Origin of the sequence: Staphylococcus schweitzeri (genome assembly GCF_002902405.1) — a bacterium.
GTDB lineage: Bacteria > Bacillota > Bacilli > Staphylococcales > Staphylococcaceae > Staphylococcus > Staphylococcus schweitzeri.
On sequence record NZ_PPQS01000047.1, the window covers coordinates 22,375 to 80,045 of the forward strand.

Below are 57,671 nucleotides of genomic sequence, written 5' to 3' on the forward strand. Positions count from 1 at the left end.
CGTAAGCTGACTTTTCGTCAGCTTCTATGTTGGGGCCCACACCCCAACTTGCACATTATCGTAAGCTGACTTTTCGTCAGCTTCTGTGTTGGGGCCCCTCACTAGAATTGAAAAAAGCTTGTTACAAGCGCATTTTCGTTCAGTCAACTACTGCCAATATAACTTTGTAGAGTATAGAACATTGATTTATGTCTCGGGCTCACAGAGAATACTTTAAAATAAAAGAAAAAGCTGATCTTGTTATCATAACAAAATCAACCATTTTCAAAAATAATTTAATTTAAAAATTTAAGCATATTCATCTAATATCCCTAACTTCTATGATATTAATGCATTAACTACGTCTTCTAATTTCATGCCTCTTGATGCTTTAACTAATACACGATCATGTGACTTTAAGTCTTGTTTTAATACGTCAATTAACGCTTCTTTTGAATCGAAATGTTGCGCTTTGCCAACAAATTGTTTCCCAGTTCCGCTAATATAACTCGCTTCATCACCAAATGTATACAGCACGTCTATTTGCTTATCTTGCAAATAAGCACCTACTTGCGAGTGCATAGATTTACTGTTTTCACCTAATTCTAAAACATCACCTAAAATTAAAATATGTCGTCCATTAAGACTACTTAAAGTATCAATAGCAGCTCTCATACTTGTAGGACTAGCATTATAAGCATCATTAATAACAGTGATATCATTAGCTAATTCATGTTGTTCCATGCGCATACCTGTAAGCGTAACATGTTTTAAGTTACGATAAATCGTGTCATATGTTAAACCTAATTCATAGCCAACTGCAATGGCAATAGTTGCATTTTTCATATTATGCACGCCTAAAATCGGTAAATCAAATTGCTCTTTATCATTTATAGTGAATGCTATACCTGTCGTATCTCTATCATCAACTGAACAAACTAAATCGTTGTCAGTATCCACACCGACACTCATACATTTCGCATTTTGAACTTCCTTAACATGCGACTCTAACAACGGTTCATCACCGTCATATATAAATGTGCCATTATCTTTAAGACCAATTGTTATTTCAGATTTCGCTTTAGCAATACCCTCACGCGAACCTAAATCTTGCATATGTGATTCACCAATATTAGTAATAATTGCAATATCCGGTTGCGCAAGATTTGATAATAATTCGATCTCATGGAAACCTGACATTCCCATTTCTAAAATAGAGATTTCTGTATCCTTATCTAAGTCTAAAATAGTTAGTGGTAAACCAATTTCATTATTATAATTGCCTTGCGTTTTTTTTACTTTAAACTCAGTATGCAAGACACTCTCAATCATATCTTTTGTAGTTGTTTTACCATTTGACCCAGTTACTGCTATCACTTTAGGATTAACATATCTTAAATATGCTTGTGCTAATTGTTGTAAAGCCACTAAAGTATCTTCGACCCAAATAATAGGTCCTGTTATATTATTATCTATTGGCATTCCTTTTTGATAAAATGCTGCACCTGCATCATCTTGCAATGCTTTAGATACAAACCTATGACCATCAACATTTTCACCTTTAAAAGGAATAAACAACATTCCTTCTTTAATCGCTCTAGAGTCAATAGTGACACCATTAATTTCGCAGTCCAAAAATTGGTCATCAATATCACAAGGAATCCAAGACTTAATTTGCTTTAATGTTACATTAATCATAATAACAACCTCGGTTAGTCAATTTTGTATTTATTTTTCTGTTTATCTTGATGACGTTCTTTAGCAAGTTCAATTAACTTCGTAATTAATTCAGAATATGATAGTCCCATATTTTCCCATAATTTTGGATACATACTGTAAGCAGTAAATCCAGGCATTGCATTTGTTTCATTAATATAAATTTGGTTATCGTCTGTTACAAAGAAATCTGCACGTACTAAACCTGAGCAATCTGTTGCTTTAAATGCTTCTAACGCCATATTTCTAAGCGTTAATTTTATATCTTCATCTAGCTCAGCAGGAATTTGTAATTGAACTTTACCATCTTTATATTTAGATTTGTAATCGTAAAATGCAACATCTTTTACAACTTCACCTGGCCAAGTTGCTTCTGGATAATCATTTCCAAGCACTGCCACTTCAATTTCACGTGCATTAACACCTTGCTCAATCACAAGTTTACGGTCAAATTGGAACGCTTCTTTAATACCTTCTTTTAATTCCGCTTCATTATTACATTTACTAATACCAACACTAGAACCTAAATTAGCAGGTTTAACAAATACTGGATAATTCAATTTATCATTAACTAACTTTAAAATATTATGCTCATATTTTTCATATTCAGAACGTAAGAAACTAATATAAGGTAATTGTGGTAAACCCCTATGTTCAAATAATTGTTTCATCACAAGTTTATCCATTGAACTTGCTGCTGATAATACACCATTACCTACGTATGGTACATCTAGCACTTCAAATAATCCTTGAATCGTGCCATCTTCACCATTAGGTCCATGAAGTAATGGGAACACCGCATCGTATGGTTGTCCTGAACTACTTTCTTTTAATAATTGAGAAATTTCTAAAGCTTCTCCATTTTCTAAATGAAGTTCATCTGTAGATTTAATTTCAGACGTTATATTATTTTGCTTTTTCCAATCACCATCATTAGTAATATAAATGATATCAACGTGGTATTTGTCTTTATCTATTGCATTTAATACGTTTTGTGCTGTTAGAATCGATACTTCATGTTCAGCACTTTTCCCTCCAAAAACGATACAAATATTTTCTTTTGTCATTTCGTTTTCCTCCAATGATATATCAGGGCTTCCTACCTTAATATAAGTTAATATTCATTTTAATCCTGTTATTAATTTATTTATTCGCATCTTTGAATCTTAATAGTATCACATTTAATGGTTATTTTGCATTTTAAAAACGATGCGACGCTTGCCTTTGTCTTCGGTGTTTCATTGTTTTACAGGACGATGTTTATCTCTATTTTATTACTAAATTAAATTGAAATCTATAGCCGATATCTCTGTCATATTCTAGCTTATTTTTAAAAAGTCATGTAAAATTGATATAAACATTAGTGAGTATAAAAGGAGTTTGCAATGAATTATTCATCTCGTCAACAGCCGGATAAGCATTGGCTTCGCAAAGTAGACTGGGTATTAGTGGCCACTATAGCTGTTTTAGCAATTTTCAGTGTTCTGCTTATTAACTCGGCTATGGGCGGCGGGCAATATAGTGCTAATTTCGGTATAAGACAAATATTTTACTATATTTTAGGCGCCATTTTTGCAGGTGTTATCATGTTTATTTCACCTAAAAAGATTAAGCATTATGCATATATATTGTATTTCTTAATCTGCCTATCATTAATTGGATTATTAATTATTCCTGAATCACCAATCACGCCGATTATTAACGGCGCTAAAAGTTGGTATACTTTTGGACCAATCAGTATTCAACCATCAGAATTTATGAAAATCATTTTAATACTTGCATTAGCGCGTGTCGTTTCTAAACATAATCAATTCACATTTAATAAATCTTTTCAAAGTGATTTGCTATTATTTTTCAAAATTATTGGTGTCTCGTTGTTACCAAGTATTTTAATATTATTGCAAAACGATTTAGGAACTACTTTAGTATTAGCTGCTATTATTGCTGGCGTTATGTTAGTGAGCGGTATTACATGGCGTATTTTAGCTCCTATTTTTTTAACTGGTATTGTTGGAGCTATGACTATCATTTTGGGTATCCTTTATGCACCATCCTTGATAGAAAATTTATTAGGTGTTCAATTGTACCAAATGGGACGTATCAATTCTTGGCTTGATCCATATACATATAGTAGTGGTGATGGCTATCATTTAACTGAATCCCTTAAAGCGATAGGTTCTGGTCAATTACTAGGTAAAGGATACAATCACGGTGAAGTTTATATTCCTGAAAACCATACTGATTTTATCTTTTCGGTTATTGGTGAAGAACTGGGCTTTATTGGTTCTGTTATTTTAATTCTTGTATTTTTATTCTTAATCTTCCATTTAATAAGACTTGCTACGAAAATTGAAGATCAATTTAACAAAATCTTTATCGTAGGTTTTGTAACATTGCTTGTGTTCCATATTTTACAAAATATCGGGATGACAATTCAGTTGTTACCGATCACTGGTATCCCATTACCATTTATTAGCTATGGTGGTAGTGCATTATGGAGTATGATGACAGGTATCGGAATTGTTTTATCAATCTATTATCATGAACCAAAACGGTATGTAGATTTATACCATCCGAAGAGCAATTAGCTCATGATACTTAATCTTTATATGTCATATATTTAAATGATGATTTTCAATATTATTGATTTAAACAAATCACCAGTATACATAAATGACAATACTAGATAAAATAACCCCCCCTTTGATGTAAACATTGAGAAATGGGTACTATAAAGGGGGGATTTGTATATGCTGTTTATACAATTAATGTAAATATTTATCACATATTACATTATCCAAATGCTTTACTTATCACTTGCTATGTAAATGTCTTTGTGAACACGTATGGACAATTTAAATATATCGCTTAAGACACATGGTTTGACTGAGAGCATTATGTATAGTGATTTATAACTTTGATTAACTTCATACTTTCCTACATAAAACAACCCATTAAAAAACTACCAGTGACGTATCGCTGGCAGTTATCGTAGTGTGTGATTCATGATCACAGTCAATTATTTTAATTCGTGACTTACTTTATTAGATGTTGGTAATGTATTAATAATGTCTAAACGAGATTTAGTTTTTTTAATATTCACACCTAATGATGACAATAGTTTGACTACATTTTGAATCTTTTCAGGACGTTTCATTATTATCACCTCGTTTGGATCGCTTTCAGTATTATCTTACCCTATTCACTATACCTTTACTACATTAATCACAAACTTTTTTTGATTATTTTTTAAAATAAAAATCTATCGTGTGCTTTATATCGATATATTAATATACAATTTTATAACCTGTATCGTAAATTTCTTTTTCAATGCTATTTAAATTTGCAGGTGTTTCATAAGCTACAACTACTTCTCCATCAAACATATTAACATTCACATTATGCACACCTATCATGTTTGAAATACGCTCTGTCAACTGTTTTACTTGTTCTTCAGTTTCAATACCTGCTACGTAAACTGTGTTTTGGTATACCATCTTAAACTCCTTTAATCTTTAATCAACTTTTGGAAAGTAACTAGTAACTCTTCCATCGCTTCTTCTTGCGCACCTTGCTTAACCTTATTCATAATACAACTTTTCATATGTTGCTCTAATAACTTTGTTGCGACACTGTTTAATGCAGAACGAGTCGCTCTTATTTGTGTAAGAACATCATCACAATAGACATCTTCTTCAATCATGCGATTAATCGCTCTCACTTGACCTTCTATTCGATTTAAACGTGATTTTAGATTTGTTTTAATTTGTTCAGAATGATGTGCATTATCTTGTTCAGTCATAGCATTCACTCCTCTATTTACATTCTTTACTATACTATATCCCACAAAACATAACGTCAATACTATGACCTATTTTTCAAACTAAATTGTCATGATATTTAAATTGCTTCATGATACAATTAATAAGATTATATTACTTGTTTTAGATTTTCGGTGGGAGGTTTCAAATGATAGAGTTACTAACAATTGCATTTAAACATTCAAATGTTATTTTAAATTCAATATTTATTGGTGCATTTATTTTAAACTTATTATTCGCCTTTACCATTATTTTCATGGAAAGACGTTCTGCAAATTCTATCTGGGCTTGGTTACTTGTCTTAGTGTTCTTGCCTCTATTCGGCTTCATTCTATATTTACTACTAGGACGACAAATTCAACGTGATCAAATTTTCAAAATAGATAAGGAAGAGAAAAAAGGTTTAGAGTTAATTGTCGATGAACAATTAGCTGCTTTAAAAAATGAAAATTTTTCAAATTCCAATTATCAAATTATGAAATTTAAAGAAATGATTCAAATGTTGCTCTATAATAATGCAGCCTTTTTAACAACTGATAACGATTTGAAAATATATACAGATGGTCAAGAAAAATTTGATGACTTAATTCAAGATATTCGTAATGCTACTGATTATATTCACTTCCAGTATTATATTATTCATTGTGATGAATTAGGCCGTATCATTTTGAATGAACTTGCCAAGAAGGCAGAACAAGGCGTGGAAGTTAAAATTTTATACGATGACATGGGTTCACGTGGCTTACGTAAAAAAGGATTACGCGCATTTCGTAGCAAAGGCGGACACGCTGAAGCTTTCTTCCCTTCAAAATTACCTCTCATCAACTTGCGTATGAACAATCGAAATCATCGCAAAATCGTTGTTATAGATGGAAAAATCGGATATGTCGGTGGCTTTAATGTAGGCGATGAATATTTAGGTAAATCGAAAAAATTCGGCTATTGGCGTGATACACATTTACGAATTGTCGGGGATGCAGTGAATGCGTTGCAATTACGATTTATTTTAGATTGGAATTCACAAGCAACACGTGATCATATCTCATATGATGATCGTTACTTCCCTGACGTAAATTCTGGTGGAACGATTGGCGTACAAATAGCATCTAGTGGTCCTGACGAAGAATGGGAACAGATTAAATACGGTTATTTGAAAATGATTTCATCTGCTAAGAAATCGATTTATATTCAATCCCCCTATTTTATTCCAGACCAAGCATTTCTAGATTCTATTAAAATCGCTGCATTAGGTGGTGTTGATGTCAACATCATGATTCCTAATAAGCCTGATCATCCATTTGTCTTTTGGGCAACTTTAAAAAATGCTGCATCATTATTAGATGCTGGCGTTAAAGTATTTCATTATGATAATGGGTTCTTACATTCTAAAACATTGATTATAGATGATGAGATTGCAAGTGTTGGCACAGCGAATATGGACCACCGTAGTTTCACATTGAATTTCGAAGTTAATGCTTTTATTTATGATGAACAAATTGCCAAAAAACTAAAACAAGCATTTATTGATGATTTAAAAGTGTCTACTGAATTAACAAAAACACGATATGCTAAGCGAAGCCTTTGGATTAAATTTAAAGAAGGTATATCACAATTATTGTCACCAATATTATAAAAGAGCCGTATGAGGAGTGTAAGTTTAATGCAACAATCAAGTATCATTAGTGCTGCCCAACAATATATGGAATCTATACATCAAAATGATTATACAGGACACGATATAGCACACGTGTACCGTGTCACTGCTCTAGCTAAATCAATTGCTAAAAGTGAAGGTGTTAAGGATACCTTGATTATAGAGCTAGCATCTTTACTACATGACACAGTTGACGAGAAACTCGTAGATAACAACAAACAATTAGATTCATTAACATCATTTTTGGCATCTTTATCTCTTTCAGATTTAGCTCAAGAACATATATTATATATAATAAAGCACATGAGTTATCGTAATGGTAAAAATAATCATGTTGCTTTATCACTAGATGGTCAAATAGTTAGAGATGCAGATCGACTTGACGCTATAGGCGCAATTGGAATTGCACGAACATTTCAATTTGCCGGACATTTTGGCGAACCTATGTGGACAGAACAAATAGCATTTAACAACATTAATGATGATTTAATTGAAGGATTACCACCATCTGCCATAAAACACTTCTTTGAAAAATTATTAAAACTACAATCATTAATGCATACAGACACAGCGAAAAAGATTGCTAAAGAAAGACATGATTTTATGGTTATGTATTTGAAGCAATTTTTTACAGAGTGGAATTATCAAGACTAGTTGAATTGATACTGTAATGTGGTGTAATTGCTATACCGTTACGGTTCTATGATATGTTATTGTGGCGACGTATATGCGGAGGACAAAGGTGCCATATAGTATTTATGTGAGGATCCAAAGGTGCCGTATAATATTATGAATATATTGTGTGGATTCTTAGTTATCTCTAGTTTATGCCATTAACCTATTATATTGATGTTCTGTTGTTCAATTGCATCATTAGGCGTACTGATGCATTGATTTCGGAAACTATACACTAAAATTTAATTAAATATTAAGTCACATAAAAAACAGCAGTGGGATGAATTTCACATTCGAAATCATCTTTCTGCTGTTTCTATTTATCAGACACTATATTATATGATGCTATACTTTTGCTCTTTAAATAAAAAATCATGTGCCCGCTAGAAGTTAAAATTAGCTTCAACTTTTAGGGGGCTCATGATTTAGACTTGCTAAGACTATTTCTTTTTCTTTTTAGACACTACTTGTGTGTTTTTGCCTTTTTTGTTGTCGCCGTTGTGTTCTCTTTCATATGCTTCAATGAAAGGTTGAACTTCTTTTTTAGCAACTTTTTCATAATGTATATTCGCAAAGTGTGTTTGAATTACAAGGAATGCCGCACTGACTGACCAATATAAGCCAAGTGCTGATGCTGAGCTTAATGAAATCCAGATAATCATAATTGGTGAAATAATCATCATCATATAACCCATTTGACGTTGTTCGTCTGGCATCGTTTTACTTGATACATATGCTTGGATAAAGTATAAAACACCGGCAATAATTGTAATCCAAATATCAGGACGTCCTAAATCGAACCATAAGAAGTGTGGATACTTAAACAAACCATCAACAAGTTGATCTTTAAGTACAAAGTATAATCCCATGATGATTGGCATTTGAATCAACATTGGTAAACAACCTAACATACTCTTCATTGGGTTCATATCATACTTTTTATAAACTTGCATTAATTCTTGGTTTGCAGCCATTTTTTCTTCTTGTGTGCGTGCTCGCTTCACTTTTTCTTGGATTTTTTCAACTTCTGGCTTCGCAACTTTCATTTTTTGACGCATCATATGACTATTTTTATAGTTTGACAACATGAATGGTAATAAAATAATACGAATTACCAATACAAGAATAATAATAGCTAAACCATAATTATCGTTTAATAAGTTATTTCCCAACCAATCCAATACATTTTTCATTGGATCTACGAATGTATTGTAGAAAAACCCACTACGTTTTTCAGGTTTAGAATAGTCACAACCAGCCAAAAAGACCATAATACCTAAAAATAATGGTAGTAACGCTTTTTTCTTCATTTTTCCACCTCTATCATTATATTCACATAGGATTTATTCTATCACATTAATGAGTACGTATGAAACAATAAGTGGAAAAATTTAACTAATTATTAAAAAAATCTTTGAATTTTTTTACAGTACCTTCTATATTTTCACTTTTAGAAATAGCTGAAATTACTGAAATCCCATCTGCGCCGGCATCAACAATAGGTTCGACATTGTTATTATTGATTCCCCCAATTGCTACTATTGGTATTTGTGAATTCATCTTTTTAAAAGTAGTAATCATTTCAGGTCCTACTGGTAAATGCGCATCACTTTTTGAAGGTGTAGAATAAATTGGACCAACACCAATATAATCTACATTTGTTAAATCCGATTGTGAATACTCATCTAAATCACTAATACTTAAACCGATTATTTTATCTGTAAAATATTGTGCAAACTCATTAACATCGGCATCATCCTGACCGACATGGATACCGTCTGCATTAATTTCCTTTGCTAATTCAATATCATCATTAATTATAAAAGGTACTTGGTATTGATGGCACAAATCTAGTAATTCTTTGGCTAATTCCATTTTTTCAGTTCCTTTTAATGCATTAGTTCCTTTTTCCCTAAATTGAAAAAGCGTTATTCCTGCTTTTAGCGCTTCATTTAATACATCATGAATAGTACGATGACTTGGCACATCAGATGTACCACAAATAAAATATACATTCAATTGTGAGTTATTAAACAAATTATTCCACCTCTTCAATGCGAATCCATTGTTGGTAAGTCATATTATCTAAACGATATAACGTATCAAGTAATATTGATGAAAACGTGCCAGGTCCATTACAATTTTCATTTTCAGCGGCTAATTCAGCAGCAATGTTAAATACACTAACCGCTTCTATCAATGCATCTATATCTGGTTTTGTATTTCTAAATAAGAAGCCAGCAATAACTCCTCCTAATAAACAACCAGCACCTGTAACTTTAGTCAATAATGGTGAACCATTTGATAACATTATCACTTTGCCATCTTGAACGATAACATCCTGTTCTCCTGTAACAACAATTGCAGTTTTATATGCTTCGTAAGCTTTTTTAGCAATAGAAACTGTATTTAAATTATTATCACTATCCGTACCTTTCATTGTTGCTGTATCATCAATCAATGCTAGTATTTCAGATGCATTTCCTTTAATTACTGACACGTCTGCTGACTGTAAAAGTAATTTACAAAAGTGTTTTCTGTATGTAGATGCACCAACTGCTACAGGATCAAAGACAATTGGTAATCCTAATTCATTAGCTGTTTGAGCAATTGCAATGATATCTTGTTCATTTTGGGCAGTTAATGTTCCTATGTTGATTAACAATGCTTGAGCTACTTTATAAAATTCTTCCGCTTCTTCTGGTGCCTCACTCATTGCAGGACTTGCACCAATACTTAATAATCCATTAGCTGTAAAGTTTTTCACAACATCATTCGTATAACAAATTGTTAATGGTTGTTCATTACGTATCTTATTTAGAAATTTCATCATCTAATCCTTCTTTCTTTAAATATGCAAAATGATTAACTGGTCCTCTTCCTCTACCTATTTCAGGTGTGTATTGAATACTCAATGAAATAAACTTTTTAGCTTTATGTACTGCTTCTATTAATGTTCTACCTTTAGCAAGTTCTGCTGTTATAACTGCTGAAAAAGTACATCCAGTTCCATGAGTATGCTTTGTTTCAAATCTTTCACTTTCAAATGTTTCAACGCCATCTTTAGTAAATAAATAATCCTTTGAAATATTAATATCATCTGAATGACCACCTTTAATTACAACACCCTTACTGCCTATGTCATTAATGAAGATGCGTCCAGCTTGTAAAATCTTTTCTTCGCTATCAATTGCAAGTCCTGTTATTTCCTCTGCTTCTGGTAAATTTGGAGTCACTACATCAGCTAATGGCAATAACGTATGTTGTAAATTTCGTTTAGTTGCATCATCCATTAAAGCGTCGCCACTTTTAGCTAACATCACTGGATCAATTACATAAGGAATAGTGGGCTCTTGCAATAAATAATGACGAATTGTATCCATCGTGTCAGCTGTAGCGATCATTCCAGTTTTAATTGCGTGAGGTAATGTATCACTAAATACACTATCTAGTTGCTCATCTACCCACTGACTTTCTAAGTTATGCATATGTTGAACTCCCATCGTATTTTGAGCAACAATGCTAGTAACAACTCCCATGCCATATACACCACACGAATGAAATGATTTTAAGTCTGCCATAACACCAGCACCACCTGTTGGATCTGTTCCAGCAATGGTTAATGCAATTTTAGGTCTATTCATTGACTATCTCCTCCAAATTCCCATTTTTCTATTGTCTTAGCCATATTGAAAAATCGACGTTCATGAATACAACTTTCTAAAAATACATGTTTCACTTGTTTAAGTTCTTCGGCAGACATTGATTCTGCTAACTTATTCATCAATGCTTCAAAAATATTGATAACATCATCCATTTCAGTACTATAAAAATCAAACCATTTTGCTGTATCTTTCTCTCTATTTAAAGAGATATCATTTTGAGCACGCTTAGCTAATTCTGCATATATATATGGACACGGAGCCATTGCGGCAATTGTATAAATAGCATTTTCACGACTAAACGCTTGGAAATACATGTGCTTAATGTAATGGTCTCCACTTGGTGGCCAAACTTTAGTTTTAATAATTTCTTCATAAGGTTCACCAATAATTTGTGCTAATATATCATGCGCTAACACTTCACCTTCTACCATAAAATCAATTTGTTCTACTAAAAATTTCACATCATTCATATTATTCATTTTTGGAATTAACAATGCATATAAATTTGTGAATTCTTTTAAATACGCAGCGTCAGCTTTTAAATAATGGCGTAATGCGTCAGCTTCTATATCTCCAGATAACATCTTTTGAATAAAATCATCCTCATAAATATCGTTAATGATTGGCTTTGCTGCTAGGTACAATTCTTGTGAAAACTCCATTGTAAAAAATCCTCCCTAAATAAAAAAACTACTTCCAACTCCATGAAAGTAGTTTGATAACAATGCAACTAGATCAGCTACACATAACCAATGACTACTTTCCTACGTTGGTACTAACCAAATCAGGTCATAAGGGTCTGAATCTTCATCTCAGCCAATTTATTAGGCGCCCCTAGTAGTTCGTTAATATTCAATTCCAAATTCATCTTAGCAAACGTTTTCAACATTTTCAATCATAGTTGTATAGCTTTAATATTACCTTTTAAAAATTAATTTCTCTATTACTTAAAAAATGACCGAAAATATTCGTAAGTCATTCCAAATATTTTCGGCCTTAATTGTATTGTATAAATCTATTTATTCACTATATACGTGAAACTTAAGCAGTTACCCAATGACCAGCGCCACCAGTGTTATATAATTTTACTGCTGCAGCATCTTGGACACTTTCTGGTGCATTTGCTGGTGATACACCTTTATATTTAGCTGGTGCTACTGAATCCCAAGTTGATTGTAAGAATTGATATTTACCTGCTGCACCTGATGATGGATTAACAGCATGAATATTACCACCTGATTCACGTTGTGCAATTTGTTTTAGATGATCATTCACATTAACTGAAGATCCTTCAGAGGCTTTTGATTCTGTTGGTGTTGCAGTCACTTGTGAATTATTTGATGTTGCTGCTTGTGGCTGTTGTGTTTGAGCATTTTGTGGTGCTGCCACTTCTTGTGATTGTGTTTGATTAGCTTGCGTAGTTGAAGGCGCTACACTATTTGTTGTTGGTGCTTGCGCACTTAGTGTTGCTTCATTAGCACCTGTTGCATGATAATTCCAAGCGAAATGTGTACCATCTGATTCAAAATGATACGTAAACCCTTCATAGTCAAAAGTATAATTATAAGCGCCTGCTTCAATTGGTTTTTGATTTAATGTTTGATCGTTTGATTGCGCCATTTGCGCTAATGATGCTTTATTTAAATCCGCTTCACTTGCATGGGCTTCATGACCTGCATTTCCTGCTACGATTCCTAAACCTACTGCTAAAGATGATGCGAGTAATGTTTTCTTCATAATCTTAAAATCCTCCTACAAGTAATTTGTTTCTTTAAAAGTTTTACAGCAATTACTGTAACATCTGTGGAATCATTGCAGGTTACAACAAAATAAAAAATTACTTGTGTTTTTTACATAGACTTTACATAGCTTTAGTCTATAATATTCAAATTTATACCCTGTGAAAATCGCCATGACAATAACGAATGTTTTTCATTTGCATTTTTATATGTAATCGTTTTGCAATCTAACTATACTTAGGTACAGAAAATTTACACAAAATGACGACCTACACAACAGTTGCAATAGTCATGTAGGTCATCTAGTAAGTGAGTATATTTCAAGTTAATATGATCTATAAAAAATAGGATGGATTAAATGTATATTAAGGATGTTTAGGTTAATTGGATTTAAATTTCTAATAAGTCAGGATTATCTAAGTTATGAGAGTCAATATCTAAAATATTATCTGAGAGAATTTCATTATTCAGGGATTTAGGGGACATGAACTTTATAGTTTCAACATATAATTCTGTAACAAAGTGGGTTTGACCGTCTTTATCATATTTTCTTGATCTCATTTGACCTGTAATACCAACTAGCGTACCTTGATTAGTGTATTTATCAATGTTAGACGCTAACTTGCCAAATGCTTTGCAAAAAATATAATCACAGACGATTTCTCCATTTTCATCTTTATAATTTCGTTGTGTTGCAACGCAAAACGTAGCAACCTTTCTTTCCTCCTTTTCAAAGATTTGTACATCTTTCGTTAGTCTTCCAACAATTACGATTTTGTTTAGCATAAAGTGTGTGATTCACCTCCTATGCTTATATCTTAATAATTCATTTAAAGATGGTCAAAATCACAAATTTTATATTATTTATAGCTATCACATCTTATTATTTGTTATATTTAAAGAAATTAGTAATAAATAATGTTTAAAACACCTGAAAACTTCAAAAATCATATATATAAATCAAATGGGATGTGGAAATATGAAAACTTTTAAAGCAGTAAGGTTCCAAATTGTAAATGAACATGGCAGAATTATCGAATATGAGTTAGAAGATGGCGTAATAATTAATAAAGAAGAAAGTGGTACAGGTTGGTTACTTGAAATTGTCATTTCAAATGAACATTATGAAACTTTTAAAGAATATCAAGACAATGAACAGTTACTTGATATACGTGTTGTTATTACGCGTCCAGCTAATGACCCAGCATTATTTGAGTCCACTATTAAGAGCATTAAAAATTTCAAAACGACGATGTCTATTGTATTTGAATGTCATATTTATACTTTAAGACAACAATATGCTGAAAGTTTATTAGAACAACTTATCGATGACGGCTTATCTGGTGATGAATTAAAAAAATCATTTAATAGAATGATGCAATCTAAACCGAAGTTAAAAGATGAAAAATTAGAAGAATAAAGAAAAAACATTCAAAGACAATGAGATTTCATTAAACCTTTGAATGTTTTTTAGTTTTTATTTCACGTCTTGAATTGCAAACGTTAATTCGCAACTACAAGCAAGTTGTCCCTCAACAGTAGCCTTTGCACTACCTTTGCCAATTGGACCTTTAATTTTTGTGATTTCCACTTCAAGTGTCAATGTATCTCCAGGTACAACTTGACGTTTAAATCGACATTTATCTATACCAGCAAACAATGCTATTTTCCCTTTATTTTCTTCACTGTTTAAAATTGCTACCGCACCAGTTTGTGCTAATGCTTCAGTTATCAAAACACCAGGCATTACTGCATACTCTGGAAAATGTCCTTGGAAAAATGGTTCATTGCCAGACACTTGTTTAATTGCTACACAACGGCGACCTTCTTCATATTCAACAACTTTATCAATTAATAAAAATGGTTGTCTGTGAGGTATAATTTGTTTAATTTGGTTATAATCAAAAATTGTTTCCATGGTTGAGCTCCTCCATTATATTAATTCTCTGTATTAATCATTAATACGTTCAATATCTGCACCTAATTGCTTCAATTTACCATGCAAGTCAACATAGCCTCTATCTAGATGTTTTAATTCCGTAACACTTGTTTTACCATCAGCCACTAATCCAGCTAAAATTAATGCTGCTGCTGCTCTTAAATCAGTAGCTTTAACTTGTGCACCTTGTAATTTACTCTTACCTTCAAGTTTAGCGCTACGACCTTCAACGTTGATATTCGCATTCATTCGTTTAAACTCTGCAACATGCATAAATCTATTTTCAAATACAGTTTCAGTAACTACTTTATGACCATTTGCTGTTAATAATAACGCCATCATCTGTGACTGCATATCAGTAGGGAATCCTGGGTGTGGTAATGTCTTAATGTCAACTGGTTCTAAATCGCCTTCTGCACGCACTCGAATACCATCTTCTTGATAATCAAGTTCAACGCCCATTTCTTCTAATTTATAAACTAAACTAGCCATATGTTCCTTTATTGCACCACGTACAAAAATATCACCACGAGTAATTGCACCAGCGATAAGAAGCGTCCCTGCTTCAATTCTATCTGGAATGATAGCATGTTCAACACCGTGTAATGATTCAACTCCGTTAATTGTTATCGTATCAGTTCCAGCGCCAGTAATTCTACCGCCCATTTCGTTGATATAATTTGCTAAATCTACTATTTCAGGCTCTTTAGCTGCATTTTCAATTAAAGTTTTCCCTTTAGCTAATGACGCCGCCATAATAATATTTTGTGTTGCTCCTACACTTGGAAAATCTAAATGAATTGATGTACCTTTTAATCCATCTTTAGCATTCGCATAAATATTACCATTTTCAAGATGGATTTCTGCACCTAATGCTTCAAAACCTTTAATGTGTTGTTCAATTGGTCTACTTCCAATCGCACACCCACCTGGTAATGCAACGATGGCATGACCTAATCTAGCTAATAAAGGTCCCATAACTAAAATACTTGCACGCATTTTACTAACATATTCATATGGTGCCTCTTCATTTAAGGTTTTTGTTGCATCAACGATAACAGCGTTCTCGTCTTTTTTGTATGTTACGTCTGCATTTAACGTTGTTAATACATTATTAATTGTTTCTACATCACTTAAGGCTGGAACATTAACAAGTTTACTAGGTTTGTCAGAAGCTAATAATGATGCAGTCAATATTGGTAATACTGCATTTTTTGCACCTTCAACTTTAACCTCGCCTGTTAATCTATTTCCACCCTTGATTACTATTTTATCCATCGTAAATCCTCCACTAAGAACTCCTATTACTTTTACATTTCCCTATTTTAAAATTATTTTTAATCATTATTTAATTATATCTAGTTTTGATTACAAATAACAGAGCTAGTCTTATTTTATTAAATATTTTACCTGCGTCGAGTATTGTAACAAATCTACAATAAAATTGCTTACTGCAGTACCTAATAAAATAGCGACAAATATCAAGCAAACTTGAAGTTGTGCTGAATACCCTTTTTTGAAAAATTGATCTAATCTAATTGATTGCAATGCCCAATAGGCAATGCAAATACATACTACATGTAACACTAAATGGATAATTGCATATTGTCCGATATAATCCATTTTATCACCTCATAAGATTACTGTATTACATTGTACATGAAATGATTAAATAATGATACAAAGTTTATTACCCGTTTTTAATAAAGATTATGCTTATTTACGATATAATTCTTTTTACATAAAAATCATAGTCCCGATGTTTTCAAACAAATTAAATAAAATGTATTTGATTGTATTTAAAAAAGGGTCGAAGATATGTAATCACACCTTCGACCCTTTATTTTCTATTTTAATTCAGCCACACGCAAACGGTTATTTGCTCTCTCTAAAGCTCTTTCGGCTCTATGAATATCAGTATTGTCGTCATCATTTTCCAAGTGAGACTTTGCTCTTGCTTTGGCTAATTTGGCTCTTTCAACATCAATTTCTCTTGCAGTTTCTGCAGTTTGAACAATGATTGAAACTTTATGCTTTCTAACTTCAACAAAGCCATCGCTTACAGCAATGTATTCAGTTCCATCGTGAAATTTCACTTTTACAAAGCCTGTTTTTAAAGCAGCTACAGTTGGAATATGTCCACTCATGACACCTATCTCACCCGCAGTTGTTTGCATAACTACGAGTTCAACATTATCACGATCGTAAACAGAACCATTAGGAGTGACAATATCTAGGTTTAATGTATTCATTATCCATTCCTCCTAATTGTTATACTTCAACACCCATATCTTTAGCTTTTGCAATAACATCATCCATGCTACCAACTAAACGGAATGCATCTTCTGGAATATGATCATACTTACCATCTAAGATATCTTTAAAGTTGGCAACTGTTGTTTTAACAGGTACATAAGATCCTTTTTGACCAGTAAATTGTTCCGCAACGTGGAAGTTTTGAGATAAGAAGAATTGAATTCTACGTGCACGCTCAACTGTTTGCTTATCTTCATCAGATAATTCATCCATACCTAAGATAGCAATAATATCTTGTAATTCACGATATTTTTGAAGTGTTGATTGTACATCACGTGCTACTTCATAATGTTCTTGACCTACTATAGATGGTTCCAATGCTCTTGATGTTGATGCTAATGGATCCACGGCAGGATAAATACCCATTTCAGTTAATTTACGTTCTAAGTTTGTTGTTGCATCCAAATGCGCAAACGCAGTCGCTGGTGCTGGGTCAGTATAATCATCGGCAGGTACGAATACCGCTTGAATAGATGTAACCGATCCTTTAGTTGTAGACGTAATACGTTCTTGTAATTGTCCCATTTCAGTTGCAAGTGTTGGTTGGTAACCTACCGCAGAAGGCATACGACCTAATAATGCAGACACCTCTGAACCAGCTTGTGTAAATCTGAAAATGTTATCAATGAATAGTAACACGTCTTGACCTTGTTCATCACGGAAATATTCAGCCATTGTTAAACCAGATAAAGCAACACGCATACGCGCACCAGGTGGTTCATTCATTTGTCCGAATACCATGGCAGTTTTCTTGATTACACCGCTATCGCTCATTTCGAAGTATAAATCATTACCTTCACGTGTACGTTCACCTACGCCAGCGAATACTGAAATACCACCATGCTCTTGAGCGATGTTATTGATTAATTCTTGAATTAATACAGTTTTACCTACACCGGCACCACCGAATAATCCAATTTTACCACCTTTAATGTAAGGGGCTAATAAGTCTACTACTTTAATACCAGTTTCTAAAATTTGAACTTCTGTTGAAAGTTCATCAAATGCTGGTGCTTGACGATGAATTGGATCTCGACGAACAGAATCACTAATCTCTTCTTTAAGGTCAATTGTTTCACCTAATACATTAAATACTCGACCTAATGTTTCGTCACCAACAGGTACACTAATTTCTTTACCTGTATCTTTTACATCCATACCTCTTTGGACACCGTCAGTTGAATCCATCGCAATAGTACGAACAACGTCGTCACCTAATTGCAGCGCAACTTCTAATGTTAGTTGTATAGTACCTTCTTCTTTAGGTACATCAATAACCAAGGCATTATTAATTTTAGGAACTTCGTTATGTTCAAAACGAACATCAATTACAGGACCCATAACTTGAGTTACACGGCCAATTCCCATGCTATTTTCCTCCTTTAAATATTATTCAAGCGCTGCAGAACCACCAACAATTTCAGTAATTTGTTGTGTAATTTCAGCTTGTCTCGCTCTGTTATATTCTAATGATAAGTCATCAATAAGTTCAGTTGCATTGTCAGTAGCATTTTTCATCGCAGTCATACGTGTTGCATGCTCACTTGCTTTTGCATCTAATATCGTTCCATAAATCAAACTCTCAACATATTGCGGCAAGATTACACTTAAGATAGATTCTTTATCAGGTTCAAATTCATAAGATGATAAATGACCATGTCCTTTACTAGAATCTTCTTGAGATAATGGTAATACTTGTCTAGATGTTGGTTTGTTTTCAAGAACACTGACATAATGACTATAGTATATATTTAATTCATCAATTTCTTCTTCACTGTATAAGTCTATAGCATGGTTAGCTAGTGCTTGAACAGATTTGAAAGAAGGTTGATCAGGTACGTCCACTTGAGAATACTCAATGTCATAACCTCTATTTTTTAGGAAATCAACACCTTGTTGTCCTAAAACTACAATACTGTATTCGCTACTATCTTGATGTTTCGCTTCAATATCAGTAATCAATTTCTTAAGTACATTTGCACTATATGCACCAGCTAAACCTTTATCACTTGTGATAACTAAATAACCACTTCTAGTTATTTTACGAGGTCTTAGCATTGGATGGTTTGTATTGCTACTTGCACCTGCAACTGCAGTTATTGCATCTTGCATTTTATCCATATATGGTGTGAATTGTTTTGTATTTTTTTCAGCTCTACGAAGTTTTGAACTTGATACCATGTTCATTGCTTTCGTAATCTGTTTCATTTTTTTGGTTGATTTTATTCGAGTATCTATTTCTTTAAGAGAAGCCACTATCTCACCACCTTATACTAAACTTGTTTATTATTCAGATTTGCTAAAGCTTTTTTTGAATTCGTTAATAGCTGTGTCGAACTTCTCAGCAGCTGGTAAGCCACCAGTTTCTCTGATTTCATTTAACAGTTCAGTAGCATTTGTTTCTGCCCAGTGGTTTAACTCGTCTTCAAAACGTGTTATATCTACAACAGGAATATCATCTAAATATCCTTTTGTTAATGCATAAATAATCAACACTTGATGTTCAACTGGTAATGGTTTGTTTTGGTCTTGTTTTAAAACTTCAACCGTACGTTTACCACGTTCTAATTTACTTGCTGTAAATTCATCAAGATCTGAACCAAATTGTGCGAATGACTCAAGTTCTCTGTAAGACGCTAAGTCAAGACGTAACGTACCAGCAACTTTTTTCATTGCTTTAATTTGTGCAGAACCACCAACACGAGATACAGATTGTCCGGCATTAATCGCTGGTCTTACACCTGAGAAGAATAAATCAGACTGTAAGAAGATTTGTCCATCTGTAATGGAAATAACGTTTGTTGGTACATATGCTGAAATATCACCAGCTTGCGTTTCGATAATTGGTAATGCAGTTATAGAACCGCCACCTAATTCATCGTTTAATTTTGCTGCTCTTTCTAATAATCTACTATGTAAGTAGAATACATCACCTGGGTATGCTTCACGACCTGGAGGTCTACGTAATAATAATGATAATTCACGATAAGCTGCTGCTTGTTTTGTTAAATCATCATAAACGATTAAAACATGTTTGCCGTTGAACATAAATTCTTCACCCATTGTTACACCTGAATATGGGGCGATATAAAGTAGTGGTGAAGGTTCAGAAGCTGATGCTGCTACTACGATTGTATAGTCTAAAGCACCTGCTTGTCTTAATTTTTCAACGTTTGCTCTTACTGTTGAGTCTTTTTGACCAATAGCAACATAAATACAAATTGTACCTTGATCTTTTTGGTTTAAAATTGTATCAATGGCAATTGTCGTTTTACCTGTTTGACGGTCACCAATAATTAACTCACGTTGACCTCTACCAATTGGTACTAAAGCATCGATTGCTTTGATACCTGTTTGTAATGGTTCATCAACTGATTTACGATCCATTACACCAGTAGCTTTTTTCTCTACTGGACGCGTTTTAGTTGTGTTAATCGGTCCTTGTCCATCAATAGGTTGTCCTAATGGGTTTACAACTCTTCCGATTAGTTCTTCACCTACTGGTACTTCCATGATACGACCAGTACGTTTAACTTCATCACCTTCAGTAATATCTGTGTATGGTCCTAAAATAACCACACCCACATTTGACTCTTCAAGGTTTTGTGCTAAACCAAGTACGCCGTTATGGAATTCTACTAGCTCACCAGCCATAACGTCATTTAATCCGTGAATTAATGCAATACCATCACCAATTTGTAAAACAGTACCTACATCAGTTACGGACATTTCTGACTCATAATTTTCAATTTGTGAGCGAAGTAATGCACTGATTTCTTCAGCTTTTATGGCCATCTATGTCACTCCTCTTTATTATTAATTAGCTCTTCTAAATTTTCTTTGTAATTGGACAAGATCATTTCTAACACTACCATCTAGTACAGTTGTGCCTACTTTAACTCTAAATCCACCAATTAAATCTGGATTAATTTTAGTATCTACAATTACTTTAGATAACTTTGTTTGTTGAGTTACCAGTTTGACAATCTTATCTAACTCTTCTTGACTCAATTCATATGTTGACTCAATTGTCGCAAAATCTTGGTTAAAGTATCTGTTATATAAACTCTGGAAAGCTTTAAAAACATCACCAATTAATGAGATATGTCTATTATCAGCTAACACATACATCATGTTCTTAATATATGGGTTAATTTCTGTAAATACATTACTAATTAGTTTACGACGTTGTTCCGCGGTTTGAGTAGGATTACTATCAACCATTTTTAATTGCTCAATTTTATCTTTTACTGCCTCGTTAATGACTGTTAATTCTTCATTAATAGTCTCCAAATTATTTGTATCTAATGACACGTCAAATAATGCTTTAGCATACTTATTAGCTATTTTCACCATTATTTATCGCCTGCCTCTTTTAGATACTTGTCAACCAATGCTTTTTGGTCTTGTTCAGAAATTTCTTTTCTAAGTACTTTAGAAGCAATTAACACTGATAGTTCAGATACTTGATTATTAATATCAGCAATAGCACGTTCTTTTTGGCTATTGATTTCACTTTGAGCTGTTTCAATCATACCGTTTGCGCGTACGTTAGCTTCATGAATAATTTGTTCTTGCTGTTGTCGTGCTTGAACCTTAGCATCTTCTAAAATCTTTTGAACTTCTTCTTGTGTTTCTTTAAGTTTTTGTTTATTTTCTTCTTCAAGTTTTTGTGCATTTAACTTTGCTTGTTCTGCGTCATCGATATCTCTGTTTATATCTCTTTCACGTTTATCCATTACATCTTTTAATGGACCCCATGCGAACTTTTTAAGTAACGCAAGTAATACGATGAAAGTTAGGACCTGTACAATCACAGTCCCCCACTCAACGCCTCCAGCTGCACCAAGAACGAATAAGTTAGCTGTTTCAGTCACGGGTTCATGACACTCCTTTCATTAAAATAATCGCTAGTGTTATTTAGAAAAACGAATGAGGTTAGGACCTTCTAAATTCATGCGATAGGTATGCAATATTTCATATCTTTGCAATTCGATCACTGCACATTGATACTACTTTATGTACATTAATGTTTATATCCTATCCGCTTTGTCCCGACCTCTTTATCTGTTAATTATCCAGCAAATGTCATGAATGCAATTACTACACCAATGATAGGTAATGCCTCAACTAAACCTACACCGATGAACATGATACCCATTAATTGACCACGTGCTTCTGGTTGACGTGCTACACCTTCAACTGTTCTTGAAACGATAAGACCGTTACCAATACCTGCTCCTAATGCTGATAAACCAATTGCGATTGCTGCTGCGATTAAATTCATAATTTAATTTCCTCCTGTGATTGTATATAATTATTGAAATTTTTAGTGTTCATCTGCCACTTTATGTGACATATAAACCATCGAAAGCATAATAAAGATATATGCTTGGATTGTTCCTACAAATATTGAGAATGCTTGCCAAACAATTAAACCTGGGATACTAATAATCCAACCCCATGCTGGTTCGTTAAAGAATAAACCAGCAAGCAACGTTAATAGTATCTCACCTGCAAAAATATTACCGTACAAACGTAGACCAAGTGTTAAAGTTGAAGTGAATTCTTCAAACACATTAATGATTGCCAATGGCAAAAATGGCTGTACGTAACCTTTAAGATATTGTTTCGTGCCACGCATTTTAATTCCATAAAAGTGAGTTAACAGTATTATCGTTGTAGACAACGTTAATGTAACTGTTGCATCAGCCGTTGGTGATTTCCACCATAATGTGTGGTCTTTTGTCGCTATTGAAAACGGAAGACCTAACATATTAGCTATAAAAATGTACAGAATCAGCGTTACCGCTAAGAAGTGGAATTGACCACCTTTTTTCCAAGCCATGTTACCTTCAATGATTCCCCTCACGAAATCAAAAATCCATTCAACGAAATTTTGTTTGCCAGTTGGTCTTTTTTTCAAATTACGCGTACAAATGATAGCAAGTAGAAAAACAAGAAACGCTGTAACAAGTATCATCAATATACTTGATAAATTGAAAACGATATCGAAACCGAATAAATTCCAACTCACGAGCGGGGATTTGTGATCCATAATCTCACCTCTTTCTTAATTTATTTGCTCACCTTTAGTAAAGGACGTATGATAACTACAACATATGAAATCATTAAACCAATAATGATACCGATTATACTTACATGCGATTTATTAAAGTACCAAATCATACAGGCGATAATTGCAACTAAGTATCGCCACATATTCCCGGTCGAAATATGTATAGTGTCTGGTCTTTTAGACTTGGCTAGATAGCTCTCAAATACATATGTATTGATTGCAGAACCAGTAACACCAATGATTAATCCTAAGATAAATGCATGGTGTATAAACAAGTACAATCCTGCCAATATTATTATTATATAAAAATAATATTGAATGAACTGTTTAAAAATGTTGTAGAAACGACTCATTTTATATGCCTCCGTGTGACTGATATCAATCATGAAAACCGTTCCACTCATACAAATTAAATGATAATATAGGCGATTTGTGGTGTCAATTCTATTCAAATTGTTGTAAAAAAATAAGCATAGCCAGACACAATTTAGACACAATTTGTCACAAATTCTCTTTTAATTGAAATCGCTTGGTTTTTCAGTGATTAAATCCAAATAATACTTAATATGATTTACTATTCTTTCTGAAGCAAATCCATCACCGTATGGATTATGTGCTTCTGACATTTGATGATACATTCTATTATCATTAATTAATTGTTTTGTAGCTTGATATACATCTTCTTCATTTGTACCAACTAATTTTAATGTACCAGCTTCAACACCTTCCGGACGCTCTGTAACATTACGTAATACTAGGACAGGTTTGTTGAATGATGGTGCCTCTTCTTGTATACCACCTGAGTCTGTTAAAATAAAGTATGCTTGTTTAGCAAAATTGTGAAAGTCTAATACATCTAATGGCTCAATTAATGCAATTCTTTCATGATTTCCTAAAATCTTTTGTGCCACTTTACGAACTTGCGGATTTTTATGCATTGGATAAACTAATGCTAAATCTGTATTTTCATCTACTAAACGTTTAACCGCTTTAAAAATGTTTTTCATTGGTATTCCAATATTTTCACGACGATGCGCTGTCATAAGAATAAATTTTTTATCACGGTATTGATCGATAATGTTTGATTTATAATTTTTATCAACTGTGTATCTCATAGCGTCAATTGCTGTATTACCAGTGACAACAACACTTTCTGACTTTTTGCCTTCCTTTAGTAAGTGTCTTGCTGCATTTTTAGTTGGTGCGAAATGTAAATCAGCTATAACTCCGACTAGTTGTCTATTTATTTCCTCTGGAAAAGGTGAATATTTGTCATAACTTCTTAAACCTGCTTCTACATGTCCAACTGGTACTTGATTATAAAATGCAGCTAACCCACCTGCAAATGTAGTCATCGTATCACCATGAACAAGTACCATATCTGGTTTTTCTATGTTGATAACTTGTTCTAATTGAGTAATCGATTTTGAAGTAATTTCAGAAAGTGTCTGTCCTGATTTCATAATATTCAAATCGTATTTTGGTTTGATTTCAAAAGTTTTTAATACTGAATCAAGCATTTCTCTATGCTGTGCTGTAACTACAACTATTGGCTCTAGCATGTCATCTTTTTCCAAAGCTTTAACTAAAGGAGCCATCTTTATGGCTTCGGGTCTTGTTCCAAATACGGTCATAATCTTTTTCATCAAACTACTTATCTCCGATTCTTCTATTTAGTACCAAACAATCTATCCCCAGCGTCGCCTAACCCTGGTGTGATATATGCTTTATCATTTAACTTTTCATCAAGTGCAGCAATATAAATGTCTACATCTGGATGTGCTTCCTGCATTTTTTCTACGCCTTCTGGTGCCGCAATTAGACACATGAAGCGAATATTTTTAGCGCCACGTTTCTTTAATGAAGTAATTGCTTCAATTGCTGATGCGCCTGTTGCTAACATAGGATCAACCACTATAATTTGTCTTTCGGTTATATCTTGAGGCAATTTAGCGAAATACTCTACAGCTTTTAAAGTTTCTGGGTCACGATATAACCCAATATGTCCAACTCTTGCTGCTGGTACTAAACTTAAAATACCATCTGTCATACCTAATCCAGCTCTTAAAATTGGAACGATAGCTAGCTTTTTACCAGCTAAACGTTTAGCTGTCATTTTCGTCACAGGCGTTTCAATATCAACATCTTGAAGTTCTAAATCTCTTGTAACTTCATATGCCATCAACATACCAACTTCGTCTACAAGTTCTCTAAATTCTTTAGTACCTGTATTTACGTCTCTAATATAGCTTAATTTGTGTTGAATTAATGGATGATCGAAAACGTGTACTTTACTCATAAAAATTACTCCTATCTTTGTGTATGTTTATTGATATAGAGGATATTCAGCTGTTAATTTAGCAACGCGTTCTTTTGCTTGTTGTAATTTTTCTTCATCTTTACTATTTTTCAAAGCTAAACTGATGATTTTCGCAACTTCCTCAAATGCTTTTTCATCAAATCCACGCGTTGTTGCAGCGGGTGTACCTAAACGTATACCACTCGTTACAAAAGGTTTTTCCTGATCAAACGGAATGGTATTTTTGTTACATGTGATACCAACTGAATCTAATGTTTCTTCAGCTTCTTTACCAGTAAGTCCTATAGACCCTTTTACATCAACAGCTACTAAATGATTATCTGTACCACCAGAAACTATTCTAAATCCTTCTTTAATCAAAGTATCAGCAAGAACTTTTGCATTTTTAATCACTTGCTCTTGATATGTTTTGAAATTATTATCTAGTGCTTCACCAAATGCAACTGCTTTTGCTGCAATAACATGTTCAAGAGGTCCACCTTGAATACCAGGGAAGATTGTTTTATCTATGTCTTTTTTATATTCTTCCTTACATAAAATCATACCACCACGTGGTCCACGTAATGTTTTATGTGTTGTAGTTGTTACAAAATCGGCAAATTCTACTGGATTCGGATGCAATCCTGCCGCTACTAAACCTGCGATATGTGCCATGTCTACCATTAACTTAGCGTTTACTTCATCTGCAATTTCTTTGAACTTTTTAAAATCAATTGTTCTTGAATAAGCTGATGCACCAGCCACGATAAGTTTAGGCTTATGTTTCAGTGCTAATTTACGAACTTCATCATAATTGATAAGTTCAGTATCTTTATCCACACCGTATTCAACAAAATTGTAGAATTTACCACTAAAGTTTACTGAAGCACCATGTGTTAAATGGCCACCATGGCTTAAATTCATACCTAAAACTGTGTCTCCCATTTCTAGAGCAACAAGGTAAACTGCCATATTTGCTTGTGATCCTGAGTGTGGTTGAACATTTACATGTTCAGCTCCAAATAGCGCTTTGGCACAATCGATAGCAATGCTCTCAGTAACATCTACAAACTCACAACCACCATAATATCGGCGTCCTGGATAGCCTTCAGCATATTTATTAGTTAATACTGAACCTTGTGCTTCCATAACTGCTTCCGATACAAAATTTTCTGATGCGATTAACTCAATGTTGCTGTTTTGTCTCTGAAATTCTCTCTCGATTGCTTCTGCGATAACTTTATCCTGTTTGGTGATATAAGACATATAATCTCCCCTTCTTTCAAAAAACTTATTGGTATTTAGCACGTTCGCCACCAATCTTTTTCGGCCTTGATGTTGCAATAGTCACTAATGCTTGCCCCACTTGTTTCACTGATGTTCTAACTGGTACGCAAACATGTTTGATATGCATGCCTATCAATGTTTGACCAATATCAATACCACATGGCACAGTAATGTACTCGACCACGATTGGATCCTTCATATGCTGGTATGCGTATGTCGCTAAACTACCACCAGCATGTACATCTGGAACAACGGAAACTTCTTCCATTGTTAATGGATTAAAATGAGATTTTTCTATTGTTATAGCTCTATTTATATGTTCACATCCTTGAAACGCGAAAGAAACACCTGTCTCTTTACTCACAACATCCAATGCGTTAAAAATTGTTTCTGCTACTTCCATTGAACCAACTGTTCCTATTCTTTCACCAATGACTTCAGAAGTTGAACATCCAATTAAACAAATATCTCCCTTTTTGAAAAAAGACATTTCTTTTAATTCGTCTAGTAACATTGTCAAATCTTTCATAAAAACCCACCCTTCCGTAAAAATAAAAAAGGAATATAGCAAAGTGCTACACTCCTCTATTATAACTTATTTAACTGTTAACATATACTAATTATACAGAATTCCTTTTAGCAAATAATTTCTTTTAATTTTAAAATTAACTTTGTAAGTTCATCATATGTATATTGATAAATTTCTCTTGAACCACCATATGGATCTACAACTTCTCCAACCTCATTAACATATTCATGCAAAGTATAAACATTGTCTTGAAATCCATATTGCGTGAATATCATTTCTTTATGTGAACGAGACATAGTCAAAATAATATCCGCTTTTAAATCTGCTTCAGTAAATTGTTGAGATAAGGTAGTTTCAGTTAAATGACGTTCTTCAACCAAGTCTGCAACATAATTCGAAACACCTTGATTGTTCACAGCGAATATACCTCTTGATTCAAATTGATGATTTGGCACAACCCCTTTTGCAATACTTTCCGCTAACGGGCTACGACATGTGTTACCTGTACAAACGAATAAAATCTTCATAGTTCACATCCTTTAACAATGTGATTACCTGCCGCCTTTAACATGCGATTCATAATTGCTTCTGTATTATCATTTAACTCAAAGCCGTATATATACGCTGCTGAAATATTTTCATTTTCATCAAGTGAATGTAACACATTATAAAGATTATGACTTGCTTGCTTAACATCATTGTCATCCTGACATAATTGAATGAATTGCGCTTCACTTGGTATAAGCGCTGCTTTATTACTCGGCACAATAAAAGCTATAGAAGACCAATCTTTACCGTCATTTCTAATTTCGCTCTCAATATCTGTAATAATTGTAAGTGGTGTATTGGGTGAGTAATGTTTATACTTCATACCTGGTGCAATTGGCTGTTCAGTATCATTATAATCAGCATGAGCGATACTATTTGGAAGTAAATCTGTAATCATTGTTGCTGTTATAGAACCAGGTCTTGCAATTTTATAAGGAAAAGATGTGCAATCTAAAACCGTACTTTCTAATCCTTCTTCACTTTGTTCAGCTTGAACGATACCATCGATACGGCCATTTAAATCATGATATACATGATTGAAAGTTGTTGGTGAAGGTCTGCCACTTAAATTAGCACTTGGTGCGGCTAGAGGTTCATTTATGATTTGTAATAATTGTCTACCTATAGAATGACTCGGCATTCTAACAGCAACTGATGATAAACCTCCAGAAACTTTTCGACATAGATAACCTGGCTTTAATGGCAATATAAACGAAATAGGCCCCGGCCAGAATGCCTGCATTAACTTATCTACACGTGCATCTAAAGTATATGTAAAATCTTTTAATTGATCTTTACTGTGTATATGAACAATAAGCGGATTATCAGATGGACGGCCTTTAGCTTCATATATTTTAGATACAGCTTCTTCATCTTTCGCATTTGCTGCAAGTCCATAAACTGTTTCAGTTGGTAAACCTATTAAACCACCGTTTAAAACAATGTCTTTTATTTCATTAATTTTAGGATATTGCTGTAAATCTTCATTATATTCTCTAACATCCCAAACTTTAGTATCCAACTCTATCACGCCTTTCTTATTTATCATAATACAAAGTAAAAAGCTATGCACTTAACTAGTCATAGAAAAGGCATAACTTTTAATTACCATTTAAATGAGACGATTCGATCATGGCCATTTATATCTTTAATAATATCGATATGTTTATCCGGATATTTTTTCGAAATGAGTTCTTTGAGTGCCTCGCCTTGATTGTAACCAATTTCAAAAACAACTGGGCTGCCTTTTTCCATAACGTGAGGTAAATCTTCAATGATTGATTCATAAATAGCATATCCATGGTTATCTGCAAACAATGCCTGATGTGGTTCGAATCTCGTAACCGTTGGAGACATCGTGACCATATCTTTTTCATCTATATATGGCGGATTAGATATCAAGCCATTCAACTTGATACCTTCGTTAATTATGGGTTTTAATGCATCCCCTGTTAAAAATTGTATTTGTGATTGATGCTTCTCAGCATTATTACGAGCCATATTGATTGCTTCAAGTGAAATATCAGTAGCAATAACAGTTAAATTCGGCATTTCACATTTCAAAGTTATTGCAAGGACACCACTACCTGTTCCAATATCAGCAATTGTTGCACCATCTTTCAATTGTTTTAAAAAGTGCAACATAACTTCTTCAGTTTCAGGTCTTGGTATTAGACAATTCGTATTTACTTCAAACGGTCTTCCAAAAAACGAAGCAAAGCCAACAATATACTGAACTGGCTCTCCTAAAAGCATTCGTTGAAGCGCCAAATCAAATTTCATAATCATTGCTTTAGGCATTTCATCATGCATGTGTACAACAAAGTCAGTACGCGTCCATTGAAATACATCTAACATTAGCCATTCTGCTCGTGTTTGTTCAAAACCTTTTTTCTGCGCTAATTGAATGGCTTCGTCTAGCTTCTCTTTATAATTCACCATTGTTAAGTTCTTTCAATTTATCTGTTTGCTCTGATAAAGTCAGTGCATCAATAATTTCTTCTAAATGACCTTCCATAATTTGGCCAAGTTTTTGAAGCGTAAGTCCGATACGATGGTCTGTTACACGACTTTGAGGATAATTGTATGTTCTAATACGTTCAGAACGGTCTCCAGTACCAACTGCCGATTTACGTTGTGACGCATATTTTTGTTGTTCTTCTTGAACTTTCATATCATATAGACGTGCTTTCAACACTTTCATCGCTTTTTCACGGTTTTGAATTTGAGATTTCTCAGAAGATGTCGCAATTACACCTGTTGGTAAATGGGTAATACGTACTGCAGAGTCAGTTGTATTGACGTGCTGACCACCAGCGCCACTTGAACGATACGTATCTATTTTTAAATCTTCATTGCGAATTTCAATTTCTACATCTTCAACTTCAGGTAAAACAGCAACTGTTGCTGTTGATGTATGAATACGCCCACCTGATTCAGTTTCTGGAACACGTTGAACACGGTGCGCACCATTTTCAAATTTCAATTTACTGTATGCACCATTACCAGATACTGAGAAACTAATTTCTTTATAACCGCCATGATCACTTTCAGACGCTTCCACTATTTCCGTTTTAAACCCTTGTGATTCAGCATACTTAGAATACATACGCATTAAGTCGCCTGCGAAAATAGCCGCTTCATCTCCACCTGCAGCAGCTCTAATTTCAACGATAACATCTTTTTCGTCATTAGGATCTTTTGGAATCAACAATATTTTAAGTTCTTCTTCAAGGATAGGCAGTTCTGCTTTAATACCACTGCTTTCCTCTTTTAACATTTCGATTTCTTCCTTATCTTCTGTTTCATTTAATAATTCTTCTATATCAGTTAATTCTTCTTTTTTAGATTTATAATTTCTATAAACATCTACAGTTTTTTGCAAATCCGCTTGTTCTTTAGAATATTTACGTAATTTATCTGAATCATTTACTACATCTGGATCGCTTAACAATTCATTAAGTTGTTCGTATCTCTCTTCTACAATATCTAATTGATCAAACACTTATAATTCCTCCTTATTATTGTCACTTGGTGCTACGATATGGTGCGCACGACAACGTGGTTCATAACTTTCATTGGCACCTACTAAAATAATCGGGTCGTCAATTTTAGCTGGTTTACCATCTATTAATCGTTGTGTTCGACTAGATGAAGAACCACAAACAGCACATACTGCTTGAAGTTTCGTTACTTGTTCACTGACAGCCATCAATTTAGGCATTGGTTCGAACGGTTCGCCCCTAAAATCCATATCCAATCCAGCAACAATAACACGGTGTCCATCAGATGATAATTTTTCTGCAATACTTACAATTTCATCATCGAAAAATTGCACTTCGTCTATTCCTATAACATCAACATTTGATAAGTCATGCATCATAATTTCTCTTGCTGTAGAAATATTAATCGCTTCAATGGCATTACCATTATGAGATACGACTTTTTCTTTATGATATCGATCATCAATCGCCGGTTTAAATACAACGACTTTTTGTTTAGCGTATATACCCCTTCTTAATCGTCTTATCAGTTCTTCAGATTTACCGCTAAACATACTACCTGTAATACATTCTATCCAACCGGAATGGTAAGTTTCATACATTGAGAGTTCCACCTTTTTCAAAACATAATCGCTTTATTATATCATATTTCAATTATTCATAAATGTCTTTTTCATAATTATATCGATAATGTGTATCATTAAAATATTGTTAAATAAGATATTCCTATCGATGAGTAATGAATTTACTTCAAGCTAGTGTTATCGTTAGAGTCGATGTTCAAACAAACTATTTTTAATAAACTATAAAATACACACCATTTCATACGTAATATTCATAACTTCAACGAAACACAATAATATTTATACTATCAATACAAAGTTAAAAACATTCAACTAACACATTATATTTATAAAAACTATTAACATAAAAAACTGCCTACATATCCATAGTTGGATGTAGACAGTTTAACTATCGCTATATTAGTTGTTTGATTTAAGACCAAACTTTTTGTTGAAACGTTCCACACGTCCATCCGCAGCAGCGAATTTTTGACGTCCTGTGTAGAATGGGTGTGAATCAGATGAAATATCTAAACGAATAACTGGGTATTCTTTTCCATCTTCCCACTCCATCATTTCTGAAGTTGTTTTTGTAGAACCGCTTAAGAATTTGAAGTTTGTTGTAGTATCTAAAAAGATTACTTGATGATACTCAGGATGAATTCCTTGTTTCATTATTTTCAGCTCCTTTGCCCTGAACCATCTGGAACAGAGTTATTTGTGAGTTTTTACCCAATACTGTGTAATTATAAAGGTAATTAATATAAAACGCAAGCCCCTGGTGTGATGTTTATTAAATTATCGGACGACCTGTTTTAGTACTTTCTTCTGCGGATTTTTGTAATTGTTTGAAGAAGTCCTCATTGTTCTTCGACTTTTTAAGCTTTCTAATAAAACGTTCAGTGAAGTCAGTTGAATCAGTGAACAGATTTCTTAGTTGCCATAATGTATCTAATTCAGATTTACTAATCAACAATTCTTCTTTACGTGTTGAGCTTCGACCGATATCGATAGCTGGGAATATACGACGTTCAGATAATTTACGATCTAAATGTAACTCCATATTTCCTGTTCCTTTAAATTCTTCATAAATCATATCGTCCATACGTGAACCCGTATCAACTAATGCAGTTGCAAGAATTGTTAAACTTCCTCCTGCTTCTATATTTCTAGCCGCACCGAAAAATGCTTTCGGTTTGTGTAACGATGCAGGGTCTAAACCACCTGATAATGTACGACCACTTGGCGGAATAACTAAGTTATATGCACGTGCTAATCTTGTTATAGAATCCATTAAAATGATGACATCCTCACCAATTTCTACTAAACGTTTTGCACGTTCAAGTAATAATTCAGCTACTTTAACGTGATGTTCTGGTGGTTCATCAAATGTCGAATGTACAACTTCAGCTGCTTCTACTGAACGTTCTAAGTCCGTTACCTCTTCAGGACGTTCACCAACAAGTAATATAAATAATTTTGCATCTGGTTTATTTGTACTAATTGCATTTGCAATTTCTTTTAATAACGACGTTTTACCTGCTTTAGGAGGCGCTACAATTAAACCACGTTGACCTAGACCGATCGGTGTTACTAAATCCATTATACGTGTTGAATAATTTTTCGTTTCTGTCTCTAATAAAATTCGTTCATCTGGATACAATGGCGTTAATGCTTGGAAGTGTGGACGCTTCTTAACTTCTTCCGCGTTGTGATCATTGACAAAATCAACTTGTAATAAGCCATAATATTTTTCATTATCTTTAGGCTTTCTAACTTTCCCTGTCACCTTATCGCCACGTTTAATTTCAAAACGACGAATCTGACTAGCTGATATATAAATATCTTTTTCCCCTTTAGAGTAGTTAACCGTCCTTAAGAAGCCATAACCATCTGGTTGAATATCATCTAAGATACCTTCCATATAATAGTTACCATCTTTTTCCATTTGCGCTTCCATAATAGCTAGGACAAGTTCTTTTTTATTTAGTTTACTATAGTTTGTTAACTTAAGAGTTTTAGCTTTCTGAGTGAGTTCCTTGGTAGTATAGTTCTTGTACAATTCGTGGAATGATTCATACTGAGGAGATGTACGTTCTCTTTCAGGCATATAGTTTACACCCATTTCATTATTTTTTAGTTAGTAAGTAATAGATAGGCATGACAATGCATAAATAACTGTGATGATACGAAATCATTATGCTAATCCCCAACCTTTTAAATACATGAATAACTATAGCAAATTTTTATTTTAATTACAAAATCTATTTATAAAAATTGCAAAATTAAAACAGTACACAAAACTTAATTAGTCATGTGCACTGTTTTATTGCGATTTTTAATTCAAAAATCAAATTTATTTAAAGTAACCTGCAATAGATTTCACTTCTAAAAATTCATCAATACCGTAGTCGCCCCATTCACGACCTAATCCAGACTGCTTATAACCGCCAAATGGTAAATCTGGTTTTCTACCTGCTTCATTAATTTCTATAGTACCCGCTTCAACAGAACGCGCTACTTTGCGCAATGTTTCTTTATCATTACCAATGACATAACCTGCTAAACCATATTTAGTATCATTAGCAATCTCAATTGCTTCATCTAAGTCATTATATGTGATAACTGACATCACTGGTCCAAAAATTTCTTCTTGTGCAATCGTCATATGATTATCAACATTAATAAAAATTGTCGGACGTGCAAAGTAACCTTTTTCAAGGCCGTCAGGCTTACCTGGACCACCGTAGAATAATTCTGCACCTTCTTCAATGCCTTTATTTATATAATTTTGCACTTGATCAAATTGTTTTTTACTAATAATAGGACCAACTTGCGTTCCTTCTTCTCTTGGATTACCGACACGCACTTGACTAAACTGTTCTTTTAGTTCAGCTAAAAATGCATCTTTAATTCGACTAGGTACTAAAACACGTGTACCTGCTGTACATACTTGACCTGTATTATTTACAACTTTACCCGTTGTCGCTTTAGCCGCTTCTTTAATATCTACATCATCTAGTACAATGTATGGTGATTTACCACCAAGCTCTAGGGATACTTTTTTAAAGTCTGTCGCAGCTTTTTCCATAATTTTAGATCCTGTTGGACCAGAACCAGTAAATGACATCATACGTATTTTAGGATGTTCAGACAATGGATTACCAACGCCAGCACCATCGCCATTCACAAGATTAAATACACCTTTAGGAACACCAACTTTATCAAATATTTCAGCTAAAATAACAGCTGCAAAAGGTGTTTCTTCAGATGGTTTAAGTACTACAGGACTACCAGCCGCAAATGCTGCTGCTAATTTTAATGATGTTTGGTTTGTAGGGAAATTCCATGGTGTAATTAAGCCAGATACACCAATTGCCTCTTTAATAACTAAATCATCGCCACGGCGTTCTTCGAATACGAAGCTGTCTAATGCATCTCTCGCTGCAACAAAATGATTTAATCCCATTTGATAATGTACACGTTCAGATAGTGACAAAGGCGCACCTAATTCATCTGTAATTGCTTGTACAATATCATCTTTTCTATTTTCATACTCTTTTACAATTTTATCTAATAATGCCTGTCTTTCTTTCACAGAAGTATGACGGAATTTTAAATAAACATTGTCTGCAGCTTCGACAGCTTTATCAACATCCGCTTTATTACCTTTAGCAACTTTCCCAATCACTTCTTCAGTTGCTGGATTTATAACTTCTATCGTTTCATTACTGTTACTTTCAACCCATTCGCCATTAATATATTGCTTTGTATAGTCTCTCATTATTCTTTCACTCCTCAAGAATGATTTATATGTTATTTAACCGTAATGTACACGATATAAACATTACATTACACTATGATACGCTCCCTATTCATATGTTCAAAATAAAATGCTTTAAAATTATTCCTTGACTCTAATTATTTTATTTTTGGCAAATAAAAAACTACCTCCTCATCATCGCAAATAATACGAAGACTCAGAAATAGTTATCATCAATGATATATTTAATCTTAATATAATTATTTAGCAGTACGTTGATCTGTTAATTCTACGTATGTTTGCGCCCATGCTTCAATTGGATGTAAAGCCTCTGCTAACGCTTGACCTTTTTCGGTCAAAACATAAATAATTTGTACTGGACTCGTAGAAATGATTTGTTTTTCTACTAACTCCCACTGTGCAAGCTCTGATAATTTAAGACTTAATGCACGTGGCGTTATCGTTTTCAAATCTCTTTTCATATCGGAAAAGTGTGCTGAACAGTCATTACATCTTGAGAGATAATTAATGATTAATCCATTCCAACTTCTACCAAGTATTTTAAAAGTTTCTTCGAGATACGGACATACTTCCATCATCTTCACCTCTCATCAAAAATTAGAATGTAAATTAACACCCTTTTTAAACTCAGTATAATTATTATATCACAAAACAACAATAATCTATACAGTTTCTGTCCAAATGTCTGCGCCTAAAGCTTTTAGATGTTCTACAATATCTGTATAACCTCTATAAATATGTTTTACATTGTAAATTGTTGTAACACCTTCTGCAATTAAACCAGCAATAATTAAGCATGCACCAGCTCTTAAGTCACTCGCATAAACTTCAGCACCATGTAAATTTGAAGGTTTAATAGTCGCTGTACCTTCATCAACTTCAATATTAGCTCCCATACGTTTTAATTCTTCTACATGTTTAAATCGCTCAGGATAGATTGTATCCGTTACAAATGATGGACCATTAGCCATAAATAGCAATGGTGTAATCGGTTGTTGTAAATCTGTCGCAAATCCTGGATAAACTAGAGTCTTAATATCTACAAATTGATAAGGTGCATTGTTATTAATACGGAGTTTTTCATCTTGTACGTCTACATCGACACCTAATTCACTAAACTTAGCAGTTAATGTTTCAACATGTTTAGGTACAATATTATTTAAAATTATATTTTCACCGCATGCCGCAGCAATACACATATAAGTGCCCGCTTCGATTCGATCAGGTATTACTTGATACTCAGACCCATGTAATTTCTCTACACCAGTTATTTTAATCGTTGATGTACCTGCACCTTTAATATTAGCTCCCATACTTGTTAAGAAATTAGCAACATCGACAACTTCTGGCTCTTTTGCAGCATTTTCGATTACGGTTTGTCCAGTTGCATAAACTGCTGCTAACATAATATTAATTGTTGCACCTACACTCACCATATCTAAAAAGATGTGTGCACCTTTCAATTCTTTTGCTTCAATTTTCATAGAAGTTGTACTTGATTCGTCAATTTCAGCTCCCAAAGCTTTAAATCCTTTAATATGTTGGTCGATTGGACGTGGCCCAAGCGGACACCCTCCAGGCAAACCAATCACACATTTTTTAAAGCGGCCTAACATAGCTCCCATCATATAATATGAAGCACGTAATGATTCAACTTTATTGTTAGGTAGTACAGCATTTTTTATTTCAGTTGTATCTACTTCTAACTCAGTACCATCCAATGTAGCTTTAATATTTAAATCTTCTAATAAACTTACTAACGTTTTAACATCAGAGATTTGTGGTAATCCTTCTAGTTTCACATGTCCTTGAGCTAATAATGTTGCAGGAATAATAGCTACAGCACTGTTTTTCGCACCACTGATATTAACTTCCCCATTCAGCGTGCGCCCACCTCTTATTTTTATTACCTCTTGAGCCATATCATTTATCTCCTTTGTTCATTACTTTTTAAAATTTTGCATTATTAGCATTATAAATTAATTTTACTTTATTTGTAAAATAGTTTATTTTAACCATTAAATTTGTCTCTCTGTCTTCCATTCATTAATTACTAATAATTTACCTTTACTAATATATGATGTTCATACGCGCTTGACCATGGTCTAAAGTCTGATTATTCGCTTGAATATTGACAATATTATGACAAACCATTCAATTTTAATTTTGCAACTAACGTAAGCACTACTTTTTCAATGAATGTATAATTTTCTTTTTAATTATAGCACAAATCATTTTTTGCCATATCCACCTCTTTTTAAGATTGTTTTAAAGTAAAAAAGACTTCTTTATGACTTTCACAGCATAAAAAAGAAGCAAACATTAATCTGTTTGCTTCTTTTTTAATTAATATCCCTACGTTATTAATAAATTAAAAACTAAATATTAATTATTTAGCACGGTTAGAAGTACCGAACTCTTTAATTTTACCTTTAACTGTTTCTTTGATAGCTTCGCGAGCTGGTCCTAAGTATTTACGAGGATCGTAAACTTCTTTGTCGTTATTTAAAACGTCACGAACTGCTTTAGCTGAAGCGATTTGGTTTTCAGTATTTACGTTAATTTTAGCTGTACCAAATGGAATAGCTTTTTGAATATCTTTTGTTGGGATACCAGTACCACCATGTAATACTAATGGTAAACCAGTTGATAAACCAATTTCTTCCATTTCTTTAAATCCTAATTTAGGTTCACCTTTGTATGGCCCGTGTACAGAACCAAGTGCTGGTGCTAATGCATCAATACCAGTTTTTTCAACTAGTTCTTGACATTCTTTAGGATCAGCATAAATGATGCCATCTGCTACAACATCATCTTCTTGTCCGCCTACAGTACCTAATTCAGCTTCTACAGAAACACCTTTTTCGTGCGCGTATTCAACAACTTTTTTAGTAGTCGCTACGTTTTCTTCAAATGGGCTATGTGAAGCATCGATCATTACTGATGTGAAACCAGCATCGATAGCTTCTTTACATTTTTCAAAGCTTGAACCGTGATCTAAATGAATAGCTACAGGAATAGTGATGTTTAAGTCATGCATTAAACCTTCAACCATTTTAACAATTGTGTAGAAACCACTCATATAACGAGCAGCACCTTCAGAAACACCTAAAATTACAGGTGCGTTCTCTTCTTGTGAAGCTTCTAAAATTGCTTGAGTAAATTCTAGATTATTAATATTGTATTGACCTACCGCATAACCATTTTCTTTTGCATCAATTAACATTTCTTTCATTGAAACTAAAGGCATGAAAGTTCCTCCTTGAGTGCTTGTGCACATATTTTTCAAAGTAATTATATCAAAAAAACAGCACCAATGCATTGAAATACTGCATATTAAATGAGTATTTTTTGAAAAATGCGATAGTTATAATAAATGCAAACGTATACATTATTATACAATTTAAGTCATTGCATAATATGTGCTCATTAATTACAATATTTTATAAGTAGATTGGAGGATAAAGATGTCAAAAATCTTAAACACACAATTAATAGGAATCTTTAATAGATTAGAAAAACAATCTTTAGAAATACAAATGGCAGCACAATGCTTAGTACAAGCGATTGGCGGTGAAGGTTATGTCTATGTAAAAGGATATGATGACTTACAATTTTTCGAAAATTTTGTTCTGCATAGTGAAGAACGATTAAAGTCTAGCCGTAAACTTGAGTCTCTTAATGACTTCAAGGACATTGATTCAACTGATCGTGTATTTTTATTTGCACCATTTTATACAGAAGAAATGGCAAATGATATTCAAAAACTTATCGATTTAGATATTGACATTGTTGTAATTAGCAACAAACCTAAAACAGATGACTTTCCTGATTATCTCGTTCATTTTATCGATTTATCTACACCAAGACCAATTGTCTACACTGAAGATTATGATAAAATTGTACAGCCGCATGCAATAGCGTTTAATTACGTATATTATGATATTTATACTCAAATGATTGAAATGACGAGAGATTTAGAATTATAAATACTCATCCTTTGCCATCCCCCTTTCATAACATGTCTATTTATATCCATCATTTTAAAGGACTGTTCAACATTAAAATTAAAGCCGTTACCTTCACAAATTAAAACGTGGAAGTAACGGCTCTTTATATCGAAATTTTAAGTATTTGCTTTTGTTTACGATTATTTTTATTTATTTTGTTGGTATTTTAATGAAGCTTCGATAAACGATTTAAAAATTGGATGTGGACGATTTGGTCTAGATAAGAACTCTGGATGGAATTGACAAGCAATAAAGAAATCATTTGTTGGAATTTCTACCATTTCTACTAAACGTCCATCTGGACTTGTACCAGAAATAACCATACCGTTCGCTTCTAGTTGCTCTCTATAGTCATTATTGAACTCGTAACGATGACGATGTCTTTCTTCAATTTCAGTTTTATCATAAATTGATTGTGCTAAAGTGTCATCTTTAATTGCGCATGGATATAAACCTAAACGTAATGTGCCACCTAAATCTTCAATATCTTTTTGTTCAGGCAATAAGTCAATAATTGGATATGGCGTTGCTGGATCTAATTCTGCAGAATGTGCACCTTCAAGACCTAATACATTTCTTGAGAATTCAACAGTTGCAAGTTGCATACCTAAACAAATACCAAAGAATGGTACGTTATTTTCTCTAGCATACTTGATAGCACTGATTTTGCCTTCGCTTGCACGAAAACCAAAACCACCTGGTACTAAAATACCATCAACATCCGCAAGGTATTCAGCTGCATTTTCATCTGTTACCTCACTTGAATCAATCCATCTAATGTCAATATCTTTTGCAAAAGGATATCCAGCATGTTTCAATGATTCAACAACTGATAAATATGCATCTTGCAAACTAACATATTTACCTACTAAACCAATTGTAATTTTGCCATCTAAATTATTAACGATATCTAATAATTGCTTCCACTCATCAAGTTGAGTTTCATATTTTGCATTTAACTGTAATCGTTTAATAACGATATCATCCATGTTTTGTTGGCTTAATTGTAATGGGATTTCATATAAAGAATCTGCATCACGACATTCAATAACACTTTCTTTATTGATATCACAGAATAATGCAATTTTATCTTTTAAATCTTGCGTCATTTCATATTCAGTTCTTACTACGATTAAATCTGGTTGAATACCCAAACCTCTTAATTCTTTAACACTATGTTGTGTTGGCTTTGTTTTCATTTCACCAGCAGCTTTAATATATGGCAACAATGTACAATGTACATACATTACATTCTCTCTACCTAAATCACTACGAATTTGACGAATTGCTTCGATAAATGGTAATGATTCGATATCACCTGTTGTACCACCGATTTCCGTAATAACAACATCTGCATTTGTACTTTCACCTGCAAGTAATAAACGCTCTTTAATTTCATTTGTGATGTGTGGAATAACTTGCACAGTTCCACCTAAGTAATCACCACGACGTTCTTTTTTCAATACGTGCGAATATACTTTACCTGCTGTTACATTTGAAAATTTATTTAAGTTAATATCAATAAATCTTTCATAATGACCTAAATCTAAGTCTGTTTCTGCACCATCATCTGTTACAAATACTTCACCATGTTGATAAGGACTCATTGTACCTGGGTCAACATTTAAGTATGGATCGAATTTTTGAATTGTTACATTTAAACCTCTATCTTTTAATAATCTACCTAGAGAAGATGCTGTAATACCCTTCCCTAATGATGAAACTACGCCACCTGTTACAAAAATAAATTTTGTCATGTCCTGACCTCCTAATTATTAAAGGGAATGCTTCCTCATCAATTGTAAAAATTACGCAAAACATAACTTTATCGTTAGTAATTTCATAATGAGTAACTACCATTTTTATCAATAAATATAGTTACTCGCTAACTAACTTTTCATGTTATGTCGCTATGTATATCATTTACAACTTTGATTTTTGCGTTATCATTTCTTGATTTACTCAATTAAATAAAAAAACGCTCCCTCTCACAAATTCTGTAAGGGGAGCGTATAAATTTTATACACGTGTCCTATTTAAAGGAGCCCGAATAAAATTTTATCATCTTTCAACTAAAAGTCAAACAAAAAATTAATCGTTGAAGTCTTCTTCGTCTTCAAATACTTCTTCGTCTTCATCTAGTTCATCTTCATCTTCTTCAATGACTATATCCGAATGATTTATTTCTTCTTCAACCTGCTCATCTTCAGGATCATTTAGTTCTTCTTGATCATCTGTTTGAGCTGGAATATCATCGTCATCATCCATTTCATCTTCGCCCAATAATTTTAAGTTTTGATCTTCTTCATCATCTGCATCCAAAATATCGAATTTTTGAATAGTTGGTGCGATTTTCTCTTCAATATCATCTACTGAATACCAATCACGTAATCCCCATAAATTTTCTCCAACATTTAAAAAACGACCATCTGTGTTTAAATCCGTGTAAAATTGTACAACACGATTTTCAATTTCTTCGTACTCATAATCACCTAACGCTCTAAACTCATCGATGATATCATATAAGTTCATAGTTTCGCCTTTATCATTCAATAATGTATAAGCCATATCGATAAATGATTTTTCATCAACCATTTGTTTAGTATAATCTTGAATTTTCATTGCCCAATACTTCCTTTCGAAGGATATAATCTAAATTTATACGTCTGAATTCATTTATATATAGTAACAAAACTAAATTATAAATGACAATATCATATTTCGCAATCACTGTTAGTAATTTAAATACTTTTCAAAAACCACATAATCTTCAGTTTGTTCTATTTCAACAAAATTACTATTAATACACAGTGGTTTAAAATCGTTATTTTGTCCAAACAAAATCATCGATACAACATTAAGATTATCGTAGTTTTTTCTTAAGTAAGTAGGCAATTGTCTGAGCGCGCTGGAACCAATACCATTAAACCGATAAGACTTATCCACTTCAATTGCTGCAATATTCATACGTTGCCCAATTTGCTCTAAAGCAATGAAACCAACTTTTTGACCATCAATCATTAAATTGATGATATGTACATTAGTCACTTCAGAACGACTTTCCTCTTCAAGTTTCAAAGAAGAAACGTGCTTCGAATCTAAATCTAAATAGTATAATCGTTCTTTACCAATTGGTCCTTCCTCTTTAGTCGCTGTATGCATAAACCCCGCACGCTCATACAAATTCCAAGCATTATCATTTTCAGCATCTACAACCAAATATAAATGATTAAAATCTGGAAATACTCCTTGAACGTATTGTGGCAATGACATCATTATCTTGGTACCGTAGCCATAGCCCTGATATTTTTCATTTATAGATAATGAACGAATATATACGACATTTTCAGGTGTATCATAACCTTCATGTTGATAATATCGATGTAATACGAAAAATCCAACGACGTCATTTTGATCATTAATCGCTACATTAGCAATTCTATCGGTATCCTCGATTGCATCATCAACAACATCTTTAGGTAAAGATGAGTATATTTGTTGTCTTTCATTTAACTCAAATTCATTAATATCTGAACGATATTGTTCTTCAAATAGTTTTAATGTAATACCTTCAAAATAAAGTTCTTTAGTCATATATTTAACCCCTATCTCTTTATATACGAAACGTGAATCCCCATACTATTTTACCGATTATTTCAACTCGATACCATTATTTACCCTACACCTTTCATTTTACTAATCGATACACTTTTTAATTTCAAAAATTAATTAGACTTACTTCATTAACTATCACATATTTTCAAACATGCTTATTAATCATGTTTATATGAAGCAATACCCCTACCCCTTTATATAACAAATATTTCAAATTAATTTCTTACCACTTTAAAAAGCATAAAATTATGACATGTTACATATATATTAGTCATTTCATTGCTATACGCTTACAACATTTAAATATCAAGATATCAATTTTGTAAATAATAGCTATTTTCACTTGTTTTTTAGTAATTTTACTATACTATTATTTAAGGATATATATTAATGACGAGGTGGGAATCCTATGAAAGTTGGCATTGATGCTGGCGGTACACTTATAAAAATCGTTCAAGAGCAAGATAACCAACGCATTTATAAAACTGAATTAACTAAAAATATTAATCAAGTTATTGAATGGCTAAATCAACAACAAATTGAAAAATTAGCTTTAACTGGAGGTAATGCGGGCGTCATCGCTGAAAACATCAATATACCTGCGCAAATATTTGTTGAGTTTGACGCTGCTTCTAAAGGTTTGGGTATCTTGTTAAAGGAGCAAGGTCATGATATAACTGACTATATTTTTGCAAATGTCGGTACTGGTACATCACTACATTACTTCGATGGGCATTCGCAACGTCGAGTTGGTGGTATCGGTGCGGGAGGTGGCATGATTCAAGGACTTGGTTATCTACTAAGTCAAATCACTGACTATAAACAGCTAACTGACTTGGCACAACATGGTGATCGTAACACCATCGATTTAAAAGTTAGACATATTTATAAAGATACTGAACCTCCAATTCCAGGTGACTTAACAGCAGCTAATTTTGGACATGTACTGCATCATTTAGATGCTGACTTTACAGCAAGTAATAAGTTAGCAGCTGTTATAGGTGTTGTAGGGGAAGTTGTTACAACAATGGCAATCACAGTTGCACGTGAATTTAAAACTGAAAATATTGTTTACATTGGCTCTTCATTCAATAACAATGCATTATTGCGCAAAGTTGTTGAGGACTATACTGTTTTACGTGGTTGTAAACCATACTATGTTGAAAACGGCGCATTTTCAGGTGCAATAGGCGCATTATATTTAGCGTTATAATCATAAAAAGATCATTCATATTAGTGTCAGTTTCAAATTACACGATATCAATGATCTTTTATTTATTTGAAATATATTACAAACTAAATACAAAAAGAAGCTAAGCAATGTTATATTACTTAACTCCTATAAACATAGATAGTTTCATTCTAATTAATAGTTTATTTACCAATTCTATCAAATCAAAGATCAAATACACTTCTTGTCATTCTATTAAAACGTTAATTCATTTGATAATTTTTGTGCTGATACAATGGTACCAACTACACCTGTTTTCAAATCTATAGCGACAGCCTTTTGATCATCTCTAAGTTCATCAAGCCATTCGCTAAAGACAGACCCCTCTATGGTAATAAGATCACATTCTTCAAAATCTTCATCTCGTACCTTTAATGCCCTACTTTTTATACTCCACACTGGCATAATATGAGGTCTTTTTTCATCATTATCATTTTCACTAATGAGAATAAACTGCTTACTTCCTTTTTTAGTTAAGCCGTATACTTCATCATATTTCGCTACATCTTGGACAAATTCTTTGATTCTAATTTTGTCTAATTCTGTCATAATTTCTTGTGTCACACTTACCACATTTAATAAATGACCCTCTTCTTCAATCGTTTGATTCATAACTATATAATCTTGTTCATCGAATAAATCATCTAATTCATAAGTCGCAAATCTATCAACATCCATTTTAACTACTTTATCAAACGGAATATCTCGACTTGTTAAAAATGATTCGGCCATATTTTCATCTGTCCATACGCCTATGTAGTCTTTGCTTTTATAATTAAGACGTACTAATTTTTTATTTTTAGAGGCAAAATAAATATATTCATTTATTAATATATCTCTAAAGAACGAATATGTTTTATAAGACATCCTTGACCCTCACTTTTCAAAATATGTAATACTTAAAATAGTAAATGACTCCAACATGATAGTCAATGAGACATATCACTAGTTCAATTTAATGTCATGTTTCCCAGTTAAAAATTAAGCCTTATAAATTAAAGCAAAATCTACTAGGACATCTTATATTTATATTAAAGTATACTTACTACTTCCACTATTTTCACTAAAAAAGAGGATGATTTCTATCAATCTTTAATAGAAACCATCCCTACCTCAACATTTTTATATACCCAAAATAGAACATTTAACATCATAGGCATAATTAGAAAAATTTTCAGTTTAATAATCTTTTAATTGTCTAGGTTCACTACAAGAGCTAGTATTTATTATCAAGTTCCTCTAAAAATGCACGCTCTTTCTCTAAAACTACTTCTTTAGAATTTCCATGCCAAATACAACCAAACCTTGACTTAACTTTATTTTCACCGTACCAATCTCCATCATAGTATGACAGTGGATATAAACTTCCCTCGTCTACATATTTCAAAATAGTATTGAAGAAATGTGTGTTATCACCTTTTGAATGATAACTATAAAACTTTTGATATCCTGAATTCAACTCATTAGCAAGTAATAACATGCTAGTTGAACCATTTTGTCTAAAGTTTAAATCAATCGCATAAACGTTATCATCCTCATCGACGAGCAAGTCAAAACCAGCCACACCAAAGAATCCTTGATTCACACCGATTTCCATAATTTGTCTACCTGCTTCTATAACGTGCTCTGGTACATTAGTAGTATTTTCATTTCCGTTATAAAATCCGTACTTATCCGTTAATTGCGTTGCCGCACCAAGATATTGAATGCCTAGCGATTCCGAGTATGCAAACTGAACGCAATAATTCGCTTTTTCTTCAATCTTCTGTTCGATAATAAGCGAATTCGTTTCAGCAGTTGCCTCTTTAATACGCGTTATCGCTTTTTGTAAATCTGCATCATGATAACAAATCATAACGCCATAGCCACCTGCTGTCGGAAGATCATCTCCCGGCTTAATTACAAACGGGAATTCCCAATTCTTAATCTCGCTTTCGAATTGCTCAATTTTTACAACTTTTCTTTTTGGTAAAAACTTCCCATTTGTCCATTCAGGTATTCTTGCTTTATTATTTAAAGCAACAAATAACGTTTTATCTAATGCATAATATTGCTGATTCAAGATTGTTTCATCATGAATATATTGAAAATAAATCTTTTTATTTTCCTTATGTGCCAATTGTTTGATCAAGTTTTCGTAAGATTGCTGATTGTTAAATGTATAAATTGAGTTCGGTACATCCTTACCAATAACTTGAAATAGCTGATGCAATTTGTCTGTCGCACTAGCTTCGTGAACAATAACAGGTAATTGATTTGCTATTAATAACTCCCTACCAGTTAAAAAATTAGATTGATGTTCGTCCGGTTTCAACCATGGATTCGATATATACGAAGGTCTTGACGTATAGACAACATCTTTGTCATATAAATCACTTAACGCTAAGTTCGGCTTATTACCATAATTTGCCATTACTTCCCATTCCCTTTCAAATGCACATGTTCTTCAACTATGTCTTGATATAATTCTTGATTGGTTATTAACTCTAATCCCATTAATGCCATAATTTTAGCACCTTTAATTAATGCTTCATCACCATGTACACTCGCAGCTGCTTCTCTAAATCTATGCGTATGTCCTACTAAATTACGTGATCCTATTTTAATATGAGGATGTATTGTTGGCACAACATGACTTACGTTCCCTGTATCCGTAGAGCCATAACCAAAATCATCATCAATAACTGCTTCACCAACCTCCTCGGCATATTTTGCAAATAAATCATCTAATTTCGGTGCTTTAACAAACTCATTTACGCCATTTTGAATTGGGCCAAACTCAAAGTCACAACCAGTTTGAATTGCCGCACCTCTAGCAATTTGATTTACTTTTTCAGTCAACACATCCAATTCCTTTCGTGTCATCGCTCGAGTGTAAAAACGTGCATGTGTATAATCTGGAATAATATTTGCTGCTTTCCCTCCATCTAAAATAACACCATGTACTCGTTGACCTTTTTTAATATGTTGTCGGAGTTGTGCTACACCGTTAAAATAGCTAATCATAGCATCTAATGCGTTTAATGCTTCATCTGCATTTTCAGATGCATGTGCACTTTTCCCATAAAACTTAACATCTAAAACATCAACTGCTAAAGTATCGATTGTTTTATATGTTTCATTTCCAGGATGAATCATCAAAGCAATGTCTATCTGATCAATAACACCTGCTTTAACATAAGAAGCTTTGGCACTCCCGTTTTCGCCACCTTCTTCTGCTGGGCATCCAAGCACAACAACTTTACCACCTATTTGATCAATCACTTGCTTTAGACCTATGGCACTGAGTATACTCGCGGTTCCAATAATGTTATGTCCACAAGCATGCCCTAATCCTGGTAAAGCATCATATTCTGCTAAAAATCCAATAGCTGGACCATCAACACCTGAATCATGTGTAGCAATAAATCCTGTCGCATGCCCCGCAATTTCAGTCTCAATACTAAAGTCATTTTCCTTCAATTTGTCTATTAAAATTCGAGATGCAAATATTTCTTCATTTCCAAGTTCAGGACGCTCATGAATTCTATGACTGATTTCGATATAGCTATATTTATTTGTTTCAATATAATCGAGAATTTGTTGTTTTTCACTCATTTTTATTATCTCCCTTTTACCCTACAACCATTTTAATCATCCACAATATTTTGTTCTTTCAAAATGAATTATTACTTATTCTATCGGTTTTATCTCATAATGTCATCTAATTTTTCTTTATTTACTAAATTTTCTAACAACTGAAATGATAGCTCATATATTACCGAAAGTTTCAAATTGTAAAACATTAGCGCTATTGTTACAATCAAAGTATTGTTAAATAACAAAACATACAACAAGTTTACGTTTCATAATGCAATAAATCACACGCGATTTATAGTGTTGAGAAGTTAATAGGAGGATATAAGATGACAAAAATGAATGTAGAAAGTTTCAATTTAGATCATACTAAAGTGGTTGCACCTTTTATTAGATTAGCGGGAACAATGGAAGGCTTGAACGGAGATGTGATTCATAAATATGATATTCGCTTCAAACAACCCAATAAAGAACATATGGACATGCCTGGATTACATTCATTAGAACATTTAATGGCTGAGAACATTAGAAACCATAGCGATAAAGTTGTAGATTTAAGTCCTATGGGTTGTCAAACTGGTTTCTATGTGTCGTTTATCAACCATGACAATTACGATGATGTTTTAAATATTATTGAAGCAACATTAAATGATGTATTAAATGCTACTGAAGTTCCTGCATGTAACGAAGTGCAATGTGGTTGGGCTGCAAGTCATTCTTTAGAAGGTGCTAAAACGATTGCCCAAGCATTTTTAGATAAACGCGATGAATGGCATGATGTATTCGGTACTGGAAAGTAAATAACATTTTTTCAAAATATTTACTTGTTCTAATTAAAAAAGCAGTTAAACAATGTTGATAATTCCACCATTGTCTAACTGCTTTATTTTTTCTACTTCACATCATTTTAATCTAAATCGTGAGTTATAATTTTTTAATGATTCCCATTAACACAAATTGCAAAGGTAACCTTAAATATAATTGCCATGTCGGCAATTGCTTATCACCTAGTGGTAACTTTTTAACAGCCATATAAATATTTGCTGGGAATACTGCTAATAAAAATAGATTAATCACATTTTTCAAACGTTGTGAAGGCCTTTTTATTAAAAGTGACAGCCCAAATAATATTTCAAAAACACCTGTAATAATAACTGCTGTTTTTCGTAGCGGTAAACATTTGGGTATGATATTTCTAAATTGTTGTTCTCTCGTAAAATGTAAAACACCAATTGCACTAAAACCTATACCTAATAAATATCTCAATATGTTCAATCGCTTTCCTCTCCTACTCCGTTATGATTTTGTGAATTAACGTAGGCGATACAACATGATCAGCAATTGTTATGCTTGAATCTAATTTTTTAACAACATCGTCTACATCTTGGCGATTACTGTGAATCGTTAATAATGATTCGCCTTCTTCTACTTTATCCCCAATTTTTTTATTTAAAACAATGCCTACTGCTAAATCAATATCATCTTCTTTAGTAAGACGTCCTGCGCCTAGCATCATTGAAGCTACACCAATGTCATTTGATACTAACTCCGTAACATAACCTGATTTTTTAGCTTTATATTCGATTTGATATTGAGCTTGTGGCAAACGCTCTGGATGGTCAATAACTGTTTCGTCGCCACCTTGATTTTTAACAAAAATTTTGAATTTGTCTAATGCAGCACCTGTTTCTATTGCTTCGATTAATAGTCCTCTTGCTTCTTCTAGTGTGTCAGCCTTGTTAGCTAGTACAACCATTTGAGAACCTAATGTTAACACAAGTTCTGTTAAGTCTTCCGGTCCATGACCTTTTAATGTATCTATCGCCTCTTTTAGTTCAAGCGCATTGCCTATTGCTCGACCAAGTGGTTGATTCATGTCGGAAATAATCGCCATTGTATTTCTTCCAACATTATTACCAATTCTTACCATTGCATGCGCTAATGCTTCAGCATCTTCTAAAGTTTTCATAAAAGCACCGTTACCTGTTTTTACATCTAATACGATTGCATCAGCACCCGCAGCAATTTTTTTACTCATTATTGAAGAAGCAATTAATGGAATGGAGTTAACCGTACCTGTAACATCTCTTAAAGCATACATTTTTTTATCTGCCGGAGTTAAGTTGCCTGATTGACCAACAACAGCTACTTTATTATCATTCACTAATTTAACGAATGTTGTCTCATCAATTTCAACATGGAAACCGTCAATTGCCTCTAATTTATCAATGGTTCCGCCTGTATGTCCTAATCCTCGTCCACTCATTTTAGCAACCAGAACATTAACTGCTGCTACTAATGGTGCTAATACTAATGTCGTTGTATCTCCTACACCACCTGTTGAATGTTTATCTACCTTTATTCCTTTTATATTACTTAAATCAATCATATCCCCCGAATTAACCATCGCCATAGTTAATGCAGCTCTCTCATCATCATTCATATCTTGAAAATAAATCGCCATTGCTAGACTTGATGCTTGATAATCCGGAATATCACCTTCTACGTATCCATCAATGAAGAAGTTAATTTCTTCAGTAGTTAATGCATGACCATCACGTTTTTTCTCAATAATATCTATCATTCTCATTTTTATCATCCTTTTTATTAGAGCTTAGGACAGAGCATTTATATTTCTATTACTCATTTTGAATATATACACTTGAATTTTTTTGTAAGCTATCGATGTCAAATTCTATATCTTGTTTCAAATGTAAAATAAATTTTCTAAAACAGATTGATTCGTTACGATTTCTATTACTATTTAATGTTTATTCGAATCACAGAAATGTTTGATGATTTAAAGATCATTTCGACTCGCTTAAATTATGAACACAATGTCCCATACTCATCATTTTATTTTTTAATTTAGTAATCTGAATCTGCCTCTAAACCTTGCATAATTTGAACGCCTGCGCTCGCACCAATACGTGTCGCACCTGCTTCAATCATTTTACTGAAATCTTCTAAATTACGTACGCCACCTGATGCTTTTACTTCTACATCAGCACCGACTGTATCTTTCATTAATTTAACGTCTTCTGCAGTCGCACCACCACCTGCAAAACCTGTTGAAGTTTTAACGAAGTCAGCACCAGCTGCTTTGGTTAACTCACTCGCTTTCACAATCTCATCGTGGTTCAACAATACCGTCTCAATAATTACTTTTACTGTGTGACCTTTTGCCGCTTTAACTACCGCTTCAATGTCTTGTTGTACATCATCATATCGCTCATCTTTTAAGGCGCCAATATTGATGACCATATCAATTTCATCTGCACCATTTTGAATCGCATCTTCTGTTTCAAATGCTTTCGTTTCAGTTGTCGATGCCCCCAATGGGAAGCCAATCACTGTACAAACTAACACATCTGAATCAGCTAGACGTTCTGCTGCATATTTAACATGCGTTGGATTCACACATACAGATTTAAAATTGTATGCTTTCGCTTCATCGATGATTTTATCGATTTGCGTACGGGTTGACTCAGGCTTCAATAAAGTGTGATCTATATATTTCTCAAATTTCATACTAACTACTCCTCGTGTTATATAATCTCTTTATTTAATTTTACTATAAATACGAATATATCTCGCGAATTTATATCTATTTATTTTTCAGATTGTGTCCAACGGTTTAATATGACGAATAAAACTAATCCGACAATGCTCATCAAGCCCCAGATGATTAAGATGATACCGAAATGTGAACTTAATGCATCATTACCTGGGAAATTCAATGCTTTAAAATCGATTAGAGCGGCTGCAATCGCAATACCTACTGATACCGCTACGTTAATAATTAAATTGTAAAAACCAATAGCCACACCTGTCATGTTAATGTCTATTGATTTAATGGCCTCGTTAAGTAACGGGGCATACATTAAAGCAAAGCTACCTGCAAAAAATATCATAGAAATGACGAAGATTGAAATGTGATTACCTACTGCAAATGCAGGTAAAATCAAGCTCAGTGCGATTAAAATAATTGCTGTGATAATCGCTTGTTTTGAATTAAGATATTCGCCGATTTTACCACTTAGTGCACCAACGATGACTGCTACAATATAACCCGGTACTAATAACAGTGATGTTGTGTCTAGTTGTAGATGATAAATTTGTTCCATTATGAATGGGAACGTAAAAATATAACCCAATTGGATGGCATACATTACAAATACTATAAATAAAAATGAAGCATAACGTTTATTTTGGAAAAATGATTTGTTTACTAATGGACGTTGAGCATTTTTAATATATAGCGCAAAAGCGATAATCGCAATTAAGGCACCAATCATATATAACCAATTAAAGTTCGTAATAAACAGCATGACTGTTGTAGCGATAGTTGCCACTAGAATTAAGCCAACAAAATCTAAATGGGCTTTATTCGTATTATTTTCTTTTGGTAATAATTTAAATAGGAATGGCAACGTAAATACTACGATTAATGCAATTAAAAACATATTTGTCCAGTGTAAATACGTAGAAATAAATCCACCTGATAATGTTCCGATAACTAATGACAAGGAATAACTACTCGTACTTAAGCCTAGGTAGGTCTTCTGATCCTCTTTAGAAAGATATTTTGCTACATATATTACATATAGTGTCTCAGCAGCTGCTAAACCTGCTGTTTGTATAATACGTCCAACTAAAAGTAATGGGAATTGATGTTGGAAAATATAACCAATTATTGAACCAATAATGATTAAAATCACACCGTAAATAAATAATGTACGTATACTAATTGCATCTGATAAAGAGGCGTATACAACGGCACCAATTCCAATAACTAAACCTGCTAAAGTTGCTTGCCAACTTACTGTTGTTACAGAGACATTTAAATCATCAGCAATGGCTACCGAAATCAATTTGAATGAGTTGTCTATAACCAAACTGAATACAAATAAGAATAATAATATAGGTACGGCTTTTTTTATTTTAGAATATTCAACATTCATAATTATCTACACCAATGACAGTGCAATTTCAATCATATCAGTGAATGCACGTTCCCTTTCTTCAGGTGTTGTTGACGTAGCATGAATTAAATGATCGCTCACTGTAAACACACCTAATGCTTCGACTCCAGCATAAATCGCATTCATATATAATGCAGCTGATTCCATTTCTACACCTAAAATACCCATACGCATCCAGCGCTCACTTGCTGTTGTATCCGCGTTATAGAAAATATCACTTGATAACACATTACCTACATGATGGCGCACACCTTTATCACGTGCTTTCTCAACTGCTTTTTCTAATAAATGATAAGAAGCAATCGGTGCAAAATGTCCTGGCAACTGATATTGTTGAACGTAATTTGAGTCGGTAGAAGCACCTTGCGCAATAATTACATCGTATAAATCAATATTTTCTTGCATTGCGCCGCAAGAACCAACACGGATTAATTTCTTACAACCAAATGTATGAATTAGCTCATAAGAGTATATTCCAATGGATGGCATTCCCATTCCAGAACCCATAACAGAAACTCTTTTACCTTTATATGTTCCAGTATAACCAAACATATTTCTCACGGTATTGAACTGCTCCACATTGTCCAAATATGTTTCTGCAATGAATTTTGCTCGTAACGGGTCTCCTGGCAATAGAACCGTTTCTGCAATTTCGACGTCATTCATCGGTTTGATATGTGGTGTTGATTTCATAAAATATTCCTCCCAATATTTGTATAGTAATTTGTCTATTTGTCTAACCATATATATAATAATATTTTTTAAAAGCGCTTTCAAGAATTACATTTTGACAATATTTAGAACATTTTACAGCAATAACTACTAGCACTTTACAAATTCAATTATTAAGGAACCTCGGTGTTTAATTTTTATTATTTTGCCAATTTCAGTAAAAATTATTGTATGATGAGAGTGATAAAGTAACTTTATGGAGGTTGGCTACGTGACACAAACACAACCAAAATTTTTAACGATTTATAATACGTTATATAAAGAAATTCAAATCGGAAAGTATCCTAGTGGTCATGCACTGCCTACTGAAAAGGAACTATGTGCACGTTTTGAAGTAAGTCGAATGACATTGCGCCAAGCTATTAAATTGCTGACTGAAGACGGTATTGTAGAAAGTACTAGAGGGAAGGGACACTTCGTTATACCACAAACGAATGCCCAACACGCTTCAAGTATGGATCAATTTAAGCATCCACTTGATCAAATATTGCTAGATCGCGTATCTATGTCATCAATTAATTATCGTGTTGATTTAGAAAGTGAATATACAAATCATTTGTTTGCAAACCATCCTTCTGCCGTCATTGCAATGGAACGCTATTATCAAAAAAAGGACAATCATTCTAAGCAAGCTGACGCATTTTGCTTTACCTTTATACCACTCAACGTAATCGATACATTTAAAGTAAATACTCAGAATGAAGAAGATATGAAAACATTTGTAGAGCAAACAATATACAATAATGCCTATCAATCTGATTTAAAAATGTCTATTACCAAAGCACCACACTTTAAAAATCAGAATCACGTGTTTGATGGAGATATGCATTGTTGGCTCATTATTGAAAGATTGTATGCACAAACGCCATATCCAATTATGATTAATAAATGGTACATCCCTCAAGATATTTCTGAATTAACGCTAACAAGAATCAGACAATCAGATTATTAAATATTTTAGACAAAAAGAAATCATGTGATGACTGTAATGCTATTGTTTTATTGACAATAACTATTCAGATAATCACATGATTTTTCTACTTTGTTATGCTCTTATGTTATTTGTTTGCTGAGCGATGTCTAAATGTTAAGAATAAACCAGATACCAAAAGCAGTACAGCAACACTCACAGTAACTATACTAGTTGTTACACTTTCACCTGTCGCTGGTAATACTTTCTTATCATTTTGTTTCATTTGATGATTTGATGACTGCACATTAACTTGTTGTTGCATATGTCCTTGGTGATTATTCATTTGATGTTGACCCATTTGTTTTTGATTCATCATTGATTGTTCATTCATATGTCCTGTTTTATTTTGAACCATTTCACTCCCGCCATGATTAACGCCATTTGCATCTACGTTTGTTTGATAAAAATTACCATTTTTCGTTACAGGTAAAGCATGACCATTCATATCTCTAACAGCATGTGGTTTAAAGGCACCTAAATTTGTTGTAATTGTTACATTATATTTATCTGCAATGTTTTGAGTGGCATCGAATAATTTCATATTATAGTCTTGCATGTTACTACTTGCACTCAATTTAGGTACGGCTTTCTCTAGTTCAACATATTGTGCTTGTGTCATTCCTTGTGGTATAACTCCGCCATATGGTCGATCTTTTTGAGTAGCTTGATTTTGTTGGTTTGTAACATTTGAAACTGTGCTAGCGGCATGTGCTTCTTGATAAGGTACGTTTGTTAATAATAAAGTACTTGTTGCAATGATAGATCCTATAGTTGCTAATTTTTTCATTTTCCTCTTACCCCTTATATTACAATTTGATTACAAATATATTATCTTATGATTACAAAAGAAAAGCAACTAGTTTTTTGAATAATTACATTTTTTATAAAAATTTTACTTTAAATTCACAAAAACTACTCATTCTATCAATTTATACATTATAAATATGTTATCCAGTTAATACTGTTTTTCAATACAAGAGAGATATTGTTCCAATTAAATATGAATGATTAGCATTTGTTGTGAGTAATAAAAAAAGATGGAACACCTTAAAGATGCTCCACCTTAGTTCAATAATTATATTTATTATTTTGCTGCTTGGTATAATTCATCAACTTTTTTCCAGTTAACAATATTCCAAAATGCAGTCATATAGTCTGGACGTTTATTTTGATATTTCAAATAGTAGGCATGCTCCCAAACATCAAATAGTAAGATTGGTGTTTTGCCTTCTGTTAATGGATTATCTTGATTTGGCGTTGTCACAATTTCTAATTTTCCATCATTAACAACTAACCAAGTCCAACCTGATCCAAATAATGTTGTTGCCTTATTTGCAAATTCATTTTTAAATTCATCTAAAGTGCCCCACTGCGCTTTGATGTCATCTATTACGCCACCTTTTTCTTCAGAATTAGGTGAAAGTATTTCCCAGAATAATGAATGGTTAAAATGACCACCGCCATTATTACGGACTGACATCCTCATCGCTTCCGGAACTTTGTCTAAATTAGCAATCATATCCGCTAGTGATTGATGTTCTAAATCTGTTCCTTCAACTGTTGCGTTTAATTTTGTGACGTACGTATTGTGATGTTTATCGTGATGAAACTCCATTGTTCTTTGATCTATATATGGTTCCAATGCATCATATGCATATGGTAAATTTGGTAATTTAAATGCCATAAGTATATTCCTCCTTTTATGAATATACCTTTATAATAATTAATTTCGGGGGCATTTTGCAATAATTATTATTTATTTGTTATATCCAATTATATAAAATTTAAATATTCGAAATTAATATAATATTCAACATTGAATGCAAAAAAGCATTTAACAGCTTTTGTTTCCCGCTTCCAAAAAGAATTAAAAAAGGCAATTTCCCTTTTTCAATAAGAAATTGCCTTTTCTTTTTAATCTTAATTTTCTAAAGTATAGCGTTACCGATACTTAAATTGTTTTATGTCGAAGATGACTCAATATTTGCCATACGTATTGATTTTTCATAGTCATCATTAATAAAAGATAAACTACTATACCAATCGTAATTAATAGTAGCGTAGCGTACATTGTAGGGGGCAAATAATGATTGACCACACCAAGCACAATAAACATAATTACTGCTGCGATCGTACATTGAAGTGCACTTACAATATTCAACTTCACATTGATTTTAGTAATATCAATAAATCGCCAAATGAGTAATATAAATTCTGTAACTAAACGTGCAATTGCAACGCCGTAAATACCAAATAAATATATTAGAATCAAACATAATACTATATTAACGACCGCACCAATAGTAATTGACGCATTATATAAACGTATTTTATTCACTATCAATAAATATTGCCTACTTATTAACATATTTAATGGAATGATTAATACAAGTATCGCTAAAATGGTCATCAATGGAACAGTTGATGCGAATTCCTCACCAAAGAACCATAAATAAAATGATGGCATAATTGCAATTAAACCAAAGACCATAGGTACCGTTAATATCAATTGAATGTTCATATTATCTGCTAAAGTTTTAGTCAAACTATGTGATGGATGCGTCGACATTTTCGTAATTCTGGGAATCATCACAAGATCGAATGTATTAATCAAAATTATTGCGACCGTTAAAATATTAAATGCGTTAGAAAAGATACCTACTTGTTGGTACGTACCTAATAGCCCTAGCACAACACACGAAATACTTGTATATAAATTGAGCTGTCCATTCGGTAGCAAGTATGCTAGTGATGAACAAAATATGTGCCAAACTTGTCTCCAATTAATCGACACAAATATGATATATCGTTTCAAGTAGATAAATAAAGGTATTTGGTTTATCACTGTTACGATAGAAATTGTAAATACGTACAATGATAAATCTGATTGGTCCTTAACAAAAATAACTACAACACCTAACACAATTCCAGAAGCAACAATATTACTTAAACT

General features: G+C 33.1%; 61 protein-coding genes and 1 riboswitch (1 of these 62 running past the window's edge). Of the genes, 8 read left to right on the top strand and 53 right to left on the bottom strand.

Translation table 11 applies throughout. The features are described 5' to 3' along the window. Positions 1-318: 318 nt before the first annotated feature. Together CD116_RS11200 and CD116_RS11205 are read right to left on the bottom strand one after the other, a co-directional pair. Entirely contained in the window at positions 319-1,677 is a 1,359-nt protein-coding gene (locus tag CD116_RS11200; protein WP_047550961.1) for a UDP-N-acetylmuramoyl-tripeptide--D-alanyl-D-alanine ligase, read from the bottom strand. Between the two features lie 14 nt (positions 1,678-1,691). Beyond that, positions 1,692-2,762, bottom strand: coding sequence for a D-alanine--D-alanine ligase (locus CD116_RS11205; protein WP_047450612.1), 1,071 nt, complete (start codon positions 2,760-2,762; stop codon positions 1,692-1,694). A 318-nt stretch (positions 2,763-3,080) separates the two neighbouring features. Here CD116_RS11205 and CD116_RS11210 point away from each other — a divergent pair, with 318 nt between their 5' ends. After that, a complete protein-coding gene (locus CD116_RS11210; RefSeq protein ID WP_047427869.1) occupies positions 3,081-4,283 on the top strand; it encodes an FtsW/RodA/SpoVE family cell cycle protein in 1,203 nt (400 codons plus the stop codon). 431 nt (positions 4,284-4,714) lie between these two features. Here the strand turns inward: CD116_RS11210 and CD116_RS11215 are convergent, their stop codons facing one another. The 3 genes from CD116_RS11215 to csoR all read right to left on the bottom strand — a co-directional run bounded on the left by CD116_RS11215 (position 4,715) and on the right by csoR (position 5,497). Continuing rightward, a complete protein-coding gene (locus tag CD116_RS11215) occupies positions 4,715-4,852 on the bottom strand; it encodes an Lmo0850 family protein (protein ID WP_000828355.1) in 138 nt (45 codons plus the stop codon). 130 nt (positions 4,853-4,982) lie between these two features. Next, entirely contained in the window at positions 4,983-5,192 is a 210-nt protein-coding gene (gene csoZ / locus CD116_RS11220; protein WP_047531400.1) for a putative copper chaperone CsoZ, read from the bottom strand. An 11-nt stretch (positions 5,193-5,203) separates the two neighbouring features. Beyond that, on the bottom strand, positions 5,204-5,497 hold the full coding sequence (gene csoR / locus CD116_RS11225) for a copper-sensing transcriptional repressor CsoR (protein ID WP_047427877.1): 294 nt from the start codon (positions 5,495-5,497) through the stop codon (positions 5,204-5,206). A 167-nt stretch (positions 5,498-5,664) separates the two neighbouring features. Here csoR and cls point away from each other — a divergent pair, with 167 nt between their 5' ends. Both cls and CD116_RS11235 read left to right on the top strand, forming a co-directional pair. Further along, positions 5,665-7,149, top strand: coding sequence for a cardiolipin synthase (gene cls, locus CD116_RS11230; protein WP_047550965.1), 1,485 nt, complete (start codon positions 5,665-5,667; stop codon positions 7,147-7,149). 27 nt (positions 7,150-7,176) lie between these two features. Beyond that, on the top strand, positions 7,177-7,824 hold the full coding sequence (locus tag CD116_RS11235) for an HD domain-containing protein (RefSeq protein WP_047550968.1): 648 nt from the start codon (positions 7,177-7,179) through the stop codon (positions 7,822-7,824). Between the two features lie 461 nt (positions 7,825-8,285). Here CD116_RS11235 and yidC read toward each other — a convergent pair whose 3' ends face one another. The 7 genes from yidC to CD116_RS11270 form a co-directional block, all read right to left on the bottom strand. Then, on the bottom strand, positions 8,286-9,155 hold the full coding sequence (yidC, locus tag CD116_RS11240) for a membrane protein insertase YidC (RefSeq protein WP_047427885.1): 870 nt from the start codon (positions 9,153-9,155) through the stop codon (positions 8,286-8,288). A gap of 85 nt (positions 9,156-9,240) precedes the next feature. Beyond that, entirely contained in the window at positions 9,241-9,882 is a 642-nt protein-coding gene (gene thiE, locus CD116_RS11245; RefSeq protein WP_047531398.1) for a thiamine phosphate synthase, read from the bottom strand. 1 nt (position 9,883) lies between these two features. Then, positions 9,884-10,675, bottom strand: coding sequence for a hydroxyethylthiazole kinase (gene thiM / locus CD116_RS11250; RefSeq protein ID WP_047550971.1), 792 nt, complete (start codon positions 10,673-10,675; stop codon positions 9,884-9,886). Then, a complete protein-coding gene (gene thiD, locus CD116_RS11255) occupies positions 10,659-11,489 on the bottom strand; it encodes a bifunctional hydroxymethylpyrimidine kinase/phosphomethylpyrimidine kinase (protein ID WP_047550974.1) in 831 nt (276 codons plus the stop codon). Before thiD ends, thiM begins: the two co-directional genes overlap by 17 nt. Further along, positions 11,486-12,172: a thiaminase II gene (tenA, locus tag CD116_RS11260; RefSeq protein ID WP_047550977.1), complete on the bottom strand. Its 687-nt coding sequence runs from the start codon at positions 12,170-12,172 to the stop codon at positions 11,486-11,488. The genes thiD and tenA overlap by 4 nt, the downstream gene beginning before the upstream one ends. Before the next feature lie 82 nt (positions 12,173-12,254). Continuing rightward, a riboswitch (TPP riboswitch) is annotated at positions 12,255-12,356 on the bottom strand. 195 nt (positions 12,357-12,551) lie between these two features. Then, positions 12,552-13,247, bottom strand: coding sequence for a lytic transglycosylase SceD (sceD, locus tag CD116_RS11265; RefSeq protein WP_047450311.1), 696 nt, complete (start codon positions 13,245-13,247; stop codon positions 12,552-12,554). 392 nt (positions 13,248-13,639) lie between these two features. Then, positions 13,640-14,035 carry a single-stranded DNA-binding protein gene (locus CD116_RS11270; RefSeq protein WP_047531394.1) on the bottom strand — a complete coding sequence of 132 codons (396 nt, stop codon included), beginning with the start codon at positions 14,033-14,035 and terminating at the stop codon, positions 13,640-13,642. A 193-nt stretch (positions 14,036-14,228) separates the two neighbouring features. On the opposite strand from CD116_RS11270, the gene CD116_RS11275 reads away from it, so the two are divergent. After that, positions 14,229-14,669, top strand: coding sequence for a YwpF-like family protein (locus CD116_RS11275; RefSeq protein ID WP_047531393.1), 441 nt, complete (start codon positions 14,229-14,231; stop codon positions 14,667-14,669). Positions 14,670-14,726: 57 nt separating this feature from the next. On the opposite strand, the gene fabZ is transcribed toward CD116_RS11275, so the two are convergent. The 27 genes from fabZ to fdaB form a co-directional block, all read right to left on the bottom strand. Continuing rightward, on the bottom strand, positions 14,727-15,167 hold the full coding sequence (gene fabZ / locus CD116_RS11280) for a 3-hydroxyacyl-ACP dehydratase FabZ (protein ID WP_047531391.1): 441 nt from the start codon (positions 15,165-15,167) through the stop codon (positions 14,727-14,729). Between the two features lie 33 nt (positions 15,168-15,200). Continuing rightward, entirely contained in the window at positions 15,201-16,466 is a 1,266-nt protein-coding gene (murA, locus tag CD116_RS11285) for a UDP-N-acetylglucosamine 1-carboxyvinyltransferase (protein WP_047427912.1), read from the bottom strand. A gap of 111 nt (positions 16,467-16,577) precedes the next feature. Then, on the bottom strand, positions 16,578-16,811 hold the full coding sequence (locus CD116_RS11290) for a DUF1146 family protein (RefSeq protein WP_000384521.1): 234 nt from the start codon (positions 16,809-16,811) through the stop codon (positions 16,578-16,580). Positions 16,812-17,035: 224 nt separating this feature from the next. Further along, positions 17,036-17,440, bottom strand: a complete 405-nt coding sequence (locus tag CD116_RS11295; RefSeq protein WP_047550980.1) for a F0F1 ATP synthase subunit epsilon — start codon at positions 17,438-17,440, stop codon at positions 17,036-17,038. A gap of 19 nt (positions 17,441-17,459) precedes the next feature. After that, entirely contained in the window at positions 17,460-18,872 is a 1,413-nt protein-coding gene (gene atpD / locus CD116_RS11300) for a F0F1 ATP synthase subunit beta (protein WP_000511135.1), read from the bottom strand. A gap of 21 nt (positions 18,873-18,893) precedes the next feature. Then, positions 18,894-19,760: an ATP synthase F1 subunit gamma gene (atpG, locus tag CD116_RS11305; protein WP_000157603.1), complete on the bottom strand. Its 867-nt coding sequence runs from the start codon at positions 19,758-19,760 to the stop codon at positions 18,894-18,896. Between the two features lie 30 nt (positions 19,761-19,790). Beyond that, positions 19,791-21,299 (bottom strand): F0F1 ATP synthase subunit alpha, encoded by a 1,509-nt coding sequence (gene atpA / locus CD116_RS11310; protein ID WP_047531387.1) that lies wholly within the window; start codon positions 21,297-21,299, stop codon positions 19,791-19,793. A gap of 21 nt (positions 21,300-21,320) precedes the next feature. Beyond that, positions 21,321-21,860, bottom strand: coding sequence for a F0F1 ATP synthase subunit delta (locus tag CD116_RS11315; RefSeq protein ID WP_047550985.1), 540 nt, complete (start codon positions 21,858-21,860; stop codon positions 21,321-21,323). Next, on the bottom strand, positions 21,860-22,381 hold the full coding sequence (locus CD116_RS11320; protein ID WP_000140679.1) for a F0F1 ATP synthase subunit B: 522 nt from the start codon (positions 22,379-22,381) through the stop codon (positions 21,860-21,862). The genes CD116_RS11315 and CD116_RS11320 overlap by 1 nt, the downstream gene beginning before the upstream one ends. 197 nt (positions 22,382-22,578) lie before the next feature. Further along, positions 22,579-22,791 (bottom strand): F0F1 ATP synthase subunit C, encoded by a 213-nt coding sequence (gene atpE, locus CD116_RS11325; RefSeq protein WP_001048816.1) that lies wholly within the window; start codon positions 22,789-22,791, stop codon positions 22,579-22,581. A 42-nt stretch (positions 22,792-22,833) separates the two neighbouring features. Beyond that, on the bottom strand, positions 22,834-23,562 hold the full coding sequence (atpB, locus tag CD116_RS11330; RefSeq protein ID WP_047550988.1) for a F0F1 ATP synthase subunit A: 729 nt from the start codon (positions 23,560-23,562) through the stop codon (positions 22,834-22,836). Positions 23,563-23,582: 20 nt separating this feature from the next. Further along, the gene (locus CD116_RS11335; RefSeq protein ID WP_078101781.1) at positions 23,583-24,035 is read right to left on the bottom strand and encodes an ATP synthase subunit I; all 453 of its coding nucleotides are present in this window, start codon (positions 24,033-24,035) and stop codon (positions 23,583-23,585) included. Between the two features lie 63 nt (positions 24,036-24,098). Continuing rightward, complete coding sequence (gene wecB / locus CD116_RS11340; RefSeq protein WP_047550993.1) at positions 24,099-25,229, bottom strand: non-hydrolyzing UDP-N-acetylglucosamine 2-epimerase; 1,131 nt, start codon at positions 25,227-25,229, stop codon at positions 24,099-24,101. A gap of 23 nt (positions 25,230-25,252) precedes the next feature. Beyond that, positions 25,253-25,882, bottom strand: a complete 630-nt coding sequence (gene upp / locus CD116_RS11345) for a uracil phosphoribosyltransferase (RefSeq protein ID WP_000048713.1) — start codon at positions 25,880-25,882, stop codon at positions 25,253-25,255. Positions 25,883-25,909: 27 nt separating this feature from the next. Beyond that, positions 25,910-27,148 (bottom strand): serine hydroxymethyltransferase, encoded by a 1,239-nt coding sequence (gene glyA / locus CD116_RS11350; protein ID WP_047550995.1) that lies wholly within the window; start codon positions 27,146-27,148, stop codon positions 25,910-25,912. A gap of 25 nt (positions 27,149-27,173) precedes the next feature. Then, on the bottom strand, positions 27,174-27,698 hold the full coding sequence (locus CD116_RS11355) for a TIGR01440 family protein (RefSeq protein WP_047427936.1): 525 nt from the start codon (positions 27,696-27,698) through the stop codon (positions 27,174-27,176). A 107-nt stretch (positions 27,699-27,805) separates the two neighbouring features. After that, positions 27,806-28,225 (bottom strand): low molecular weight protein arginine phosphatase, encoded by a 420-nt coding sequence (locus CD116_RS11360; RefSeq protein ID WP_047531377.1) that lies wholly within the window; start codon positions 28,223-28,225, stop codon positions 27,806-27,808. Further along, positions 28,222-29,268: an L-threonylcarbamoyladenylate synthase gene (locus tag CD116_RS11365; RefSeq protein ID WP_047550997.1), complete on the bottom strand. Its 1,047-nt coding sequence runs from the start codon at positions 29,266-29,268 to the stop codon at positions 28,222-28,224. The genes CD116_RS11360 and CD116_RS11365 overlap by 4 nt, the downstream gene beginning before the upstream one ends. 83 nt (positions 29,269-29,351) lie before the next feature. After that, the gene (gene prmC / locus CD116_RS11370) at positions 29,352-30,188 is read right to left on the bottom strand and encodes a peptide chain release factor N(5)-glutamine methyltransferase (protein ID WP_047427943.1); all 837 of its coding nucleotides are present in this window, start codon (positions 30,186-30,188) and stop codon (positions 29,352-29,354) included. Next, positions 30,175-31,251 carry a peptide chain release factor 1 gene (gene prfA / locus CD116_RS11375; RefSeq protein ID WP_047427945.1) on the bottom strand — a complete coding sequence of 359 codons (1,077 nt, stop codon included), beginning with the start codon at positions 31,249-31,251 and terminating at the stop codon, positions 30,175-30,177. The genes prmC and prfA overlap by 14 nt, the downstream gene beginning before the upstream one ends. Next, positions 31,252-31,851 carry a thymidine kinase gene (locus tag CD116_RS11380; RefSeq protein WP_047433045.1) on the bottom strand — a complete coding sequence of 200 codons (600 nt, stop codon included), beginning with the start codon at positions 31,849-31,851 and terminating at the stop codon, positions 31,252-31,254. 381 nt (positions 31,852-32,232) lie between these two features. Then, positions 32,233-32,487 (bottom strand): type B 50S ribosomal protein L31, encoded by a 255-nt coding sequence (locus tag CD116_RS11390; protein ID WP_000808972.1) that lies wholly within the window; start codon positions 32,485-32,487, stop codon positions 32,233-32,235. A gap of 118 nt (positions 32,488-32,605) precedes the next feature. Next, on the bottom strand, positions 32,606-33,922 hold the full coding sequence (rho, locus tag CD116_RS11395) for a transcription termination factor Rho (protein ID WP_001115104.1): 1,317 nt from the start codon (positions 33,920-33,922) through the stop codon (positions 32,606-32,608). Positions 33,923-34,168: 246 nt separating this feature from the next. Continuing rightward, complete coding sequence (locus CD116_RS11400) at positions 34,169-35,596, bottom strand: aldehyde dehydrogenase family protein (protein WP_047427951.1); 1,428 nt, start codon at positions 35,594-35,596, stop codon at positions 34,169-34,171. A 239-nt stretch (positions 35,597-35,835) separates the two neighbouring features. Further along, complete coding sequence (locus tag CD116_RS11405) at positions 35,836-36,171, bottom strand: winged helix-turn-helix transcriptional regulator (protein ID WP_047427953.1); 336 nt, start codon at positions 36,169-36,171, stop codon at positions 35,836-35,838. Between the two features lie 87 nt (positions 36,172-36,258). Beyond that, positions 36,259-37,518, bottom strand: a complete 1,260-nt coding sequence (locus tag CD116_RS11410) for a UDP-N-acetylglucosamine 1-carboxyvinyltransferase (RefSeq protein WP_047531370.1) — start codon at positions 37,516-37,518, stop codon at positions 36,259-36,261. Between the two features lie 467 nt (positions 37,519-37,985). Then, on the bottom strand, positions 37,986-38,846 hold the full coding sequence (gene fdaB, locus CD116_RS11415) for a class IIb fructose-bisphosphate aldolase FdaB (protein ID WP_001131841.1): 861 nt from the start codon (positions 38,844-38,846) through the stop codon (positions 37,986-37,988). Between the two features lie 217 nt (positions 38,847-39,063). On the opposite strand from fdaB, the gene CD116_RS11420 reads away from it, so the two are divergent. Then, entirely contained in the window at positions 39,064-39,585 is a 522-nt protein-coding gene (locus CD116_RS11420) for a DUF2529 family protein (protein ID WP_047531369.1), read from the top strand. A gap of 167 nt (positions 39,586-39,752) precedes the next feature. Here the strand turns inward: CD116_RS11420 and CD116_RS11425 are convergent, their stop codons facing one another. The 3 genes from CD116_RS11425 to CD116_RS11435 all read right to left on the bottom strand — a co-directional run bounded on the left by CD116_RS11425 (position 39,753) and on the right by CD116_RS11435 (position 43,200). Next, positions 39,753-41,363 (bottom strand): CTP synthase, encoded by a 1,611-nt coding sequence (locus CD116_RS11425; RefSeq protein ID WP_047427964.1) that lies wholly within the window; start codon positions 41,361-41,363, stop codon positions 39,753-39,755. Between the two features lie 334 nt (positions 41,364-41,697). Further along, the gene (gene rpoE / locus CD116_RS11430) at positions 41,698-42,228 is read right to left on the bottom strand and encodes a DNA-directed RNA polymerase subunit delta (protein WP_000701483.1); all 531 of its coding nucleotides are present in this window, start codon (positions 42,226-42,228) and stop codon (positions 41,698-41,700) included. Positions 42,229-42,339: 111 nt separating this feature from the next. Next, positions 42,340-43,200 carry a GNAT family N-acetyltransferase gene (locus tag CD116_RS11435; RefSeq protein ID WP_047551000.1) on the bottom strand — a complete coding sequence of 287 codons (861 nt, stop codon included), beginning with the start codon at positions 43,198-43,200 and terminating at the stop codon, positions 42,340-42,342. 430 nt (positions 43,201-43,630) lie between these two features. On the opposite strand from CD116_RS11435, the gene coaW reads away from it, so the two are divergent. Then, the gene (gene coaW, locus CD116_RS11440; RefSeq protein WP_047532331.1) at positions 43,631-44,434 is read left to right on the top strand and encodes a type II pantothenate kinase; all 804 of its coding nucleotides are present in this window, start codon (positions 43,631-43,633) and stop codon (positions 44,432-44,434) included. 213 nt (positions 44,435-44,647) lie between these two features. Here the strand turns inward: coaW and CD116_RS11445 are convergent, their stop codons facing one another. The 3 genes from CD116_RS11445 to CD116_RS11455 form a co-directional block, all read right to left on the bottom strand. Then, positions 44,648-45,319 (bottom strand): DUF2750 domain-containing protein, encoded by a 672-nt coding sequence (locus tag CD116_RS11445; protein ID WP_047532330.1) that lies wholly within the window; start codon positions 45,317-45,319, stop codon positions 44,648-44,650. Positions 45,320-45,668: 349 nt separating this feature from the next. After that, a complete protein-coding gene (gene ldmS, locus CD116_RS11450) occupies positions 45,669-46,865 on the bottom strand; it encodes an L-aspartate--L-methionine ligase LdmS (protein WP_047551003.1) in 1,197 nt (398 codons plus the stop codon). Beyond that, positions 46,865-48,049: a M20 family metallopeptidase gene (locus tag CD116_RS11455; protein ID WP_047551006.1), complete on the bottom strand. Its 1,185-nt coding sequence runs from the start codon at positions 48,047-48,049 to the stop codon at positions 46,865-46,867. Before CD116_RS11455 ends, ldmS begins: the two co-directional genes overlap by 1 nt. Before the next feature lie 308 nt (positions 48,050-48,357). Here CD116_RS11455 and CD116_RS11460 point away from each other — a divergent pair, with 308 nt between their 5' ends. After that, positions 48,358-48,828 carry an S-ribosylhomocysteine lyase gene (locus CD116_RS11460; RefSeq protein WP_000164419.1) on the top strand — a complete coding sequence of 157 codons (471 nt, stop codon included), beginning with the start codon at positions 48,358-48,360 and terminating at the stop codon, positions 48,826-48,828. A 124-nt stretch (positions 48,829-48,952) separates the two neighbouring features. Here the strand turns inward: CD116_RS11460 and CD116_RS11465 are convergent, their stop codons facing one another. From CD116_RS11465 to deoD, 5 genes are all read right to left on the bottom strand, one after another. Next, the gene (locus tag CD116_RS11465; protein WP_047427985.1) at positions 48,953-49,303 is read right to left on the bottom strand and encodes a DoxX family protein; all 351 of its coding nucleotides are present in this window, start codon (positions 49,301-49,303) and stop codon (positions 48,953-48,955) included. 13 nt (positions 49,304-49,316) lie between these two features. Further along, complete coding sequence (locus tag CD116_RS11470; RefSeq protein ID WP_047551010.1) at positions 49,317-50,618, bottom strand: pyrimidine-nucleoside phosphorylase; 1,302 nt, start codon at positions 50,616-50,618, stop codon at positions 49,317-49,319. Between the two features lie 278 nt (positions 50,619-50,896). Next, entirely contained in the window at positions 50,897-51,559 is a 663-nt protein-coding gene (deoC, locus tag CD116_RS11475; RefSeq protein WP_103325266.1) for a deoxyribose-phosphate aldolase, read from the bottom strand. 80 nt (positions 51,560-51,639) lie between these two features. After that, positions 51,640-52,992 carry a tetracycline efflux MFS transporter Tet(38) gene (gene tet(38) / locus CD116_RS11480; RefSeq protein WP_047548434.1) on the bottom strand — a complete coding sequence of 451 codons (1,353 nt, stop codon included), beginning with the start codon at positions 52,990-52,992 and terminating at the stop codon, positions 51,640-51,642. A gap of 6 nt (positions 52,993-52,998) precedes the next feature. After that, positions 52,999-53,706 carry a purine-nucleoside phosphorylase gene (gene deoD / locus CD116_RS11485; protein ID WP_047424311.1) on the bottom strand — a complete coding sequence of 236 codons (708 nt, stop codon included), beginning with the start codon at positions 53,704-53,706 and terminating at the stop codon, positions 52,999-53,001. A gap of 235 nt (positions 53,707-53,941) precedes the next feature. Here deoD and CD116_RS11495 point away from each other — a divergent pair, with 235 nt between their 5' ends. Continuing rightward, complete coding sequence (locus CD116_RS11495; RefSeq protein ID WP_078101648.1) at positions 53,942-54,697, top strand: GntR family transcriptional regulator; 756 nt, start codon at positions 53,942-53,944, stop codon at positions 54,695-54,697. 106 nt (positions 54,698-54,803) lie between these two features. On the opposite strand, the gene CD116_RS11500 is transcribed toward CD116_RS11495, so the two are convergent. The 3 genes from CD116_RS11500 to CD116_RS11510 form a co-directional block, all read right to left on the bottom strand. Then, positions 54,804-55,505 carry an LPXTG cell wall anchor domain-containing protein gene (locus CD116_RS11500; RefSeq protein ID WP_047548428.1) on the bottom strand — a complete coding sequence of 234 codons (702 nt, stop codon included), beginning with the start codon at positions 55,503-55,505 and terminating at the stop codon, positions 54,804-54,806. 297 nt (positions 55,506-55,802) lie between these two features. Next, positions 55,803-56,402: a superoxide dismutase gene (locus CD116_RS11505; RefSeq protein ID WP_047548425.1), complete on the bottom strand. Its 600-nt coding sequence runs from the start codon at positions 56,400-56,402 to the stop codon at positions 55,803-55,805. A gap of 267 nt (positions 56,403-56,669) precedes the next feature. Continuing rightward, positions 56,670-57,671: the 3' portion of an oligosaccharide flippase family protein gene (locus CD116_RS11510; RefSeq protein ID WP_047548422.1), read on the bottom strand. The gene runs 429 nt beyond the window's last position; the window shows 1,002 of its 1,431 coding nt (coding positions 430-1,431); its start codon lies off the right edge, out of view — the gene reads right to left on this strand; it ends in the stop codon at positions 56,670-56,672.

Bases quoted from the DNA above. Each gene is read 5' to 3' on its own strand.
- CD116_RS11200 (WP_047550961.1), bottom strand. From the start codon at position 1,677: ATGATTAATGTAACATTAAAGCAAATTAAGTCTTGGATTCCTTGTGAT.
- CD116_RS11205 (WP_047450612.1), bottom strand. From the start codon at position 2,762: ATGACAAAAGAAAATATTTGTATCGTTTTTGGAGGGAAAAGTGCTGAA.
- CD116_RS11210 (WP_047427869.1), top strand. From the start codon at position 3,081: ATGAATTATTCATCTCGTCAACAGCCGGATAAGCATTGGCTTCGCAAA.
- CD116_RS11215 (WP_000828355.1), bottom strand. From the start codon at position 4,852: ATGAAACGTCCTGAAAAGATTCAAAATGTAGTCAAACTATTGTCATCA.
- csoZ (WP_047531400.1), bottom strand. From the start codon at position 5,192: ATGGTATACCAAAACACAGTTTACGTAGCAGGTATTGAAACTGAAGAA.
- csoR (WP_047427877.1), bottom strand. From the start codon at position 5,497: ATGACTGAACAAGATAATGCACATCATTCTGAACAAATTAAAACAAAT.
- cls (WP_047550965.1), top strand. From the start codon at position 5,665: ATGATAGAGTTACTAACAATTGCATTTAAACATTCAAATGTTATTTTA.
- CD116_RS11235 (WP_047550968.1), top strand. From the start codon at position 7,177: ATGCAACAATCAAGTATCATTAGTGCTGCCCAACAATATATGGAATCT.
- yidC (WP_047427885.1), bottom strand. From the start codon at position 9,155: ATGAAGAAAAAAGCGTTACTACCATTATTTTTAGGTATTATGGTCTTT.
- thiM (WP_047550971.1), bottom strand. From the start codon at position 10,675: ATGAAATTTCTAAATAAGATACGTAATGAACAACCATTAACAATTTGT.
- thiD (WP_047550974.1), bottom strand. From the start codon at position 11,489: ATGAATAGACCTAAAATTGCATTAACCATTGCTGGAACAGATCCAACA.
- tenA (WP_047550977.1), bottom strand. From the start codon at position 12,172: ATGGAGTTTTCACAAGAATTGTACCTAGCAGCAAAGCCAATCATTAAC.
- sceD (WP_047450311.1), bottom strand. From the start codon at position 13,247: ATGAAGAAAACATTACTCGCATCATCTTTAGCAGTAGGTTTAGGAATC.
- CD116_RS11270 (WP_047531394.1), bottom strand. From the start codon at position 14,035: ATGCTAAACAAAATCGTAATTGTTGGAAGACTAACGAAAGATGTACAA.
- CD116_RS11275 (WP_047531393.1), top strand. From the start codon at position 14,229: ATGAAAACTTTTAAAGCAGTAAGGTTCCAAATTGTAAATGAACATGGC.
- fabZ (WP_047531391.1), bottom strand. From the start codon at position 15,167: ATGGAAACAATTTTTGATTATAACCAAATTAAACAAATTATACCTCAC.
- murA (WP_047427912.1), bottom strand. From the start codon at position 16,466: ATGGATAAAATAGTAATCAAGGGTGGAAATAGATTAACAGGCGAGGTT.
- CD116_RS11290 (WP_000384521.1), bottom strand. From the start codon at position 16,811: ATGGATTATATCGGACAATATGCAATTATCCATTTAGTGTTACATGTA.
- CD116_RS11295 (WP_047550980.1), bottom strand. From the start codon at position 17,440: ATGAATACATTAAACCTAGATATTGTCACTCCTAATGGTTCTGTTTAC.
- atpD (WP_000511135.1), bottom strand. From the start codon at position 18,872: ATGGGAATTGGCCGTGTAACTCAAGTTATGGGTCCTGTAATTGATGTT.
- atpA (WP_047531387.1), bottom strand. From the start codon at position 21,299: ATGGCCATAAAAGCTGAAGAAATCAGTGCATTACTTCGCTCACAAATT.
- CD116_RS11315 (WP_047550985.1), bottom strand. From the start codon at position 21,860: ATGGTGAAAATAGCTAATAAGTATGCTAAAGCATTATTTGACGTGTCA.
- atpE (WP_001048816.1), bottom strand. From the start codon at position 22,791: ATGAATTTAATCGCAGCAGCAATCGCAATTGGTTTATCAGCATTAGGA.
- atpB (WP_047550988.1), bottom strand. From the start codon at position 23,562: ATGGATCACAAATCCCCGCTCGTGAGTTGGAATTTATTCGGTTTCGAT.
- wecB (WP_047550993.1), bottom strand. From the start codon at position 25,229: ATGAAAAAGATTATGACCGTATTTGGAACAAGACCCGAAGCCATAAAG.
- upp (WP_000048713.1), bottom strand. From the start codon at position 25,882: ATGAGTAAAGTACACGTTTTCGATCATCCATTAATTCAACACAAATTA.
- glyA (WP_047550995.1), bottom strand. From the start codon at position 27,148: ATGTCTTATATCACCAAACAGGATAAAGTTATCGCAGAAGCAATCGAG.
- CD116_RS11355 (WP_047427936.1), bottom strand. From the start codon at position 27,698: ATGAAAGATTTGACAATGTTACTAGACGAATTAAAAGAAATGTCTTTT.
- CD116_RS11360 (WP_047531377.1), bottom strand. From the start codon at position 28,225: ATGAAGATTTTATTCGTTTGTACAGGTAACACATGTCGTAGCCCGTTA.
- prmC (WP_047427943.1), bottom strand. From the start codon at position 30,188: ATGGTGAATTATAAAGAGAAGCTAGACGAAGCCATTCAATTAGCGCAG.
- CD116_RS11380 (WP_047433045.1), bottom strand. From the start codon at position 31,851: ATGTATGAAACTTACCATTCCGGTTGGATAGAATGTATTACAGGTAGT.
- CD116_RS11390 (WP_000808972.1), bottom strand. From the start codon at position 32,487: ATGAAACAAGGAATTCATCCTGAGTATCATCAAGTAATCTTTTTAGAT.
- rho (WP_001115104.1), bottom strand. From the start codon at position 33,922: ATGCCTGAAAGAGAACGTACATCTCCTCAGTATGAATCATTCCACGAA.
- CD116_RS11400 (WP_047427951.1), bottom strand. From the start codon at position 35,596: ATGAGAGACTATACAAAGCAATATATTAATGGCGAATGGGTTGAAAGT.
- CD116_RS11405 (WP_047427953.1), bottom strand. From the start codon at position 36,171: ATGGAAGTATGTCCGTATCTCGAAGAAACTTTTAAAATACTTGGTAGA.
- CD116_RS11410 (WP_047531370.1), bottom strand. From the start codon at position 37,518: ATGGCTCAAGAGGTAATAAAAATAAGAGGTGGGCGCACGCTGAATGGG.
- fdaB (WP_001131841.1), bottom strand. From the start codon at position 38,846: ATGCCTTTAGTTTCAATGAAAGAAATGTTAATTGATGCAAAAGAAAAT.
- CD116_RS11420 (WP_047531369.1), top strand. From the start codon at position 39,064: ATGTCAAAAATCTTAAACACACAATTAATAGGAATCTTTAATAGATTA.
- CD116_RS11425 (WP_047427964.1), bottom strand. From the start codon at position 41,363: ATGACAAAATTTATTTTTGTAACAGGTGGCGTAGTTTCATCATTAGGG.
- rpoE (WP_000701483.1), bottom strand. From the start codon at position 42,228: ATGAAAATTCAAGATTATACTAAACAAATGGTTGATGAAAAATCATTT.
- CD116_RS11435 (WP_047551000.1), bottom strand. From the start codon at position 43,200: ATGACTAAAGAACTTTATTTTGAAGGTATTACATTAAAACTATTTGAA.
- coaW (WP_047532331.1), top strand. From the start codon at position 43,631: ATGAAAGTTGGCATTGATGCTGGCGGTACACTTATAAAAATCGTTCAA.
- CD116_RS11445 (WP_047532330.1), bottom strand. From the start codon at position 45,319: ATGTCTTATAAAACATATTCGTTCTTTAGAGATATATTAATAAATGAA.
- ldmS (WP_047551003.1), bottom strand. From the start codon at position 46,865: ATGGCAAATTATGGTAATAAGCCGAACTTAGCGTTAAGTGATTTATAT.
- CD116_RS11455 (WP_047551006.1), bottom strand. From the start codon at position 48,049: ATGAGTGAAAAACAACAAATTCTCGATTATATTGAAACAAATAAATAT.
- CD116_RS11460 (WP_000164419.1), top strand. From the start codon at position 48,358: ATGACAAAAATGAATGTAGAAAGTTTCAATTTAGATCATACTAAAGTG.
- CD116_RS11470 (WP_047551010.1), bottom strand. From the start codon at position 50,618: ATGAGAATGATAGATATTATTGAGAAAAAACGTGATGGTCATGCATTA.
- deoC (WP_103325266.1), bottom strand. From the start codon at position 51,559: ATGAAATTTGAGAAATATATAGATCACACTTTATTGAAGCCTGAGTCA.
- deoD (WP_047424311.1), bottom strand. From the start codon at position 53,706: ATGAAATCAACACCACATATCAAACCGATGAATGACGTCGAAATTGCA.
- CD116_RS11495 (WP_078101648.1), top strand. From the start codon at position 53,942: ATGGAGGTTGGCTACGTGACACAAACACAACCAAAATTTTTAACGATT.
- CD116_RS11500 (WP_047548428.1), bottom strand. From the start codon at position 55,505: ATGAAAAAATTAGCAACTATAGGATCTATCATTGCAACAAGTACTTTA.
- CD116_RS11505 (WP_047548425.1), bottom strand. From the start codon at position 56,402: ATGGCATTTAAATTACCAAATTTACCATATGCATATGATGCATTGGAA.